Here is a 57,671-nt window from a genome sequence, read left to right as displayed (position 1 = left end):
ACAATAGTAATTGTATCAGCTGTAATTTATTTTGTTACATTGGCGCTAAGGAAGAGATTTGCGTAGACAATTATTTAGGTAGCAATAAGAAATAAGAAACTGTTGCAAAACAAAATTTTCTGTATATTCATATCTTATTGCAAGAAATAGTACTAAGTAGTAATATATCTCTAATTGCGAAGCTCCGTTAGAAATTGATGCTCGAAATAGTAGGTGAAGAACAAGTATTGCAGCCAACACAGATACAGGATGTAGCTGTGAGTATTAGCCCAAGACAGAGTGCCTTTGTGTAATACGGTCGGCGGAAGTGCTTGTTCTTCACCATAATTATTTCAGCGTCAATTTCGTGAGCGAGCAATAGATATATATTGCTCGGGAGTACTATTTAAGCAGTTTGTTGATAATATATTATTTCTTGCTTTGCAACAGCCCTATTAGGCCTCGCAACTATTTATCCTTTTATTTTCCCATTACAACCAGCACATCATTAGTATCAGCTATATCATCACAGCTGATATAACAACCATCAAGTTTCTTTCCGTTAATAACGATATATTTAACTCCTTTTTCAACACCTTCATTATTTTCAACCTTAATATTAAGCATTTTACCTCTGAAAACTTTATTCATTGTAAACTCTTTCCATGCAGATGGAATACATGGGTCTAACTTAATTCCATCATATTGAGGCTGTAAACCTAATATACCATTAACTAATGAAACCATAACTGTTGATGCTGTACCTGTAAGCCAATGTACATGAGAACGTCCATGATTCAAAGTATCAATTCCCTCTGTTGCCTGACCGTGAACATAAGGCTCCAGCTTTCTTATTTCAGCATGGTTGTTCATTGCAGCAGGGTTTATTTCTGTAAAATATTCATATGCCCTATTTCCATTTCCTACAATAGTTTCTGCTAGTATAAGCCATCCTTGAGGCTGTGAGAAAATTCCCGCATTTTCCTTTGTTCCTTCATTGAAGAGTACCATTCTTGCTACTGGCATACCATATTTTTTGAATGGAGGATAGAATAATCTTGCTCCATACTTGGTGTTAAGCTTATTGTAAACACTGTTAAGAGCAGTTTTTGCCTTCTCGCCTTTAGCAGCTCCACTAATAACTGACCATGTTTGTGGATTTAGCCAAATATTTGCTTCTGCATTTTCTTTTGCTCCTATAGTATAACCGTCTTCCGTAAAGCCGCGCACATATTGATCCTCCTGCCAAGCATATTGATCAAATTGTGTACTTAGTCTGTCAAGATGTTCGTCAGCCCACTTAACATCATCGCTTAAGCCCTTCTTTTGTGCAAACTCCTTGAAGATAACCAAAGCATAATAGAGCTGGAATGCTACAAACATAGATTCACCTTTGGTTCCAAGTCTTAAACAGTCATTCCAATCTGCAAATAATCCAGCAGGGAAACCATGACTTCCTTGTCTATCCAGATTAAATTGTATTGCTTGTCTCAAATGATTATATACTGTTGCCTCACCCTTGTCTGCATAAGGAATTACTTCATCAATAAAACTCCATTCGCCACTTTCTTTAATATAAGTAATAACTGTAGGGAAAAGCCATAGCGCATCATCAGCGCGATAATAGGATTGACCTGTCGACTTAGCATACTCAGATTCATCAGGTGTTTTTACATGTCCTGCCTTATGGTCAAACTTTACCAAAGGAAGTCCACCACCGTTGGAAACCTGTGCGCTAAGCATTAGCCAAAGTCGTTCACGTGCCAGCTTGTCATCAAGATGAATTATACCTTGTATATCCTGAACAGTGTCACGATAACCTAGGCCGTTTCTAAGGCCGCAATATTGAAAGGAAGCAGCTCTTGACCATAGGAATGTAATGAAGCACTGATAAGCATTCCAAACATTAACCATATTGTTAAGGTTGCTATCAGGTGTATTTACCTGTAAATTGTTTAGACGCGCATGCCAGAATTTCTTTAATTCTTCAAACTGAGTGTTTACAACATTGCTAATAGTATTTGCAGCTTCACCATTATATTTATTAATAACACTTTTAGCAATTTCTTCATTTCCTGCTCCAAGGATAAATACCATTTCTTTTTCTTCACCAGGTGCAAGAGTAATATCTATTTGAAGTGCACCAAAAGAATTACAGTTATAAGCAGCAGTATTTGAGCATTTACCAGTTTCTACGGCTAAAGGATTACCATAGTTTCTGTAATAGCCAAGAAAGGCTTCTCTTTCTCCATCAAAAGCAGATACAGTTTGGCCTGCAACACCAAAAAATCTGCATGAAGGGTCGCCCATTGTGTCACAGTGTCCGTCAACATCGCTAGAAGCTTCACTGCCGTTTTCATTAATAACCTGAAGTATATGGTCACCTTTGAAATATGTTTTGCTTATAAACTGTGAATATTGAAGATTTACAGTATCATTTTCATAGTGGTCATGGTTTGTAAATTCCACCATTCCATAAACAGATAGATTCTTTTGTTCACTTCCGTTGTTTTTAATTTTAAATTGCCAAACTTCATAGTTTTTATCAAGAGGCACAAAATAAAGTGCTGTTGTGTCAATAGACCTATAGGATGAAGATATTTGAGTATATGCTGTACCATGACGACACTCGCTTTTGTATTTATCTAAAGGCTTACAAACAGGCTGCCATGAGCCAGACCAGAAATCACCGTCAGAATTATCACGAATATAAATATATCTTCCAGGTTGATCGTTAGATGCAGAGTTAAATCTAAATCTTATAATTCTGCCAGAAGCACCTGATTTAACAAAGCTATAGCCTGTAGCGTTATTGGAGATAATAGCACCATAATCAACTGAGCCTAGGTAATTACACCACGGAGAGGGTGTATCAGGACGATTAATAACATACTCTTTTGATAATTCATCAAAGTAACCGTAATTCATTTTAAAAAGCACCTCCAAAAAATCTGAATACTTATATATTGTTTTAATATACACTTAGCAATAATAACATATATTTATTAAAAGTAATACTGAATTTAAACTAAAATGATAATAAAAAAAGGTTATAAAAAAATGTATTTTTTTGACAAAAATAGATGATATCAATTGTATAATTTTTAAAAAGTGGTAAAATATTCTTGTGTTATTTATTTTTTACATGCTATTTTAATAGAGGAGAAGAGTAATGATAGGAAACGATAATGAACATTTGACTAACAGGGTTGTATTAATAATAAATACTATTCTTAGTTTGTTTTTAGTTTTTGGCTATTTAGCTGAGTATTTCAAGGGTAATAGAAGTTTGCAGTATGTACTTATATTTGCTGCTACGGTAATTATTCCTATATCTATTGCAGTTATTATGTACATAAAAAATGCAGCAAATAAAAGAATTAAATACGTAACAATGATAGGGTATTTAATTGTATACTCAATTGCACTTACTACAGCTAGTACAAGGCTTGCATTTGTTTATATATTTCCTATTATAGTAATGTATCTGCTGTATTTCGACTTAAAGCTAACGGTTTACAGTTATTCGTATGTATTTATTCTTAATATGGCTGTAATAGTACAAAGCCTGTTTTTTAAAGGGGTAGATGCTAAAGGAATTACAGAATTAACAATTCAGTTTGCAGCAATTCTATTGTTTGGTATAGCTATTATACTTTCTACAAAGTTATCTAACAAACTATGCTTTGATAAAATTGATAATATAAAGTTACAACAGCAAAAACAAGAAGAAATTATTTCAAAAATATTAGAAGCTGCTAAAATTTTGGATTCAAATGCAAAAGAAGTACAAACCTTTATAGCTGAATTTAATATTTCAATAGGTCAAGTAAGCGGTGCAATTGATGAAATTTCAAAAGGTGCTCAAAACACCTCTGAAAATATGATGCAGCAGTCAGAAGCAACCGAAAAAATAAGAGAATTAATTCATGTGACATCAGGACTATCAAAACAAATGGGAGAATTATCAAATAACTCTATAAATGATGTAAATGAGGGATTAAAAGTTGTAAATCTACTTAATGATACAGCTGCAATAGTAAATGAAAGAAGCCTTAAAGTAGAAAAACAAATGGCAGAACTTGAGAGTAAAACAGCTGAAATATTAGGAATAACAACAATTATTTCAGATATTAGTGCACAAACTAATCTGCTTTCACTAAATGCATCTATTGAGGCGGCAAGAGCGGGTGAGGCTGGAAAAGGATTTGCGGTAGTTGCAGATGAGATTAGACAGCTTGCTGACCAGAGCAAGCAATCTTCAACTAAGATTTATACAATAATTAATGAATTAAATGAGACCGTAAAAAACTGTGTTGAGCAAATACATAGCATGAAAAATGCAAATCAGGAGCAAAATAAATTTATTGTTAGTACAAAAAATATCTATAGTCATATAAGCGAAAATACAAGTAAACTTTCCGACAATATTAAAGAGGTTAATTCTCAAATAGAAACAATTGTAGAATCAAACGAGTCAATTATTGATAGCATTAATAAGATAGCTGCAGTTAGTGAAGAGACTGCTGCAAGCTCAGAAGAGGCTAATGCTATGGCAAATGCGAACTTACAAAATGTTGAGGAATTAATGATAAAAATAAATGAAATTATTAGTACGGCAGATGAAATGAAGAGATATGTTAGTTAATATTGCGACATACAATAGAAAGGGTATCAGTCCATATAAGTTGACTGGTACCCCATTATATACATAAAAATATTGTGATTTATACAAAGTTATGTAATTACGTGTGCCATAATAATATTTCCCAAATTATCTTTTTGAAACAATTTTCTTAATAATTTTCTAAAATGATTTTTCTTAGTCCTGCAAATATTTCATCAAAGTACTTAACTTAGGGATTACAGTTGCTGGAATATGTTCATGACCAAAGTATCGGTGAACTGAGATTTCCTTAGAACATACCATATGGTTATATGCTGCGAAAACTGTGGAAGGTGGCACAATATCATCTACTAATCCTGCGCTTACCCAAGTATGACATTTGATTTTTGGAGCAAGATTCATAATATCAAAATATGATAGGGTTTTTTTAGCTTGTATCTCAATTTCAGGGGCCGAATTACGCCTAAAGAATTCATTTATTTCATTAAAGGGATTACTAAGAGCTACATCTATTGCTCTTTCAAAATTACATAGGAATGGTTCATCTGCAACCGCTACTACAGGGATATCGCTAAGTGCAGCTGAAGCTAGAGTTAAAGCGCCTCCTTGACTTCCGCCATGTACTCCAATTTTACTCCCATTAACATTATCAATTGACACAAGAACCTCCAATGCTCGAACTGCATCCATATAAACTGCTCTATAATAATATTCATTTGGATCTAGAATTCCCTTAGTCATCCATCCTGATGCAAATCCTGTTGAAGAAACTACATTATCAGAACTGTAACCTTGCTGGCCACGAACAAGAACTTGAAAAGCAGCATATCCATGCAATGCCCAATTAACAGTGTCTCCAACATTTCCATCGAAGCACCAATTGTAACCATGAAATAGCAATAATCCTGGATGTGGTCCTTCTTTATCAGGGATAGCAAAATAACCTTGAATATTTGCATTATTAAACCCAGTAAAATTAATAGTAAAAACCTTAACACCCTTAACAGGGAAATTAAATGGAGTTAAAGTATAATTAAGGGGTATTTTTGATAACTCCTTAAGCGAGTTACTCCAAAATTCGTCATAATCAGGCTGCCTTGTAAGGTCTGGCTTATAGGTTCTAAGCTGCTCAAGGGGTAAATCATAAGGTTGAAGCATTTTAAATTCCTCCTTTTGGTATAATAGCATTATTAGTATTTGTGTTTAATAATTTTCAAAGCTACTGTGCTGAGATGTTTAGCTTTAGCTAATTAAGCACGACTTAATAATTATAACTCTTATTTATTGTGATAAACAAGATAATAACTTTAATGTTGTAATTTAGGTTAAAATTTAATAATATTATATTACGACAAGGAGGAGGCATATAAATTGAAAAGAAGGTATATAACAAAAATTTCAGTGGTCTTTTTAGTACTAGGATTGCTTATTGGTTGCGATAATTCAAATGTTTCAACAGAAACACTTGATAAAAATAAATCAGCTATGAACACATCTGATTATATTCAACAGAATCAAGAAACAAATGTATTGTATGACAGTTCTAAAACGGTGGAGGAAAACATCCAGCTTTATTTGAATGAGATGACTCCTGAAGAAAAGGTTGGACAAATGCTACAGGTTGAGAGAAGAGCAATATCAATTGAAGATATAAAAAAATATTATATCGGATCAATATTTGCAGCAGGTGGCTCTACACCAGATGAAAATACCATGAATGAATGGAGTAAGATGACAAAAAACTATAAAGAGGCAGCTAAAGAAACTAGACTAGCCATTCCCATTTTGTTTGCCGTTGATGCAGTCCATGGTAATAATAATATGAAAGATACTGTCATTTACCCCCATAATATTGGACTAGGAGCTAGCAGAGATGCGGAACTAATAAAGAGAATAGCTGAGGATAATGCGAAGGAGTTAGCTGCAGCAGGTGTTGATTGGACATTTTCACCTACTGTTGCTGTTAGTAATGATATCAGATGGGGAAGAACATATGAATGTTACAGTGAGAATTCTGATTTAGTTAGTATAATGGCATTGCCATATATAACTACTCTACAGGCCAACGGCATTATTGCATGTGCAAAACACTATGTAGCAGATGGTGCTGTACAGTTTGGTACAGGCGATAACGGCTATCTATTGGATCAGGGTGACGCTAAAATAACCCATAAAGAATTGCATGATTATTATATTTCAATTTATAATGAGGCAGTTAATGCAGGAGTTAAAAGCATTATGGTGTCATATAGCAGCGTTAATGGGATAAAAAACCATGCAAATAGAAACCTAATACAAAATGTATTAAAGAATGATATAGGCTTTAAAGGACTGGTTATAAGCGATTATAACGGTATTCACCAATTAAACGGAGATTCTATGTACCAAAAGGTAGTTGAGGCAGTTAATGCTGGTATCGATGTTCTTATGGAAGATACTTCATGGAAAGAATGTCAGGAAGCCTTAATTAAAGCAATAGAAAATAAAGATATATCAGAGGATCGTATCAATGATGCTGTTTCACGAGTACTTAGAGTAAAAATGGAAATGGGCAAATTTGAAAACACAGAAGCTAAAGAAACGGAGTTTATTCTTAGGAATTATAAAAGTAAGCAAATTGCTGAAGAAGCAGTAAGGAAGTCATTAGTATTACTCAAGAATAAAAATAAGGTTTTGCCTTTAGATAAGAATAAAAAAGTAGCTGTGATAGGTCCAGCAGCAGATAATATTGGAGTACAGTGCGGAGGATGGACAAAAACATGGCAGGGCGGTCAAGATGACACAATAAAAGGTCGTTGGATGAGTGGTACAACTATTTTGGATGGTTTTAAAGAAATTGCAAGTAAAAATGGGGGCACAATTATTACAGAAACTGAAAAGTTAAAGGATGCAGATGTTATTGTGGTAGTATTAGGTGAATATCCATATGCCGAAGGCAAAGGTGATGATGATAGCCTCAGCCTAATACGAGGGACAGTACTAGAGGGTAATGAAACTGCACTTAAAGAAGCATATGCAGCAAAAAAGCCGATCGTTGTTATTCTTGTATCAGGAAGACCAAGAATAGTAACAGATGATATAAATAAATGGGATGGTTTTGTTGAAGCTTGGCTTCCTGGTACTGAGGGAGGAGAAATTGCTAAAGTACTGTACGATGAGTACGAGTTTGAGGCAAGATTACCAGTAACATGGCCAAAAGATTCTTCACAGCTTCCAATAACATTGAATAACCAGTCAAATGAATCCAATGTATTGTTCCCTTATGGTTATGGACTTAACATAAAAAAATAAAAAAATGGGTGATGAAGCATACTCTTGTGGAAGTTTTTTATTAGTTATCCACAACAATCTAAAGAGTAATTTTACTTTATTAACAGACTTATACACATTATACACATGCTATTTTGCACAGGATGCTAACATTGACATAATGCGTAAACACTTGATTTGTAGCATGTTTGAAAATTAATACATCACTTTTTTCACATATCCACATATTTAATTGAATGAAATATTGATAAGTTATCAACAGAAAAACGGCAGGGATAGTATAATCCCTGCCGTCTATTTGTTAGATTTTATAAATCGTCATCAATGTCATCGTCATCGAGCAATGCTGAGTCTGGCGAAAGCTTTTTTTCAGCATCTTCTATTTTTTCTAAGTACTCATCAATAAGGTCTACTGCCTCTGACTTACTAAGAGTATCAAAATTAATTTCGCTAATATCATCAGCTAACTGATCAGCTAATTCCTTGATATATTCAATCTGCTGAGGAGTAGCTAATTCAATCATTGTTTTAATGTGATTTTCACACTTTTTATTTGTACAACTTCCATTAACTATTAAAGAACCACATTTACAAAATTCCATAAACAATATCACCCCGCAATTATCGCATTAGTTAAATTATTATTTAGTAGGCTTTAGAATTTTTGACACCTGATAAAAAATAATAAATCAGATATTATATATAATAATACGTGCTATTGATTTCATTGTAAATATATAATTTCTATTTTTTTATTTTTTACCTAATTTAACAGTGTGTTTTTTGCCAAGAACTTATGTATATTAATATTTTAGAATATTTTCTTAGATTTTTCAAACATTGAATAGTGTGGAAATCTAAATTAATAAGTATAAGTACTGTTTGGCAATAATATGAGAAAACCGAGTTATTTATTGGTTATGCGTTCTAAAAGTACACCTATAGACTTATAGATTAAAAGCGTAATAATAGAATTTATACCTGCCTTCATGATGTTGAAGGGTAATATTGCAGGAACGATAAGCTGTTTAACAGTTTCAACCGTCATACCATAAAATAGTGGATTTATAATTAAATTTAATATAATCATTATTACTGTCATAGATAAGCTGCCAAGAATTAGACCTATAATGGCCCCTTTTAAAGTTCTTCTTTTAGAGTAAATACCAGCTGCGATACCAACTAGAGACGAAGTAGCAAAGATATGCATAATACAACCTACCCAGCCACTAGCACTACTGACTGTAAGAGCCTGTATTATTGAAGCAACTACAGTAAGGAGTATACCTGATAGAGGACCATAAATAAAACCTCCTATCAGAATAGGAATGTCGCCAGCATCATATTCTAAAAATGGTGCTAAGGGAAAAGGAAATCTTAATGGAGAAATGATAAGGATGATTGATATTGCAGTTAAAATGCCCATTGTTGTTAGTTTTTTCGTATTATTTTTATTCATAAAAACCTCCTTTAAGTAATAATTTTTGCGTATGTACGGATTGGTAAAAATTCAATTATTGGTGCTTATGAATACCCATTAATAGACCTATAGCAGCAGATTTTAAGATTGCTTACAAATACAGCCCTGTGGGAAATAATCCACAGGGCTTAGATTAAACTTCAATGTAATTCTTCTTCCATCCAGACTGTACTGTCGGCCACGGAATCTCACCGTGTCGGCTTTCGCTCGCGGGCTAATGCAGTATTTGCACATTACCGCCGGTAGGGAATCTCGCCCTGCCCTGAAGATACACAATATATTGTATTTACAAGCGAGATAATATCATAAAATTTTTATAAAGTCAAAGGCAATAATATGAAAATGATTTATATCCTCTATTATCAGAATAGGAAATACGCTATATTTATATTATGTGTTGTTAGTACAAAGAAATATGTGATAAAATTGGAATAAAGAATATAGTATTTTGGAGGATTTTATGAAGGTAAGAAAGGCAATAATACCAGCTGCAGGGCTTGGAACTAGATTCTTGCCTGCTACAAAGGCGCAACCAAAAGAAATGATTCCTATTGTGGACAAGCCGACAATACAGTATATTGTTGAAGAAGCTGCGAATGCAGGTATTGAGGATATACTTATAATTTCTGGTAGAAATAAAAGAGCAATTGAGGATCACTTTGATAAGTCATATGAGCTTGAAGAGGAACTACATAGAAAAGGTAAGCAAGAATTGCTAAGTGAGGTTCAAAGTATTTCAAATATTGCGAACATTCATTATATAAGGCAGAAGGAAGCAAAGGGGCTAGGGCATGCTATTTACTGTGCAAAGTCTTTTATTGGTGATGAACCATTTGCAGTAATGCTTGGCGATGATATAGTCCATTCAAAAACACCTTGTATAAAGCAGCTTATGAATGTTTACTCTGAATATAGAACAACTATTTTAGGAGTTCAAAAAGTACCGCTTCAAGATGTTACAAAGTATGGAATTATAGCTGGGAATCAGATTGATGAGAAAGTATATAAGGTTAAAGGGTTGGTAGAAAAACCTGAGGTTGAGCATGCACCTTCCAATATAGCTATATTAGGAAGATACATAATATCTCCGAGAATATTTGAATTTTTAGAATCAGCTACACCAGGTAAGAATGGTGAGATATGGTTAACCGATGCATTAGAGAAACTAATGGAGAGAGAAGCTATGTATGCCTATGATTTCGAGGGTGACAGGTATGATGTAGGAGATAGAATAGGTTTCCTTAAGGCTACAGTTGAGTTTGCACTCAAGAGAGAAGACTTAAAGGATGAATTTTCGGCATTTCTTAAAAGCAAAATAGATCAATTACCTTAATAATTGATTACATAGATTACTTTTCAAATGTGCTTTATTTTTTTAAGTAAGATTGATATGTAAATGCGCTGGCTATTGCCAGCGCATTTACATATCAAATTTTTATCTATAAATTAAATTACAAAACCATATATCAACTTAAAAAGCTTAGGTTATTAGACTCTAATTAAAGGATTTAAACTGGTATGTAATAGTGTCACCCTTTGTCTTTACAACTACAAATTTTGCAGCACTTTTATTTTTGTCGCTAAATCCTGGACTATTAAAACCAGCAGTGGATATGTACTTAACTCCGCGTTCCATATAGCTTGAATTAGTTGTGCCATAGTAGAATACCCAAACATTTTTGTTAGGGTTCTGCTTTTTATAATCTTCTAGAGTTTCTCTTAAGAGAGCACCTTCTTTAGCATCACTAAAGTCGTCAGGCTTTACTGCAAGAAATACAAACAGGTTATTTCCTTGGAAGGAACTTAACTGTTTTTTAAACCAAAACCATTGATTTGAATCTGTAAGCCTCATACTATTATTATTAAAGGTTTTAAGCTGTATAAGCCTGTTACCATTATTATCAATAGCTTTGTAGCCAGATGTTGTTGATAAAAATGGTACTTTAGTTTTTACAGATAGATTATCAACTTTACCTACAACTACTGATGCATTAAACTCTTTCTTTATTTTAGCTGCAAGAGAATTCAGCATGGATACCTGTGTTTTGTTTTTTTCTTCAGAGTAACCTTCAGACTGTCCGAATACTGAAAAAGTAAAGGAATCAGGACCTGATACAGTACGTTCCTTATAGTATTCGTCTGTTGGAACAGTACTTGTTGTTTCTTTTGAAGCGGCAACTTCAGGATGTCCAGAATAAATCATCGTCAGATTATCAAAATATATATTTCCAGATGCTTTTGTCTTAGTAGCTTCAACCACATATATCTTCGTTATCTTACTTGGAGTGTCCACATCTTCAAGAGATACTTCTAGGAATTTCCAGCCAGTCCATGTTATGCCCTTTGTAAAATATTTATAATGGACCTTTCCATTCTTATCATATACCATAGCGCCTACCCATACAGGTTTTTTTGCGGAACTATAAACCCATAAACCCAATTTTGAAGTAGTAGGGTCTAAGGAGTAACCTCCATTTGGAAGATTAATATAAGCGGCTCTGCTGTTTTGAACATCCTTTGTAAAATCATATGTAAGCTTTGCTGAATAGGGTGCTGACTTATATACATTTGAAGCCTTTGCATAGGATGCTTTTACAGAACTTGAGGATAGATCCAGCTTCATAGTATCCGATTTAAAATCCTCAATAATCTTTTTCTCACCAGGTTGTGCTATTGATACCGGGCAATATACTGAGACGTTTGCAAAGGTAGCTGAAACATATCCAGTACCTTTTTCACCAGCAGTAAAAACATTTGAATCGATAGCTCCAACCTTGTTTGTCACACCCCACTTAATATGAGATGGGTGAATACTTGCACTGAAGCCGTATTTGTCAGTACCTTTTACTGTGAATGTACTTGATTTTCCTGCATAAGTATTTAATTTATTAATATTTAAATCTAATTTAACAGGATTGCTTAATACATTGATTTTACAGGTTCCAACTACGTTTTCACCTAGAGTTGCTGTTACAACTGCTTCTCCAGCTGATGTTGGGAAAAGGGTATTTCCTTTAAAGGTTCCTTCAACACCAGATACTGACCATTTAATTTCATCTTGTTTAATTTCAACAGGGTTTAGATATTTATCAAGACCTTTTGCTGTAAATGCGCGAGAAGTATTTACAAAAACATTTTCTTCATAAGCGGTAACAAGCAGGGAATCAACAGGACCCTTTGGTCCAATAGAAAATATACCAAGAGAAGCGGAAACACCTCTTTCAAATCCCTCTGAAGGAGTATTTACAGTGCTGAGACTAGTTGTTCCGGCAGTTCTTGCAACCATAGTGGTTGAACCACCACCATCAAAGTTAATGGCATTTGTACAACCAAGTTCTTTCATATAAGCTGCTAATTCAGACTGAGTCATACCAAGGCTGGACTTTGATCTGCCATCAACAGTGACAACTTTTAGGGTCTTACCATCTGCTGTAATACCTACTGCTGTCCTAGGAGCCCTTGTACTTGCTGCAGTTGGAAAGTGTGTAAAATTAGTAAGTACATTTCCATCTTTAACAAGAAGAGTCCCTCCTGTGAGCGCCATTTTTAAATTAGATGAATCAATATTTAGAGTGATTTCATAATCAACAGGATCACCGATTTTAAAGTTGTCTGTAAGAACCTTCTGTTGCCCAAATGTAGCCATAACCACGAACCCATTTTTAGGGATATCAATTCCAGGCATATTTTCACGGAATTCTTTGACTATACCGTCTACAACAACCATTTCCATCCAATTAGGGTATTTTTCTGTAACACCAGGTGTCTTGTGACCCCATTTAGAGTCTACTATGTACATATTATTATTATAGAAACCTGTATATCTATTATATGCAGCAATAGGCTTTCTTTCACCGCTTGGTGTTATTAACTCAACTTTTGTATCTAAGTATGTAAATAAAGCATTGTTTAATTCATCTAATGAAAAAGTTGCTAAATCAGTGCTTTTCTTTGAAAGTGCAACATCAAATTCACCTGACGACATAATTGGACCATATACATCACCTGTTTTCATGTCAAAGAAGCTTCCATTTACTGCTGCAACTGCGCCACTGCTTTTAGCAAGATTTTTTACGGTGGAAATACTAGTTACGGAATTATGATTAATTAAGCTATCCACCTTAATGTTTTCATTTGTCAAGTCAACACTGAGGACCTGAGATTCTATCCAGCCACCAGTAGTAAATCGGTGAAATTTTTCTAAAATAAGTCCTGACGTTATGTTTTGCTTTTCTACAGTTTGATTAATAACTTGAAGTGCTGCAATAGCTGTATTACCTGAAGTTAACCATAATGTTGTTAACACCAGCAGAAGTGCCAAACTCTTCTTTATGTATTTATTCATTTATTATTTACCTCCCAACAACAATATGATTAGTAGATCATAAATAGCTGGTCTACGAATTAATTAAGCATAAAAGCGAATAGATATAAAAAACTAAAACTCATAAGTCAAAACTGAAGTGAGTATAATTATTCTCTTAACTTTTTGTTAATGGGTTATGCACAAAAATACTAACTCACAAGGTTGAGTTTATTCATGCCAACCATCAACTTTTGCGCGCTTAATTGCCCCAAAGAGATTGCTTTTTATATCTCTTTTATCTTTTTGAAGTTCATAGATTAAATCTTTGATGTACTGGCGTTTTGTGTTTCCATCATACTTACAAGGGTTTTTTACAATAGGAAACATCCCAGACTTCGCTAAACACTTTATTTGACTTTCCTCAGTATAAATAAGTGGTCTGATGAGGTATAAGTCTTTTTTAGTAAGATAGGTTACTGGAGAAAATGTATGTATTCTACCTTCGTAAAAGGTACTTAGCAATAAAGTTTCAATTGCATCGTCTTTATGGTGACCGAGAGCTACTTTATTGCAGCCTAACTTCTTGGCTACATTATGAAGAGCACCTCTCCTAAGATTTGCGCACATAGAGCAGGGATTTTGCTCCTGCCGAATTTCAAAAACAATTTTACCAATCATGGTCTCTTCTACAGTATAATTCACACCTATCTTACGACAGTAATCGGCTACTGGAGTAAAATCCATATTTCCAATACCCATAGTAAGACTAATTGCTTCAATCTCAAATTTTTTAGGGAAAAATCTTTGCAGTTGCTTAAGACCTGTAAGCAATGTCATGCTATCTTTTCCACCACTTACACCTACAGCAATTTTGTCCCCATCTTCTATCATATTATAGTCCTGGATAACTCGTCTTATTTGACCTAAAATGCGTTGTATAATTATCACTCCTTTCAAAACTGGGCTATAGCTGTAACAATGAAGAAGATTGAAGAAGTTGATACTTCGAATAAAGTTACAATGAAATAGCTTTTATTAATATTGATTACCATTAAAAATAAGTTTTTATGGTTTATTTCGAGAGGTATTATCCTCAAAGGCAGAACAATTGCCTAATAGCTTGACTAAATCCAACTAGTCGAAAATTAGATAGTACTGACACTATAACAATATAATATTAAGTTTTTTGGCAATAGAAAAAGCCATTAGTATCAGTTCTACAGCCAATAGTGATTTACTTTATTATAGAAAAACTAAAATGATGTATCAAGTCAAATAACATTTCAATTGTGTTACATCTAAATGCCATAAGTGTAATATTTGCTTTATAATGCAGTTAACATAAGTGATGCAGGAAGAAAAATTACTAAATATTTAAAATATTTATATATTGAGCAATAAGATGGTGAAAAATGGAGTATGCTAGAGTAATGGAAAGATAAACACGAAATTAAATCCAAAATAAATGTTGCTAATATTTATAGCCTATAGTAAAATACATATGCACTTGAGGTAATCAAGTTCGCAGTAATTAGTTCTTTATAAAAGTTTAATATTTTTCGGGGTGTAGCGCAATTGGCAGCGCGCTTGGTTTGGGACCAAGATGCTGGAGGTTCAAGTCCTCTCACTCCGACCACTAAAACCTCGACAGATGACTGTCGAGGTTTTTTGCATAAGTAGAACATGACTTGAACCTGAGAAGGCACGAAGCGTGAAGAAAATGCGAAGCATTTTTAGCTGAGTGTGCCGAGACAAAAGTCGAGGCGTCAGGCAACGAGCGAAGCGAAGATGCCGGTCAAGTCCTCTCACTCCGACCATATCTTGTCCGAAAACTCGCTATTTTAACGGATTTTTTGGCGCACTCAGGTTGTTTTTACACTTATTTTTATGTAAAGTCTTATGGAAGATGAAATTTTAAATAGGAAAAAATTGTATGATATTTGGTAATAATATATTAGTAGTTCAACTTTATAATAGTAAGGCTGAGTTAATAAAATTACCATAAAAAGTTTGATACATATTGCCTAATATAATATAATATTACAATAATATAAAAACTCTAAAATAAAGTTTTTGATAACACTGTTCATTTTTGAGTGGTGTAAAAGCCGAAAGCTTTTTGACTTAATGATTTGCTGCCAGCCATACCAGTGAAATGGAGGTTAGCTTCAAATATTAAAATTTAAACTAAGAATACCAGAGTACCTACATAAATTATTGACTTAATGGAATGCGTAGGTTAATTATGGAGTAAATGCAATGGGGAAAATTATAAAAATATTAGGACTTAGTTTGCTTGATGCTGCTATTATAATAATTATGTTAATATTCATTTTGAGATTAAAGCTTCCTATTACGGGAATGTATATTGTTTTTGGTATAACTGCTATTGTATTTCCGCTAATGCTGCTTTTAATTTATAATAGCTTTTGCGAACGGGAAACACTCATATTTGTACCATTAAGCTTGGTTCTAGCGTCTTTGTATTCACTGGGTATTTCAGTATATAGCTATTATGGTAATAGCAGTTTTTCAAATATGTTTAATGAGTTAATGTACTTTATGTATTTTCTGCCCTCAATTATATATTGTGGGATGGGATGGATATTTTTTTCTATCATATTAAGAGTATCAAAAAATTCACGTAGATAAGGCAAGTTCTTTGTTAAGAAAAGAGGAGAAGTTCTATGAATACCAACAGTGACTGTATTGGTTTTTTGGATTCTGGTTTTGGTGGAATTACGGTTCTGGCTGAGGCATTAAAGCAGCTTCCAAATGAAAACTATATATATTATGCAGATATAGAACATGTGCCCTATGGAACAAAGACTAAGGACCAGGTTCGAACTTATATATTTGAAGCTGTTGAATTCTTGGTTAAGCAAGGTATAAAAGCACTAGTTGTAGCCTGTAATACAGCTACCAGTATAGCAGTTAAAGATTTGCGCAGTATGTATACTTTTCCTATTGTAGGTATGGAGCCTGCTGTAAAGCCAGCGGTTCAAAATGGCAATGGCAAGAGAGTTCTTGTTTTGGCAACGCCTTTGACACTTAGGGAGGAGAAGTTTCACAATTTGGTTCAAAGGGTAGATACAGATCATATTGTTGACTACTTAGCATTTCCTGAATTAGTTGAACTGGCAGAGCATATGGTATTTGATTTTGAAAAAGTTATTCCTGTTATTAAAGAAAAATTATCACTCTTGGATATTAACAGCTATAAAACCTTTGTTTTAGGATGTACGCATTTTCCTATATACAGAAAGGCATTTAAAGAAGTACTTCCGCAAGATATAGATGTAATTGACGGAAGTATAGGGACAATTAGATATCTTAGTCATCTTCTTGAAGAAAGAGGTATTATTAATAATCAGAAAACTGGTGGAAAAATTAAATATTTTGACTCGGGAAAGCCTGTTGAGAACCAGCAAAGGTTAGATATATTTAATAGAATAATAACAGAATTTTGAGAATGTTTGGCTAATAAGGTTCTCTTATTAATAATCTAGAATTTATTTCAAACAAAAATTCCTAGATAGCAGTAACACATAATAACCCGTTAACATAAAATGTATTGTAGCATAATAATATTTTTATGATTTGAAAGGAGCGGGGGATTTATGGGAGAAGAACATTTTGGCTATAATGATGGACTTTCACTACATGGTGATATAGTATGCGCATTGAAAAAATATATTGGCCAAACAGTTACGATATTTACAACAAGTGGTGGGATGTCTGGATGTGGATTTACTGGTGTCCTTCTGGGGGTAAATGAATGCTTTGTTAAATTAATTACCCAAATAGGTCCAGCACCGGGCTGTTCTATAGGTAATTCATGTAGCGGCACCCCTTATGCAAATGGTGTTGGTTGTTTGGGAGATAATATGAATATGCAAAATATGAATCCTATTGGAACAGTGGGTTCTGTAACTGATATACCAATTTGCAGCATTGCTTGCTTTACTCATAATGCTATCTAATTATCTAGTATTATTAAAGTATCACGTATATGCAAAAATGTTAAACTGAATGCGAATGTCGATTCGTGATGTCGATTTAGCTCGCAAATAAGATTAAAATGTTAAGTGGCTAAAAAGCTAAAATCTAAAATTATTTAGATTTTAGCTTTTTTATATGGCTGGATTGGCGCAGGTTTGAGCCTTAATAATTGATGCCAGAACTTTTATTTAGTATATTATTTTTTGATAAAAAAGGGAAAAGTATAATTTATGTAGAATTATTTGTATAAAATGAGATATGACTAACTGTTTTTTTATCAAATGAATATACCGGGAGTTGATGCAATGAATAAAAAAGAAATGATAGCATTATTGCTTGCTGGAGGACAGGGGAGCAGATTAGGTGTTCTTACCAAAAATGTTGCAAAGCCTGCTGTCCTATACGGTGGTAAATATAGAATTATTGATTTTTCCTTAAGTAATTGTATAAATTCTGGGATTGATACTGTTGGCGTACTTACACAGTATCAGCCGCTTAAACTTAATTCACATATAGGGATAGGCAAACCATGGGACATGGACAGAATAGATGGTGGAGTAACAATATTGTCTCCATACTTAAAAGCTGAGAGTGGTGAATGGTTCAAAGGAACTGCAAATGCTGTATATCAGAATATCCATTATGTAGATAGGTACTCTCCGGAGTATGTTATTATATTATCTGGAGATCACATTTATAAGATGGATTATTCAAAAATGTTGGATTTTCATAAGGAAAATAAAGCTGATGCAACTATATCAGTTATAAATGTTCCATATGAAGAAGCTAGCAGATACGGAATCATGAACTGCCATGACAATGGAAATATTTATGAATTTGAGGAAAAGCCCAAGAATCCAAAGAGTACGCTCGCTTCCATGGGTGTATATATTTTTAATTGGTTAACGTTAAGGGAATATTTAATAAAGGATAATGAATGCCCAGATTCAGATAATGATTTTGGTAAAAATATTATTCCCTCAATGCTTAAGGATGGAAAAAGTATGTGGGCTTATCAGTTTTCTGGTTACTGGAGAGATGTTGGAACTATACAGGCGTTTTGGGAATCAAATATGGACTTGGTTGGAAGAGTTCCGCCTTTTAATTTATTTGATGCTGATTGGAAAATATATACGCCAAATCCTGTAAAACCAGCACATTACATAGGTCCATCTGCCTGTGTTAAGAAATCTATGATTGCTGAAGGCTGTACAATATATGGTACAGTTATAAATTCAATATTATTTCCAGGCGTATTAGTCGAAGAGGGTGCTGTTATACAGGATTCAATTGTAATGTCAAACTCAAAAATTTGTAAAAATGTTTCAATAAATAAAAGTATCATTAGTGAGTTGGTTACAATTGGTGCAAATTCTAGACTAGGAGAGGGTGCTGATATACAGAATGAGTTCAAACCTAGTATATATAATTCTGGTATAACAGTAGTTGGTGAGCAAGCAAATATACCTGATAGTGCGATAATAGGTAAAAATGTTATGATTGATGTAGGGGTTGGCCCTGAAGACTTTGATTCTCTATTTATAGAGTCAGGAAAAAGCGTATTCAAAGGTGGTGTCATAGAATGAAAAATGTAATGGGAATAATACTATCAGGTGGCAGAAGCACAAAGCTAAAAGAACTTTCTACAATGAGGTCTAGCCCTGCAGTTCCAGTTGGAGGGAAATATAGAGCAGTAGATTTTGTACTTTCCAATATGGTGAATTCTGGAATTAGAAATGTGGGTGTAATAACTCAATATAGCTTCAGATCTCTAATGGATCACTTGGGTTCAGGGAAAGAGTGGGATTTAGACAGAAAAACTGACGGGTTATTTATTTTTCCGCCATTTCTATCAGATGATAATTCTGGATGGTATAGAGGAACAGCTGACTCAATGTACAACAACCTCACTTTCTTAAAGAGAAGTAATGAGGAATATGTACTTATATCACAGGGTAACTGTGTATATACAACAACCTTTGATGATATGCTAAGGCAACACAAGGAAACAGAGGCGGATATTACAATTGCATATAGAGAAATGAACGATGTACCAATAGAAGAATTGTCTAATATGGGTATTCTTCAAGTGGCTGAGGATCAAAGAGTAATAGATTTCCAAGAAAAGCCTATACATCCTAATTCACTTTTGGGCTCACTAGGTACTTATATAATTAAAAGAGAGTTGCTGATGTCGTTATTAGAGGAATGTGTAGCACATGGTTATTATGATTTTGTTTTAGATATATTAGTAAAGATGTTGCACAAGCTAAAGATATATGGCTATAAATTTAATGGGTATTGGAGAAGCGTATCTTCAGTACAAATGTATTACAGGTGTAATATGGAACTATTGAAGCCTGAGGTGAGTAATGATTTGTTTGGCTCAGCGAAGATATTTACAAAAGTAAAGGATGAGGCTCCTGCTAAGTTCAATGAAGAGGCAGAGGTTAGAAATTCAATAGTAGCAGATGGCTGTATTATAGAAGGAACAGTAGAAAACAGTGTTCTCTTCAGAGGTGTTACAGTCAAGAAGGGTGCTGTTGTTAAGGATAGTATTGTTATGCAGGAAAGTATTATAGAAGAGAATGCTACATTAAACTATGCGATCCTTGACAAAAATGTAATTCTATCAAAGGGTAGATGTTTGAAAGGCGAGGAGACTTGGCCTATTATAATTGGGAAAAATGTAATGGTATAGGCAAAGCTAACGCTTCTTATAAGTAATAAATAGTTTACATGCAAACTCAGTTTAAAATAAATTAGCATGACCAGTTAAATTAACGCTTGAATGCTACATTTCAACTTGGAAAGTTGAATAAATATGCGAAAAACTACTCAGAATTGATACCTCTTAGGTAGACAAGGGATATAACCATCTACTTAGGAGGTATTTTTATGTCTAAATCATTATATACTTTTGAACTTAGTACGAAAGCTTCACTGAAATATTTTGATGGACAGGGAATCTACAGACATTTATCTGCTTAATATAGAATTACAGCATTAATTTATAGTGTTGAAACATAAAAATTCAAGCAGAGATATTAAAACATACTAAATAGTACTTAAAAGGTAAGTTACATTTTAATAGCTATATATTCTGTGTTTAGGCTAAGCCCTCGAATATTATCTAATACTAACCTATAATGCATAAACAAACGAAGAATCTATTAGAGACTACCTAATTCTTTTAATATAACCTCATTTTTCTTGTCTTGCTAGTGACAAAAATATTATCGGAAATGGTTATTTTAGATATGTCTTTTTTCTATTTAGCTATGTGAAATAGCAGTTTTAGTGTCTACAACCCTTCAAAACCCTAGGGTTACCATAATGAAGTTACGCATGAAAAATAGCCCATTACACAAGGATTACAAGTAGTTTACAACTCTGGTATTATGTTGACTACGTAAATTACCCGGTGATATAATTACACATGTAGTCAAGAGGTTGACATAAAAACATCTTGCTCTTTAATTCCTAACACATTGAGGAAAGCTTTTATGACCTAGCACCTCAATGAAAATTATGGTCAGTAAAAAAACCTAAGGGGGATTTTGAATGATGAAATTTAAGAAAATTTCTGCTGCTGCAGTTGCACTTGCAATGACAGTAACTAGTTTAGTTCCAGCATTTGCTGATACAGCAACTGTTGTAAACGGCGAAAAAGCAATTGTTCTTAACACATTGGACTTGTATGCAGGAACAAATCCAAACACTTTTGAACCAGCTCTTGAGGCTGAACTTACAAGAGGGCAAGGAGCAATACTATTAACAAAATTGTTTAACATGGATACTGCTGCAATGGCAATGTCTGATGAACAAGCAGATGCGATACTAAAGAACTTCAAAGATGCATCAAAAGTATCATCATCAGCTAAAAAGAGATTGGCATACTTGGTAGACCAAGGTATAATGTCAGGTTCTAAAGAAGCTAATGGTCTATATCTTAACGATGGAGAAAATCTTAAGGGCGGGCAGTTTGCGACATTAATATTAAAGCAGATGGGATTTAATGTTGAACACTGGTATGAAGCGATAGATCAGCTTGCAGAAGTTGAAGGCACAGAGGGAATTGCGGCATATGCTGCACTCGGACAGCAGGGACTTCTCAGAGACCATGCAGTAGGAATCATGTATGGTGCACTTAAAGCTGAATATGCAAACGGAATGGCAACTATTATCGAGAAGATAGTAGAATCCAAGCCAGAAATCAGAGAAGCAGCTATAAAAGCAGGACTTATTGCTGCACCAGTTTCTGCAGAACTAGAGATTGTATCCGTTAAAGCTTTAAACAATAAGCAGATAGAGGTTGTATTTAATCAAGAGATGGACAAAGATTCAGCTCAGAATAATGATTTATATACAATCCTAGATAAGGGTACAGCTAAAAAAACTCTTACTAGCACTAGTGCAGTATTAGGTGCTGATAAAAAGACAGTTACTATAACTTTGGATAGTTCTGTATTAGATAGCTTGACAAATTCAAGTAAAGCAAAAGTTACAATTGATGGAGACATCATGGCAGCTAATGAAAAGACTTTAGGCAAAGACAAAGAATTTAGTGTTGAAATACAAGATGGTATATTGCCTACAGTTAAAGAGGTTAAGGCTACTGGTGAGAAGAATATAAAAATTATTTTCTCAGAGCCAGTTTTAGAAGGTGGAACTAATAGTAAAACACTTACAAATACAGTTTTTGCAGTTAAGAGTGGAACATACACATACTATGTTTCAAATGCTGAACTAGACTTGGATGTCATCAACTTAACACTTGGAACTAAGTTAATAGAGGGTCCAGTTACTGTTACAGTAAATGATGCTGGTTTAGGAAATGATGTTAAATCAATTCAAGACTATGCTGGTTATAAAGTGTTTAAAGGCGACCATACATTTAACTATGTAAAAGATACTTCTGTAGCAGTAGTAACTGTTAAAGAAGCTAAGCCAGAATCAGTTACACTTGCATTCTCAAAACCAGTTAAAGCTGCAGATCTTCGTTTGTTCCATTCAGCTAAGAATGCTGCAAACTATCAGTCTAATGTAGTAACTACAAATGGAAAATATGTTGATGAAATTACATTTACATTTGATAATGTAAATAACCCAGTACCAGCTGGAAATATTAATCTATATCTAGTAAATAGTGAAACTGATAGCAACAAACTAATTGATGGTTATGGAATAAAGGTTCCAGACCAAACACTAACAGCTAATGTAGTTGTAGATGTAACTGGTCCTACAGTATCATCAAAAAATGTAGATAAAAATTTATCAGTTAAGCTAACTTTCAATGAAGCATTAAAAGCAACCACTGTAAAATCATCTAACTTTACTTTCAAATCCGTAAAGGATGGTAAGACAGTATACTTTACAGTAGAATATCCTGTAGATGGCAACAATAAAGTTGTTAAGCTAAATGTACCAGGATTGCTAGACGATAATACTGAATATGAAGTTGTTGCTAAGAAAGCAATAGAAGACTTAGCAGGAAATAAGATGGAAAATGATTATGTAACAACATTTACTACTGGTGATAATACAGCGCCAACAATTGATAAGGCTGATGCTTACGTGGTTAAAGCTGAAGGTAAGATATATCTGAAATTCAGTGAGCCAATGAATGAAGCTCAGATGCTTGACAAATCAAACTATCAGGTTAGACCGACAAGTAGTGCTAACTACCGTGATTTAGATGATGATGACAAGCTAACTAAGATATCAGATAGAATGGTTCTTATTGATTTAGACGAAGAAGTAGATGCTCCAGATGTAAAGATTGCTCCAATCATGGACTTAGCAAATAAGAGATTGAATGGAAAAGTTGATGCTACTGAATTAATAGGTATTGATGTAGAAACAGTAGAATTTAAGAGTGCAGAATTAATTGCAACAAATAAGATTAAAGTAGTATTTAACAAACAGTTAGACACATTTAGCAATCCTGATATTTCCTTAAGTGGTGCAAGCATAACTACTGAAAGTGCTGTAAGAATAGCATCAGTAGAGTCACAAACAGTTAATGATGATGGAAATACAGAGATAGTATTAGTTCTTGACCAAGATATTAATACAGATGCTACATTCACTAACAGTAATGGTGTTACAGCACCAATATCAATAGCAACAGGAACTACTACTTCATCAAAATCAGTTTCTGGTACTAAGTTAGCTACTAACTTAAGTATGAATATTGATGATAAAACAGCTCCTACAGTAGCAGAGCATGAGTTCGAAGTTGGTGCAGATAAAGAACCTCATGTTGTAATAGGAAACTTCAAAAATGCTGCTGGACAAGTAATAGCTAATATAGCTGACCAGTATAATAAGTTAGATAAGAATGAAACAGCTGAAATTACTATTCACTTTACAGAGGCAATGGATACTGCTTCAATTTCAAAACTTGCATTTATAGTTGATGGTTATACAGTAACAAATGTTGCATTTGCTGATGGAGATAAAGCAGTTATTATAACAGTTAAAGCTAAGGCAGACAACACTACAGTTTACACATCTGTAACACAGGCATACAATGTTGCAGATACTTCCGGAAACGTACTTGCATCAGGTTCTACATGGACAGTTAAATAAATATTAAGTAAGATATTTAGAAGCAAATAAACAATAAAAAAGTAATAAGATAAAGCAAAGCAGGCGTGTTTATCACGACCTGCTTTGTTGTATGTATGCCCAATATTGGAGCAATCTAATAGGATGAAATTCCCGAGTGAGTGTTAATAGTACCAAGTGCATAGCCAAGTACAGAGGTGTCTTCGGTGATGGGTAATCTGAAAAAGCTAGAGACAAACCTCTGGTCTGACAAACAGAAACTACATTAAAAAATATATGCTGGTAAAGTTGCGTGACAAGCCAAAGATCAATACGTATTCGAGAGAATAAAGTGTATATGTAGTGGGGTTATAGAAGGGAAGATTACGTTCTTATCTGGGGACTTATGGACTGAGGAACTTCTCGGATAAGACGTGTGGTTATGGCCCTTTATGATTAAGAAAGGCTTAAGTCCTTGAACCAAGATTATAGGGTTTAGCTGATAGTAATTGACTTAAAATATGAATGAAAGCATTTTTTGAAGTATACACATATGATTCACAACCCTTCAAAACCCTAGGGTTACCATAATGAAGTTACGCATGAAAAATAGCCCATTACACAAGGGTTACAAGTAGTTTACAACTCTGGTATTATGTTGACTACGTAAATTACCCGGTGATATAATTACACATGTAGTCAAGAGGTTGACATAAAAACATCTTGCTCTTTAATTCCTAACACATTGAGGAAAGCTTTTATGACCTAGCACCTCAATGAAAATTATGGTCAGTAAAAAAACCTAAGGGGGATTTTGAATGATGAAATTTAAGAAAATTTCTGCTGCTGCAGTTGCACTTGCAATGACAGTAACTAGTTTAGTTCCAGCATTTGCTGATACAGCAACTGTTGTAAACGGCGAAAAAGCAATTGTTCTTAACACATTGGACTTGTATGCAGGAACAAATCCAGACACTTTTGAACCAGCTCTCGAAGCTGAGCTTACAAGAGGACAAGGAGCAATACTATTAACAAAATTGTTTAATATGGATTCTGCTGCAATGGCAATGACTGATGAACAAGCAGATGCGATACTAAAGAACTTCAAAGATGCATCAAAAGTATCATCATCAGCTAAAAAGAGATTGGCATACTTGGTAGACCAAGGTATAATGTCAGGTTCTAAAGAAGCTAACGGTCTATATCTTAACGATGGAGAAAATCTTAAGGGCGGGCAGTTTGCAACATTAATATTAAAGCAGATGGGATTTAATGTTGAACACTGGTATGAAGCGATAGATCAGCTTGCAGAAGTTGAAGGCACAGAGGGAATTGCGGCATATGCTGCACTCGGACAGCAGGGACTTCTCAGAGACCATGCAGTAGGAATCATGTATGGTGCACTTAAAGCTGAATATGCAAACGGAATGGCAACTATTATCGAGAAGATAGTAGAATCCAAGCCAGAAATCAGAGAAGCAGCTATAAAAGCAGGACTTATTGCTGCACCAGTTTCTGCAGAACTAGAGATTGTATCCGTTAAAGCTTTAAACAATAAGCAGATAGAGGTTGTATTTAATCAAGAGATGGACAAAGATTCAGCTCAGAATAATGATTTATATACAATCCTAGATAAGGGTACAGCTAAAAAAACTCTTACTAGTACTAGTGCAGTATTAGGTGCTGATAAGAAGACAGTTACTATAACTTTGGATAGTTCTGTATTAGATAGCTTGACAAATTCAAGTAAAGCAAAAGTTACAATTGATGGAGACATCATGGCAGCTAATGAAAAGACTTTAGGCAAAGACAAAGAATTTAGTGTTGAAATACAAGATGGTATATTGCCTACAGTTAAAGAGGTTAAGGCTACTGGTGAGAAGAATATAAAAATTACTTTCTCAGAGCCAGTTTTAGAAGGTGGAACTAATAGTAAAACACTTTCAACTTCAAGTTTTGCAGTTAAGAGTGGAACATACACATATTATGTTTCAAATGCCGACCTAGACTTGAATGTTATCAACTTAACACTTGGAACTAATTTAATAGAGGGTCCAGTTGCTGTTACAGTAAATGCTGCTGGTTTAGGAAATGATGTTAAATCAATCCAAGATTATGCTGGTTATAAAGTGTTTAAAGGCGACCATACATTTAACTATGTAAAAGATACTTCTGTAGCAGTAGTAACTGTTAAAGAAGCTAAGCCAGAATCAGTTACACTTGCATTCTCAAAACCAGTTAAAGCTGCAGATCTTCGTTTGTTCCATTCAGCTAAGAATGCTGCAAACTATCAGTCTAATGTAGTAACTACAAATGGAAAATATGTTGATGAAATTACATTTACATTTGATAATGTAAATAACCCAGTACCAGCTGGAAATATTAATCTATATCTAGTAAATAGTGAAACTGATAGCAACAAACTAATTGATGGTTATGGAATAAAGGTTCCAGACCAAACACTAACAGCTAATGTAGTTGTAGATGTAACTGGTCCTACAGTATCATCAAAAAATGTAGATAAAAATTTATCAGTTAAGCTAACTTTCAATGAAGCATTAAAAGCAACCACTGTAAAATCATCTAACTTTACTTTCAAATCCGTAAAGGATGGTAAGACAGTATACTTTACAGTAGAATATCCTGTAGATGGCAACAATAAAGTTGTTAAGCTAAATGTACCAGGATTGCTAGACGATAATACTGAATATGAAGTTGTTGCTAAGAAAGCAATAGAAGACTTAGCAGGAAATAAGATGGAAAATGATTATGTAACAACATTTACTACTGGTGATAATACAGCGCCAACAATTGATAAGGCTGATGCTTACGTGGTTAAAGCTGAAGGTAAGATATATCTGAAATTCAGTGAGCCAATGAATGAAGCTCAGATGCTTGACAAATCAAACTATCAGGTTAGACCGACAAGTAGTGCTAACTACCGTGATTTAGATGATGATGACAAGCTAACTAAGATATCAGATAGAATGGTTCTTATTGATTTAGACGAAGAAGTAGATGCTCCAGATGTAAAGATTGCTCCAATCATGGACTTAGCAAATAAGAGATTGAATGGAAAAGTTGATGCTACTGAATTAATAGGTATTGATGTAGAAACAGTAGAATTTAAGAGTGCAGAATTAATTGCAACAAATAAGATTAAAGTAGTATTTAACAAACAGTTAGACACATTTAGCAATCCTGATATTTCCTTAAGTGGTGCAAGCATAACTACTGAAAGTGCTGTAAGAATAGCATCAGTAGAGTCACAAACAGTTAATGATGATGGAAATACAGAGATAGTATTAGTTCTTGACCAAGATATTAATACAGATGCTACATTCACTAACAGTAATGGTGTTACAGCACCAATATCAATAGCAACAGGAACTACTACTTCATCAAAATCAGTTTCTGGTACTAAGTTAGCTACTAACTTAAGTATGAATATTGATGATAAAACAGCTCCTACAGTAGCTAAGGTTAAATTCGATGGTGATGATGAAAAGACTCCAGCAGTTTATGTCTTAGAATATACAATTATTGATGGAAATGGTGATGAAGTTAACTATACACCAAATTACAACAAGGTTGATAAAGATGTTACTGCATATATAGCAATCAAATTCTCTGAGAAGATGGATATTTACACTATGTCAAAGCTTACTTTCACAGTTGATGGATATGCTGTAGTAGATGTGTTACAAAGCATAGCAGATGATAATTTACTAGTATTACAGGTTAAAGCTAAGGCAAATAATACTCCAGCTAGAACAACTGTAACACAAGTTTACAATATCTCTGATATGAATGATAATGTATTAGCAGCAGGTTCTACTTGGACAGTAAGAGATATAACTGAACTTCCTTAAAACAAAATTGTTCTTAAGCATTTAGAAATAATATAAAAGAAAATTAAGAAAAAACAGCAGAGCAGGCGTGTTTATCACGACCTGCTTTGTTGCAGTTCTGTTACAAATTCTTTACACTTAAAAAGGGCTTGTTGACTGAAAAAAATACGGGTGATATAATAACTTATGAATCAAGATAGGTAAATTTAGCCAAAGTAGCGCTGGAAATACTAAGTCTTGAAAAATTGGTTTTATGAGTTGGGCTATATACGTGGGATGAGGCGTAGCCTACTCTAGTTTTACATAGCCCACCCGATACAAAATACACAAGGAGGATTTGAGAACATGAGAAATCTCAGAAAGTTAACCGCAGTTCTTTTAGCAGTAGCATTAGTGCTTACTTCTATGACTGCTGTATTCGCAGCTGACTCAGCTACAATAGAAAATGCTGATAAAGCTGTAGCGTTGAAAGATCTTGGTCTCTATGCAGGTCAAGATGCAAATGATCCTAAAGTAGGACTAGAAAATGCATTAACTACACAGGATTCATTAATATTTTTAGCAAAGTTATTTGGATACAATGATGCTGCTAATGCATTAACAGCTGACCAAGTAGCTGATGCTTTAGCTAAGTTTGATGATGCTGCTAGCATATCAGAATATGCTAAGAACGTAGTTGCTTATTCAGCAGCAAATGGTATTTTAAGTGGTTCAACTCAGGATGGTAAATTCTTTGTAGGAGCTAAGGATACTGTTACAGCTGCTAGATTTGCTACATTTATGCTCAAACAAATGGGTTACACTGTAGCAGATTACAAAGTTTCAGTTGCTCAGTTAGCAGAAACTAAGGGAAGCAAAGTTGATGCAACTATAACTGGCGACTTAACTAGAGATGCAGCAGTTGGTGTTATGTATGGTGCTCTTACTGCTGAAAAAGCTAGCGGAAAAACAGTTATCGCTGACATCGTTGGTGACAATGCTGATTTGAAAGCTAAAGCTGAAAAGTTAGGTTTATTAGAAGTTGCTCCAGTAGAAACTGCTGATTTAGCTGTTGAATCAGTTAAAGTATTAAACAACAAGCAGTTACAGGTTGTATTCAACCAGGAAATGGATGAAGAGTCAGTTGAAGATAAGGCTTCATACACAATAAAGGATAAGGGTGATGTTGAAAAAACTCTTACTGATGATAGTTGTGTATTAGGTGATGATAAGAAGACTGTTACTATAACTCTTGACAATTCTGTATTAGATTGCTTGACTAATGCAAGTAAAGCAAAAGTAACAGTTAAGAAAGATGTTAAGGCAGCTAATGAAAAAACATTAGGTGCAGACAAAGATTTTGAAGTAGAAGTACAGGATGGCTTAATACCTACAGTTAAAGAGATTAAGCATACTGGTGAAAAGAACATAAAAATTACTTTCTCAGAGCCAGTTTTAGAAGGTGGTTTAAATAGCAAGACATTGTCAAATTCTAATTTCGCAGTTAAGAGTGGAACATATACATATTATGTTCAGAATGCTGAATTATCATTAGACGTTATAAACTTAGAAGTTGGAACTAAGTTAATAGAAGGTCCAGTTACTGTTTCAATAAATGATGCAGGACTTGACAAGGCTAATGCAATTCAAGACTACGCTGGTTATAAAGTATTTAAAGGCGAACATACTTTTGACTATGTTAAGGATACTTCAGTAGCAGTTGTTACTGTAAAAGAAGCTAAGAAACTCTCAGTTAAATTAGGATTCTCTAAGCCAGTAAAGGCTGCAGATCTTCGTTTGTTCCATTCAGCTAAGAACGCTGCTAACTATCAGGCAGATGTAGTAACAACTGGTGGAAAATATGTTGATGAAATTGAGTTTAAGTTTGGTACTGCTAATCCATTACCAGCTGGAAATATTACTTTATACTTAGTAAATAGTGAAACTGATTCAAACAAGTTAGTTGATGGTTATGGAGTTAAAGTTCCTGATCAGACTCTTACAGCTACTGTAGTTTTAGATGAAACTGGTCCTACAGTTACATCAGTTAAACCAGATAAGAACTTAGGTGTTAAGATTACTTTCAATGAAGAGTTGGATGCTGATACTGCTAAAAAATCTTCAAACTATGCAATCAAAACAGTAAAAGATGGTAAAACTGTTTACTTCTCAACACCTGTATATCCTTTTGAAAGCAATAATAAGGTTGTTTATTTAGGAGTACCAGGAAAATTAGATGACAATACTGAATTTGAAGTAGTTGTTAAAAAAGCAATTGAAGATGCTGCTGGAAACAAAATGGAAAATGACTATGTAACAACATTTACTACTGGCGATAATACAGCACCAGAAATTGACTTAGATGGTTGTTATGTGGTTGAAAATGATGGTAAAATTTATATCAAATTCTCTGAGCCAATGAATGAAGCTCAGATGCTAGATAAGTCAAACTATATGGTTTACGCAGATACTACTAAAGCGGGTGGTTATCGTGCACTAGACGATGATGACAAGGTTTCTAAGATATCAGATAAAATTGTCCTCATTGACTTAGACGAAAAAGTTAAAGCGCCTAATGTAAAGATTGCTCCAATCATGGACTTAGCAAACAAGAGATTGTATGATAGCGTTGATTCAGTTATAATTGAAAACATTGGTGTTGAAAAAGTAGAATTTAAGTCTGCAGAATTGTTTGAAGCAAACAAAATTAAACTTGTATTCAATACAAAGCTAGACAAATTCAGTAATCCAGATATTTCATTAGTTTCTACTACTGGAAGTTCTCTAAGAATAGCATCAGTAGAGTCACAAACAATAAATGATGATGGAAATACTGAGATAGTATTAGTTCTTGATCAAGATATCAATACTGATGCAACATATACTAATAAGGATACTGAAGTAACTTCAAAAGTATATATTGCTTCAAAAGGTGATGGTATAGGCACAAAATCAGTATCTGGTACATTATTAACTGCTAACATGAGTATCGAAGTTACTGATAAAACAGCTCCTAAGATCGCTAAGGTTAAGTTCAAGGATGACGATGATGAAACAGCAAAAGTTTACGTTTTAGGATACACAATTTATGACGAAGCACAAAAGCAGGATGTAGAATATATACCAGATTACGATAAGGTTAAGAAGGGTGTTTATGCATATATAGCACTCGAATTCTCCGAGGAAATGGATATCTACTCTATGTCAAAACTTACATTTACAGTTGATGGATATACTGTATTAGACATATTACAATTAGATGCTAATGTATTTGTATTAGTAGCTAGAGCTAAAGAAGACAATACTGCAGCTAAGACTACTGTAACACAAGTTTACAATATCTCTGATATGAGTGATAATGTATTGGCATCAGGTTCTACTTGGACAGTAAGAGATATAAGTGAACTTCCTAAAAAGTAATTTTGTTCTTAAGTAATTAAAAAGCTGAGACTTATGTCTCAGCTTTTTTTATATATAATTATAAAAAAGTATGGTATTATTAAAACAAATGATAAAAACTTACGTATATATATTTAAGGGAGGGTTCGATAATGTACATAAGAAAAATAGCCGCGGTGGTAATTTCAGTTGGGATTATACTATCAAGTGTAACTGCAGCATTTGCTCAAGATATTTCAGATTTACAGATGACAGCAGATAAACTTAATAAGATAGGTGTTATTGCAGGAGACGGAAATGGTAATTATAACCTAAGTGGGAGTTTAAAAAGAACTGAAGCAGCGACCTTTATAACTAAGCTAATGGGTAAAGATACGTATGTTAATGAAAATAAAGATAGTTTAGCAAATACTGTGTTTAGTGATGTAAAGAAAACAGACTGGTTTGCACCATATGTAGGTTTTTGCTACATAAATGATATTATTGATGGATATGACGGAAAGTTTGGCACAAAGGATAACCTAACAGAACAAGCATTTCTTGTTATGATACTGAAGTTATTGAAATACACAGGAGCAGAGGATATAAAGTGGAATGACAATGTATTTTATACTGCATACGAGGTGGGACTGGTAACTGACCAATTATATTTAACTAAGAAGAGAGATGATGGCTCGGCTTATACCAGAGGACAAGCAGCTACCGTAATGTATAGAGCATTAAATACAAAGTTAAAAGGACAGAACATAACACTATTGCAATCATTAATTGAAAGTGGTGCAATAAAAAGAGATGTTGCTATATCAGCAGGTATATTAGTAGACACAGTTGAAACAAAGATTCAAGAAATATCATCAGTAAATGGTAGAAAAATAATTGTTAAGTTTAATGAAACAATTAATTCTATTGATGAAAATAATATTAGAATATATGAGGAAGATAATGTAAATAATAACTTGGCAGTATCAATTAAATCTCATTCAGGTACACAGATAGAAATTGAAACAAATACACAGCTTCCTAATAAAGTATATAAAGTGGAAATTGTAAATGTTGAAGACCTTGAAGGAAATATTTCAGGTAAATTAACAGGAACCTTTACTGGATATACTTTAGTTGCTGTTGAATCTGATTTGTTTAAAATAAGCAAGGTTGAGCAAATAGGAAGTAATGAAATTTATACATATTTTACACAGCCAATAAATGAAAACGTAGAATTTGCTCCGTATTATGAGATATATCAAAACGGAGAACTTTATGCAGATGGAGATTATCTAACTATTAGTTTTGCTGGAGAAAAAAATGTAGCATCTATTATATCAAAGGGTAAAAGTTTTTCAGCGAATAAAGAATATACTCTTAAGATATCAGGAAAACTGGTAGGCGCTTACGGAACATACTTAGGGGATGGAGATGGAGATAGCTTCTCATTCATTGGAAAAGACATGTTAGCATCTTCGCTTACTTTAGAGAAAATTACAGTACTTAATGGTAAGAGTATTCAACTTGATTTTAATAGGCAAATACATTATTTAAGAGCTGAACAGGTATACAGCTATAGTGTTACGAATAGTAAGAAACATCCTATTGAGGTTGAAAAGGCGGAGTTAATAAGTGATCGTGTGTCAAACGGTAAAAGTGTTGTATTGACCTTAAAAACTGCTTTTGATGTAAAAGAGACTTATAACATTATGATAAATTGTATTCAGGACTCAACTAAGCAGTTTGCCATTGAAGAAACGCAATATACTTTTAGCGGATATTATACAATGCCTGAAAAGCTTGCTATAAAGTCTGTTAAAGTAATTGACTCTGGAACAGTAAGTGTAACATTTAATAAACCAATAGATTATAATACTGGTTCGAGTATTTTTAACTACCAGATTCGTAATATGTCAGATAAAATTGGTCGAACACCTGGTAAAGTTAAATTTACAAGTGCAGACCAAACCAGTGTTCAATTATTCTTAAAAAAAGATGACTATTTAGTTGATAATACACCTTTTGAGATAGAGGTTCTTGGTAGTATGAAGGATTACTCCGGAGCAAATCTTGGTAATCCGATCACTCAGTCAGTATTTGTCAGTAAGGCAATTGACACTGAATTAAAAATTATTGATGCAAAAATAGTTGGAAAGGATACTGTTAAGGTTACTTTCAACAGAGAAATTTCCAATGAGTTGGCTAATCTCAAGCCTCAAAATTATGGCATAGAGTATTATGAGAATGGAAAGCTTTATAAAAAGGTACCAATTGCAATTACATATTTTGATGATAAAACGCTAGTTTTCAGGTTCGATAATATGATTTTAAGTAATGAATATGTATTTTCTTATGGTGTGATTATGGACTATGCAGGTAATATAATAACAGGTCGTGATAAGGATAAAGTAATAATAACACAAGGTGAATAATTGATAAGTATTTACAAATGGATTTAGTTGGTTTGAGTGGCAAGGCATATAAAATAAAGCAGGAGAAGCTTAAGCATTTACAAAATTAAGCTTCTCCTGCCCAAGTATATTGAATCTTAATTAGAGTATAAGATAAAGATATTGGTAAAGGAGGAATGTAAGGCATATGCAAAAAAGGAAGCTGGCAGGACTGCTTTTAACATTTTCTGTAGTTGTAAGTCTGTTTAGTCCAGTATTTGCAGTGGAGCAAGAAGTAAAAGCAGAGCCTATAGTGCTATCACTTGAAGTGGCTCAACAAAAAGCAGTTGAAAATGACAACAGTATTATTAAAACTAATAGAACAATTAAAAATCTAATTGAAAACAATGATTATACCTATAAAGAAGGGCTATTTGATATTTCTGACGCTGCCGATAGTATTGATGACCTATATAATAGATTAAAAAATGGAAGAGCTATGAATAGTCAGGAATATGGAAAATTATGTATACTTTATACTATGTATGGAGATACAGAGTATTTCAGTGGGAAAGAGGATTTAACAAAATACATGAATCCTAATAGATTTGCCAAATATTCTTTATGGGCAAATGTAATGAAGCTTAGCCTTAGCAACCAAATAACAGAGGATACTATTAGATATCAGACTAGAGTATTGTATGATAACATATTATCTATACAGGGTCAGCTTGAAAATTTTAAAAGGTCAGTTGAACTGCAGGAAAAAATGTATAAACAGCAAAAAAGCAGGTATGATGTAGGAGAATTGTCAAAAGTAACAATAGATACTGCTTATAAGCAGCTACAAATAAGCAGATTAGAAGTAAATAAACTTACTCGCACAATAGATAATTTGGAAATGGATTTGAAGAGATTGATAGGGCTCCCAATCGACAGCCAAATAGTGTTAAGTGACTATAGTAAAAATAATATAGAGAAGCTTGAAGATTATGATACATATTTAAATAGAGCTTTAATAAATAGAAATGAAATACTGTTAGCTAAGATAAATTATGGAGTAGCTAAGAATGAGGCATATACAGTAAATGAAGCCTATTCTAATAACCCTTGGAATGTAAGTACACAGCTAAATAAAAGTTTTGCTGAACAGAAAATTAACGAGGCAGAACTTTCAATAAGTATTAGTAAGGAAACAGTTTTGCAAAGTATTAATACTGCTTATATTGATGCTAAGTATAAAAAAGAAGAAATGGATATCTGTAAAGCGAAATTGAATTATGAGAATGAGCAATATCGAATTACATCAGAAAAGTATAAAAACAAACTTATAAGTGAGACTGAACTAAAAAATAGAGAAATAGGTAAGTTGTCTGCACTAACAGCATATAACGATGCAGTAAGAGCTTATAATTTATCTGTAACAAGCCTGCAGCAAGCGTCAGGGCTAGGAATAGCTTCAATGGCTGATGCTTAGTGGATTGATTTAATGCTGATAGAGGCTTTAAAGTGTAAGTGAGAAAACTTCCCAAAATATAAATAATGGTTAAAGTTTATTGCTAGAGTTTTATTAAATGCAAAAATGAGCAGCTGTCTAAAAAAGACAAGTCTTTAGACAATTGAATTTACGAGAGGAAGGGTTTACTATATGAGAAATAAACTTAAAATGAGATTGTCGATGTTATTGGCTATTTTAATGATATTTCAATATTCCTTTGTTTCAGCAGAAGAGACAAAAGAAATTAAAGAGTATGATTTGCAGACTGCTATTGATACCGCAATAGCAAGTAGCAACAGTTTAAGGCTTTTTGATGAGAAAATAAAAAATGCAACTGATATTTATCACCGCTATAATGAGTTGGCTGTTTCATCTAAAAACGCTGCAAAGTTAACCAGACAAGAATTAATGTACACTAACGATCAATATTTTATTGAGAAAGAGAGAATTGAACGCTTATACCCAGAACAGAAAAAAAATGATTTAAATAATTTAAAATATCAAAAGCAAAACAAAATAATAGATATAAAGCTAAATGTAACAGAGAGTTATTTTACATTATTATCAATTAAGAAGCAAATTGCTTATCAGAATGCACTAATAAGCAGGTTAGAGGCAGATTTAAAAGTTAAGAAGAATGATGTAGCATTAGGTAGAAGTGTAGAAAGTGCTGTTACTGAGATTGAGTTAGACATAAAGAAAGCAAATAATGCACTAGTCCAGTTATCTAGGGAGGAAGAAAAAGCAAAAATGTCTCTTAATTCTTTATTAGGAAGACAAATTACTGAAGATATACAAATAAAAGATATGGATATACCTGAGATAGAGTATGACAATATTGACATTAAAGCTATAATTGAAGACAGACAAAAAAATAACAATAAAATTAAAGACATAAAATTTCAGATTGAGCAAGCAATACTTGAAGCTGAAATTGTAGAAAAAAATACAAATAGAGAGGATCCCGTTGAACTAGTCTCTTTGGAAGACGTAAGATTAAATCAGGAATATGCTCTAAAGGATGAACTTATAAATATAGAAAAATATATCTACCAGCAAAACAATACTATTTTAAATTTGAAAGATGAGATAGAGATTAAGAGATTAAACAAGGAAATATGCGATAAAAATCTTGAAATAGCACAAGAAAAATTAAGGTTAGGATTAATGAGTAAATCATCTTTAAATGCAATAATTGATGCAGCAGAGCAAGCAAATATTGCATATTTGAAGTCAAAATTAGATTATTATCTAGAAGTACAGAGATTTAATGCATACATAGAGAAGCAGTAGCAAATTGTATCGAGGAAAGATATGTATCACATATAGCAGCGTGTAACGCATTTGTTTAAAGACGAAAGGAATTTAGCCTCGATGAAATACCACAGATGTAATAAAGTTTCTCTATATAAAATAAGCATAATCTTTATACAAGTAGTTATAGTTGCTTGCAGATAGCATATAAAATATTCTCAAGTATGGTGGAGCTATCTTAATTTTATTTAAATATACACAAAGGGGCTTTTGTTCTGTAATAGAACAAAGCCCCTTTGTGCTTCTAAAAAATTTGCAAAAAATTGAATTAAATAAACAATGCTGCACGTACAGTGTTACCACCTTAGTTATGATAAGAATTTATAAATCAATGAGAAGTAAAATTATTTTTATCACTTATAAGCTTATTTCTTTCTATTCTGAGGGAACTGCTGCTGTACTGCCTCGCCTACCACTGTTTTAGAGTATAATCTGTTGCATGCAATTCCCATTCCTATAAGAATCCAGAATATTGGACTGACATTTATATTGCTGTCATTACCTAACCCGCATACCAGGAAGCCAATTACAGATAGCAAACAAGCAATTCCAGCCATGTAATAAAAGTTATCAGAATCTTTTGGCCTAAAATATAATCTGAAAGATTGTACGATGTACCAAACTACAAAAACTAAAAATGCTATTAAAGAAACAACACCAGTATTAATAGCCATATGCAAATACATATTGTGAGGTTTATCTACTAAGGTATTAGCTTTTTTAAACGTCATAATCTTGCCTTTAAAATCATTTTGAGGGAAATAAATTGTATAAGTGTCTGGACCATGACCAAGTAAAAAAGTGTCTTTCATAAGTGGTATAGACCTTGACCATATATATCCCCTATTTGAAGCAAACTTTTCATAGCCTTCAAATCCAAATGACTCAGCAGTTTTAATATCAACTGGTTTACCTGCACTATTAACAAATTTAAAAGAACCAGTATTGTCAATAGTAACATAGTAACTAGTGTTTGGTGCTGAAATTTTAAAGGTAGCTCCATTAATACTAATGGTTAAACCAATATACTGGGTATGTTTAAAATTCAAAAAATCTTTGTTATCATCTGTTGTTCTCAAGTTGACATCTTTACCGCTTTCATCCAAAAAACTGAGTGTGCTGTCTTGATTATCAAATATGACATTCAATGGAGTACCATTCATATAAATAGTCATCTTATTTCCATCAAGAGTCATATCAGTGAGTCTTTTGTATTTTCCCTTAACTAATTCAGGCTCATCTGCTTGTTTAGGTAAAAAGTTACTTAATTCATTTGTAATTATGCCAGAATAGTTATAGTTTAATATAACAAGAACACCAGTACAGCAAATGACGACGACAAGAACAGGTATCCAGTATTTTAAAATCTTTTTTCTTAATAAAACAACAACAAAAAGCATAGAAGTGAAAACCCCAATATATCCAGTACTTGAGCGACAAAATATAAGGGTAATTAAAACAAGGGCAGATAAAATACCCGAGAATATTTTAATATATTTATTCTTTGATAATAGAAGAATAATAATACATATAGGTAATACCATAGAACAAAAGCTGCCAACATAGTTTGGGTTAAATAGTGTAAGGTAGACATATTTTGTTGGGAAGGCAAATTCCAATGATTTGGTTAAGCTTTCATATTCACTTGGAAGCATAGCATGCTTCATAAAGCTTGTCTGAAGAAAATCATATCCGAAGAACTGAGAAATTCCTAAAATACATAAAATAAAAGTACAGATACCAAGAGATCCAAATAATAGTTTGATATCCTTTTCAAAAGTTATAAAGTGAGCTGCTATAAAACAAACTATAAAATAGCAGGCAATAACCCAAAAACCTTCAAATCTATCAATAAAGCCATTGTAAGCAATATCATGATATTCAGAGAAGGAAGAGGACAGTAACGATAATAAAAAATAAACAATCAATGGTATAAAGCAATAATTTAATTTGAAATTAATCTTCTTATTATATGCATAGAATACAATAAAAAAAAAGGATAAAACCGTAAAAACCTTAAACCATAAAGCTTTATAATAGGAGAAAAAATCGAAAACTGTTTCTGTGGGGTAAAACTCACTTGTTATACCTTCTATAGTAATTGGTTTCATATAAACAATCATTGGAATTATAAGAAGAATTAAGGCCAATGGAATTAATTTAATAAAACTATCATTCGCAACTGCTTTTTTATGTTTACTCAATTTTATATCAGCCACCTTTCAATATTTTTACTTAGTTAGTTTAACACATATTAAGAATTAAATAAATATTTACAATATATAAAATTGGAAGGTCAAAAATAAATTAGGAGAATATTGGAATGCGTTGACAAAATTGATTTCAGTAGAGTATAATTTTACGTGTTCATTAATTAAACACATGAGAGTGAAAAAATGGATAAGGAATACATTGTTTTAAATGAAATAAGTAAAAATCCAGAAATTACTCAAAGAGAGTTATCAAAGCTGATACGCTGTTCTGTTGGAACTATAAATATTCTATTAAACAAAATGGTAAATAAGGGACTTATTAAGATAAAACGAATGCCAATGAATAGAATAATTTATATGCTTACTCCAATGGGAATTGTAGAAAAGATTCAAAAGACAAGTAGCTATATAAAGAGTAACTACAATTATATGATTGAAACTCAAGAGAAACTTCGAACAGAATTAGAAAAATTAGTGGATAAAAATGGAGTAATATACGTAATAGTGGAAGAAGATGAAATAAGTAAACTTGTTAGATTATCTATAAAAGAGAATAATAAAATTAAGTTTATTACAGATAAAGAAAGTTGCGATAATTCAAAACTAGTTGTGGTTTTGAGTATTGATAATTATAATAAGTTTAAGGAAAAATATGGAAAAATAGTAAATATACTAGAATTAATATGACTATTATTAAATAGAATTTCATTAATAGAGTTTTATTTGCAGGTCATAATTAGGTGTTTATATTATATATTTAAAGTATATATTTAGCTTGCTTATAAAAAAGAAAGGTGATTACAAATGTATTTAATTATTAAAAGAGTTATGGATTTTTTTATTGCATTTTTGGCATTAATCATTCTTTCTCCTTTGTTTTTAATTCTGATTATTGCTATTAAGATTGACTCTAGAGGACCAGTTCTTTTTAAACAAAAGCGCGTTGGAATTAATGTAACGTATTTTAATATACTAAAATTTCGTACTATGAGGATAGATACACCTAAGGATACACCTACACACCTTCTTGGAAATCCGGAGCAATATATAACAAGAGTTGGAAAATTTCTGCGAAAGACAAGCCTTGATGAACTTCCGCAGATTGTGAACATACTCCTAGGAGAAATGTCCATTATAGGTCCGCGTCCAGCGCTTTGGAATCAGTATGACTTAATTGCAGAAAGAGATAAATATGGTGCTAATGATATTAAGCCCGGACTTACAGGATGGGCTCAAATTAATGGCAGGGATGAACTTCCAATTGAAGTTAAGGCAAAGCTGGACGGTGAATATGTGAAAAAACTTGGATTTTGGATGGATATTAAGTGTTTCTGTGGTACAATAATTAGTGTTGTCAAGGGATCTGGTGTTGTTGAAGGAGGAACAGGCTCCTTACAGAAGGGAAAAAATATAGAAGAAGAGACAAAGCAAGAGGAAAGATTATAGTGAAATAAAAGCATTTGGAGGTATTTGATGAACAATAAAATAGAACTATATATAAATACAATTAAGTATCTCAAACCCTCACAAATGTACCATAGAGTAATTAATAGATTTAATAGAAAATTTAACAAATGGAAACAGCCAATATTCAATACACCTGTTGAAATAAAATTACAAACGGATATTAATTCGGATATTAATTTTTTTTTGATTCCAGAAATAGAGTTTGACAAAGAATATTTAGCTAGATTTGATATTGATGAAATTTTAAACAATCAGTTTAAGTTTATTAATATAAAAAATAAGGTTGATTTGTCAAAAGCGTGGAATAGCGTTGATTTACAGCAACTATGGAGATATAATCTACACTATTTTGAATATGTATTCAAGCTGGCCTATGAATATAAAAAGGGTAACAACCCACAGCTATATTATAATGAATTTAAACGATTAATAGAAAACTGGATAGACAATAATCCCATTGGCTATGGAGATGGATGGCATCCCTATACTATTTCATTGCGAATTTCCAATTGGATATCTGTATATCCGATATTTCAGGATGAATTAAAGAAAGACTTAGATTTTGATAAAAAAATAAAAGAATCTATACAACTACAATATGTATACTTAAAAAGTAATCTTGAGAAAGATGTTTTAGGCAACCACTATTTTGAGAATATAAAAGCTCTTATTATTGGAAGTATCTTTTTTAATGATTCAGAAATACAAGAAAAGTTTAAGAAGGAACTTCTTTTACAGTTGGATGAGCAAATTTTAGAAGATGGAATGCATTTTGAGTTAAGCCCAATGTATCATAAAATAATTTTGGAAGATTTGATTAAAATAACTCATTGGCTTAAAAATGATTCAATTTATGAGCGGTTAATTATATATATTCAAAAAATGATAGATGTAATGTATAGCTTAGAAGACAATTTTGGTAAGACACCAGCCTTCAATGATAGTGCAGACGGTATAAGCAAGGATTATAAGAGCCTTTTAACGGCTTGCGCTAAGCATTTTAATTTGAAGCCTCGATTTAAGAGCAATTTAGAGAATAGCGGCTTTTATATTTTAAAAAATAATAATTCTAAGCTAATATTTGATACAGGTGATATATGTCCATCTTACTTACCAGCACATGGACACTGTGATGCGCTTAGCTATGAACTTTCAGTAAATAATCGGCCTTTGATTGTCAATTTAGGTACCTATAAATACGAAAGTGGTGAATGGAGAGACTATTTCAGAAGCACCAAAGCCCATAATACAGTTATGATTTCAAACAAGGAACAGTCACAATTTTGGGGCAGCTTTAGAGTGGCAAAACGCATTAAGGAAGTGGGCAGAAAGCAATTTTTATATAAAGATATTAAGTTTTATGCAGGAAAATATACATCTTATCATGGGTATACACACAAACGATTTATTGGGAAGTTAAGTGATAATATATTTATAATATTAGACTCTGTTGAAATGGTATCAGACACGTGTGTGAAAAGCTATCTTCATTTTTTGCCAGGAGCGATAATAGAAAATATTAATAAAACTGAAAGCAATAGAAATATAGTAAGTATTACTTTTGACCAAGAGATTGTTAAAATAGCAACAATAGGAGTAAATGAAATAGATATAGAGCAGAGTTGGTACTCAGGGCAGTTTAATGTAAAAGAGGAAAACAAGGCAATAGTATTTAGCAAGAGCAAAGACAGTAAAAAGTTTTTTGGATATATTATAGCTTTAAGTGATAGTAATTATGAAGCCATTGAAGCAGAAAATGAATTAAAAATAAAATGTGATAAAGAAGTAATTATAAACTATGATGAATTGGGAGCAATGCTATGAAAATAGTTGTGATATGTCATTATTTTCCACCAGAAATAGGAGCACCTTCAGCAAGAATTTATGAAATGGCAAGACATTGGGTTGAGTTGGACAATGAAGTACATGTTGTGACATGTTTTCCCAATCATCCTACAGGAATAATACCTGAGGAGTATAGAGGCAAAAAATATATGTATGAACTTTTAAATGGTATTCATGTACATAGAAATTATGTATATGCAACACCAAATAAAGGATTTGTAAAAAAGACTTTAGGACATATATCTTTTATGTTTTCATCAGTAATATTTTCTATGAAGAAGATAAAAAAGCCTGATGTAATTATTACAAGTTCCCCTACATTTTTCTCTATTTTTTCAGGCTATTGGTACAGCTTAAGAAAAAAGGCACCATTTATTCTTGAAATAAGAGATTTATGGCCAGCTGCTATGATTGAACTAGGAGTTATGAAAAAAGGACTTGTAACAGATATTTTAGAAAAGCTGGAGTTGTTTTTTTATAGAAAAAGCAAGAAACTAATAATGGTAACAAAGGCTTTTAAGGAAAATGTTATTAGCAGGGGAATTGATGGAAATAAAGTTCATGTCATAACAAATGGTGTTAATCAAAATATGTTCTATCCAAGAAAAAAGAATGAATTTATTATAAAAAACTATGACCTAAAAAATAAATTCATTGTATCTTATATGGGAGCACATGGGATATCACAAAATTTGACCACAATATTAAAGGTGGCACGATCATTAAAAGAATACGAAGATATTCAGTTTTTGTTTATAGGGGAAGGGGCTGAAAAGGATCAACTAAGAGAAACAGCGAAGGAATATAATCTTAATAACGTTATTTTTATTGATTCTCAGCCTAAAGAAATGATGCCAGAATTTTATTGTACATCAGATATATGTTTGATTCCGCTTAGAAAAATTGAATTGTTTAAGACATTTATTCCTTCAAAGATGTTTGAAATTATGGCATGTGGTATTCCGATTATTGCAAGTTTAGAAGGGGAAGCAGCTGATATATTAAAAGAATCAAATGCAGCCATAGTTGTAGAACCTGATAATTGTGAGGAGATAAAACAAGCTATTCTCAAGCTTAAAAACGATAATGAATTATTTAATAAATTAAAAGAAAATGGGCCTGCTTTTGTTGAGAAAAACTATTCAAGAAAAAGCCTAGCAGAAAAATATTTAGAAATTATACGAAATGCATAACAGAGTAGTAAATGAAATAAATTTAGAATCGCGTATTGCATATCATTATGCACCATGAGCATTTCACTGTGAATTTATTAGGAAAGGTGGCATAGAAGTTAAAATGATTTTACTAACTGGAGCTACTGGCTTTCTAGGTGAATTTGTTTTGAAGGAATTAACTGACAGAGGTTATGAGGTTACTTGCTTTGTAAGAAAGACCAGTAATCTCAATACTATAAATGAGTTGAATGTCAAATATATCTTTGGTGAATTGGATGACTACAATTCAATCTGCAAGGCATTAGAAGGGAAAGATGCTTTGATTAATATTGCGTCTTTAGGTTTCGGACATGCTCCTAATATTGTAAATGCCTGCAAACAAATGAAGGTTAAAAGGGCAGTATTTGTAAGCACTACGGGGATATTTACGAAACTGAACCCCGATAGCAAGGCAATAAGGCTAGAAGCTGAAAGACTAATAAAGGAAAGTGGATTGGATTATACAATAATAAGACCTACTATGATTTATGGTACTCCAAGGGACCGTAATATGTGGAGATTAATTAAATATCTGAAAAAAATAAATATTATACCTATATTAGGGGATGGTACTTATTTGCAGCAGCCAGTATATGTGAAAGATTTAGCTGATGCTATTGTAAAAGCATACGAAAGCCCTGTAAGTATTAAAAAGGAGTATAATATATCTGGAGCCAAAGCCCTTACTTATAATGAGGTTGTTGATTTAACGGCAAAAGCACTGGGCAAGAAAGTAATAAAGATACATGTGCCATCAAAGCTTAGCTATAATTTATTAAGAGCTTATGAAAAGGTATCCAAAAAGCCTATACTGAAGGCAGAACAAGTGCTTAGGCTAAATGAGAATAAAGCTTTTTCACATGAAGAAGCAAAAGCAGATTTTGGATACAGTCCCACTACTTTTGAAGAAGGGATATCGCTTGAGACTAAGTTCATAAAATAAGCACTTATATAAATTTTATTGGTAGAATAAAGAAGTTTAATATATGAGATAATATTACTAAAATAATTGTTTGAAATTATATTAGTAACTTATTCAGCTTTTCCAGTTGAAAAGTCGCGGGTGTTAAACTTATCAATGGATAGTTGGATTAGAAATAATTGCATGAATTTGATTTATAAATATATAACTACGTGAAAGAAAGGGATTAATATGGTTAATGTAATCGGACTTGGCTACATAGGGCTACCTACTGCATTAATGTTAGCGACGCATGGTGTTGAGGTTGTTGGAACTGACTATAATAAAGAACTTGTTTCTCAGCTAAATGCTGGAGAGATAACCTTTGAAGAAGAAGGTCTTTATGATTTATTTGTTAATGCCATTTCAAAAGGTATAAAATTTTCTACAGAATATATATCTACAATGGTATATATTGTTGCAGTACCTACTCCTTACGATAAAAATAGTAAGAAAATAGATGCTTGCTACGTTATACAAGCTGTAAAAAATGTAATGGAAGTTTGCCCTAAAGGTGCAATTGTAATTATTGAATCTACGGTTTCACCAGGAACAATTGACAAATTTGTACGTCCAATTGTAGAGGCTAATGGTTTCGTAATAGGAGAAGATATTCATCTTGTTCATGCACCAGAACGAATTATTCCAGGTAATATGGTGTATGAATTAAAACATAATTCAAGAACTATAGGTTCAGACAGTAAAGCTATTGGAGAAAGAGTGAAAGAACTTTATTCTTCATTCTGTGAAGGAGAAATTGTTGTAACTGATATCAGAACTGCTGAGATGACAAAAGTTGTAGAAAATACATTTCGAGATATAAATATTGCATATGCGAATGAGCTCGCTAAAATATGTCATAGTGATAATATGGATGTTTATGAAATAATCCGAATTGCAAATAAGCATCCGCGTGTTAATATTCTTTCTCCTGGACCTGGTGTAGGCGGACACTGTATTTCTGTTGACCCATGGTTTTTAGTAGGTGATTATCCTGGATTGGCTAATATTATTCTGGCAGCAAGAAAGATTAATGATTCCATGCCTGAATATGTACTTGAGAGAATTCACGATATTATGAAGGAGAAGGGTATAAAGGATGTTTCACGTGTAGGTCTATATGGACTTACCTATAAAGAAGATGTTGATGATGTACGTGAAAGTCCTACACTACAGATGCTTAGATGTATGGAACGACATCTTGCAAGTGGCGTCAAGGTTTATGACCCTTGGGTTAAGAAGGATATTGTTGAAAATCAGTATCATGATTTTGATGAATTCTTGAATAATGTAGATATCGTAGTTATTTTGGTTGCACATAGTGAAATTAAAGAAAAGATGTACAAGCTTAAGGGAAAGATTATTCTTGATACAAGAAATATTTGTGATCTTGAGGGGAGATACAGACTTTAATGAATGCTATAGATTTATATAAATTAGGACATTGGTGCTATAAGAGAAGGATTCCTGTTATTCCACAAATCACCAAGGGGCTAATATTTCTGCTGTTTAATTCCGTAGTACCATATTCGGCTGAGATTGGAAATGGAAGCCGATTTGCTTATGGCGGCATTGGTGTTGTTGTACATAGCAGAGCTATTATCGGAGAGCGTGTAATAATTGGACAGGGTGTTACCATTGGTCGATCGCTCGACCCTGAAGATATACCTACAATTGGGGATGATGTATATATCTCTGCTGGTTCGAGAATAATTGGGAAAATTAGAGTTGGTAATAATGTTATTATTGGAACTAATTCTGTTGTAAACAAGGATGTTCCAGATAATTGTATTGTAGCAGGAGTGCCGGCAAAAGTTATTAGAAATATTGATACGAAAATATGGTCTTTGTTGAAGAATATTTTTTAGGAGAGATAAGATTGAAAACGGTTGTATTTTTATTATCGCATGTTCCAAACCCTCGTATGAATAAGAGAATTGGTGTCGCTAAAGAAGTTGGGACTACGGCATTAATATGCGTGAGAAGGAAATCTGCAAACATATGGGAGCCGTATCATTTAGATATTGAAAATACAATATTTGATATGGATATGCCTGATTCAAGCAATATTTTATATAGAATTAGGTATTCAATTTTATATGCTGTTAAAGCAATAAAAAAACTGCGTACAATACGTCCTTCATGTATTTATACTGAGGGATTAGATTCACTGCTAATTTCAGTATTATATTCAGTTTTTAACAGAACAAAAATTATATATGAGGTTGCAGACTTACGTAAAGTATTTATTGAAGAAGCAACAACAGCTATGCAGTCAATTAAAAGCAATGTTGTTAAGTTTATTGAAAAGGTACTATTAAAAAAGGTTAAACTTTTAGTATTAACCTCGGACATGTTTTTTGAGAAGTACTATAAAAAAATAATTTCTAAAGATAGAGTTTTATTCATTCCAAATATGCCAGATTTATCTGCGTTTAAGTCTTATATTCATAAAGAGAATGGGAGATTTACCGTTGGTTTCATTGGTGGAATCAGATATTTAAATCAAATGAAGATGTTAGTTGACGCTGCAGAATCACAAGACGTTAGTGTATTATTTGCAGGTGCAGGCGGGACACAGGATGAATATATAGAAATTACGAATTACTGTAGTGAAAAGCAATTTGTTGATTTTTTTGGAAAATATAATTATAATAACGATATTGCACAATTGTACGGTAGAGTAGATTGTGTATATGCGGTATACGACGCGGACAATGCAAATGTAAGAATTGCTCTGCCAAATAAATTGTATGAGGCCATCTACTGTGAACTCCCAATTATTGTTGCAAAGGGAACGTACCTAGCTGAACTTGTGGAAAAATGGGGAGTAGGAGTTGCTGTCAGCCATACTGATTTAAGTGAATTAGAAAAAGTATTACATAGATTATCAACAGATAAGGAATATTATGAGTATATTGTTAAAAACTGTAGATTACACAAGGCAGATATAGACATTGAACTATATAATCAAAAACTATTAAAGCAAATGATTGAACTGATACAATAAAGGGGTATACGCTAAAATATGGAATGTAATGGTAATAATATCAGACCACCAAAAAAAATAAATATCATATTGATTTTAGGCGTATTGGCCTTTAGAATTTCTCTTGATTATGCGTATAAGAATATGATTTGTGTGTTATACCAAAATTATAAATTTGAGTATACCCCTAATAATACAAATTTAATTCTGTCGTATTTAGTATTGATTATTATTACAAGTTTATTCGCTACTGTTTTTAATTCAAGAAATCCTTCTTCTATAATGATTTTGCTTTTGTACATCATGTCATATATTCCTAATACTTCATTATATTATGGAATGGGGCTGCCTCATTATTTCTTGTTATATTCTTCTTTATTTTGGTTTATAATGATAGCTTTATATCCTTTTATCTGTAAGATTAAAATTAAAAGAATAAAATCCACTAATAACAAGATTACTATAAAATGTGTTAAGTTTGTTCCATTTGCATTTTTAATACTTATTGTAGTGTTTTCTGCGTACTATAATGGTTTGTATATAACTCTGGATTTAAGTATAGTTTATGATTTGAGAGCGGCTGCTAAAGAGAATTCCTTTGGACCAATTTTATCTAGATTAATTCCATGGGCAGGAAATATTGTTTTTCCAGTTAGTGCTGCTATAGCATTAAAAAATAAAAAATTTATTGTTCTAGGAGTATTTACATTTGCACAGATTATAACATTTTCACTTGCTGGAACAAAGACGTATCTTTTTGCTTTTGCATTTTCAATTATTGGAGTAATACTTATAAACAGTCATAAGTATTTTAAATATCTTCCTTTTGGTTTGGCTGGAATTACTGTTTTAGGTTATTCTATGTATAAATTATTTAATTCTGTTTTTATTGCAAATTATATTGTTAGAAGAGTACTTTTCACAACTAGTTATAATTGCTGGGGATATATCGAATTTTTTATTAGTAATGAAAAGCTATATTTGCGTAACAGCTTTATGAGATGGCTTAAAAACTATGGTGTAAAGATTCCATATGCTGATAATTTTTCTTCGTTCATGGGTGATTTACTATACGACAGGCCAGATGCCAACGTCCCTGCAGGAACTGTTGCTGATGCATTTGGTAATTTTGGGATTCTTGGATTAATTTTATATCCTTTATTTATGGTAATAATGTTTAGACTTCTTGATAAAGTATCTACAAATATTCCTTCTGCCTGTGTCCTGCCAGTAATAATAACATCTGCAGAGTATATATTGAATGGAAATGTGTTTTCCGTTATGTTGACATATGGTTATTGGTTTGCACTAATATATTTTTATTATATGACTAAAACAGGGATAGTAAGTGCTGATAGAAAAATTAAGAAGTTGGGTAAAAGTTTTGATGCGTCCACGTAAAATGCGTATAATGAATTTTGCTGTGGTAGAAAGGATAAAAATGAAGTATCTATTAAGAAAAAATAAAAATAATAGAATACTATATGAAAGCCTGCTAATGTTTTTTGCTGAAGGAATCGGGCTTTCATTTATGTTATTTATATATCTAATTCGTCCTAAGATGCTCAGCATTGATGAAATTGGACTAATAGGGTATGTTTTAAGTCTTGTATCATTTTTTTCAACTTTCTTTATTTTTGGTGTTGATAATACGGGTGCAAGATTGATTATAACTCATGAAGATGAGAACTCTAAAAAACGTATAGCTGGGTTGACATTATTAATAGGAATATTGCTTTCTTTTTTATATAGTATTTTTATGTTTATAGTAAGTTTTTTTGTGCCTTTTTTTGGGGATCCGCAGGCTGCGATACTTATTCGCATTACTTTGCCGTTTGTTGGATACAATATCATTTTAGCCATATATAACCAAGTGTGTTATGCTTTGGGAAGAATTAAAGAGGCATCTGTACAACTAGCACTGTATTCAATGATTTATTTTGTTCTTATGATTGCAATGTATTACATAGGAATATTTAATGTGAGGTCTGCAGTTATAGTAGAGTACGGGACAAGAATGCTAGTAGTTTTAGTACCTGTAGTCATTATTTACTTTAAATATTTACGATTTTATAAGGAAGAGTGGCAAGAGTTTAAAAAGGAACAAAAGGAAAGGGGCTGGACAATATATTTTTCCAGAATAATTTTCTTTCCAACATTAGGAATAGATTCGCTGATACTTGGTTATTTTTATCCTCTTGCATCGGTTGCTCATTATACTCTATCAAATACTATATCTGCACCTATTAACGTTATAGGAAACAGTCTTTCTCAAAGCTTATATCGTAGATTTTCAAATAAAAACAAAATTGATAATAAATATATTATGTATTTAGTACTTGTTACCTTGGCTTCATGTATAGGTTGCTATGGGATAAGTTTTGTTGTTATTAAGTATTTTCTTGGGAATGAATATATGCCGATGATATATATTTTACCTGTAACAATTTTGTCTTATGCAATTCGAGGAGTTACTACACTGTATACAAGCTTTATGAATGCAAAGGGCATGGCTAAGGAAATAAGAAATTGTGCTGTTATGGGATTCATTGGGAACATTTTATTTAGCTTTGCGTTAATTATTCCATTTGGAGCAATAGGTGGAGCTGTATCTCGTGTAATTGTTCTTGGAGTTAACCTTGGTATGAGAGTGTTTTATTGTGGGAAATATCATAAACTGGAAGGTGAAGTTTGAAAATAAGCTCTTTCACTTAAGCTGTAAAAATCATAATAACCATCATAGACCAATATGGTTTGCTATTTTGTGCTTTGACTGAAATTATAGGAATAAAAAATATTTATTAAAAAATATTTATTGAAGGAGGCGTTGAGTCCGTGCTAGTATTTAAATAGTTTTTACTAAATGCGAAGTGGGGACATAATTATGAAGGATTATCCGATAGACATAGAACAAAGAATATATATTAATGTTTATTCGATTGCACAGGATGCGTATAGATTTCTTCAATATCCTGGGTTTGCAAATATTTTTGTTGAAAACGCAAACGAAATGGATACACCTCTTTTTGTTTGTGGTGTTGGAACTATTATAAAAGCAGGAGAAAGCTGCGGCGAATATCATATTGGACAGTGTGTTGCTTTTTTTGGTTTCTGCAAACAGAATATATCAAATGAGATAGTAACTTCACAGAATTGTATTGTCTATATACCAAAAAATATTTCTTTGGATGATGCCGCTCATTGTATAACGTATCTTCCATTTATAAATATTGTTAAAAGAATGTCATTAAAACTTGGTGAAAATGTTCTTATATTAGGCTATAGCGAATATATAAACAAGTTAAAATATCTTATAGAGTTATTTGGATGTAATGTTATTAATGAAAGTTCAACTAATCATATAGATGCGGTTATTTTGTTTGGAAATAAAAGCATAATGGATTTTGAAAAATTCGGTTGCGGAACAAAAATATATCTCATTCCAGATTCAAATAGTGATAGTGATGTTTCCCTCGCTACGGATACTATTGAAATAATAAAGGATATTGGGAAGGGCTATTATGATGAAGATTTTCAACTTTCCCAAATTATATACCCATATGGATATGTTAGAGATACATTAAAGTATGATGCGGAATTTTGTCTAGATATTATGGGAAAAGGCAGGCTCTCAAGCATCACAGGTGAAAATGGTATAAGGAATATTAAGGAAGAGGGTAACGATTTTAATCAAACTATTAAAGCATCTGTATTTTCATATGTAAAAAAATTATCTGAATTGTTTGAGAAGCATATTGAGCCTGCATTACTTCAGATAACGTGCTTCTGTGACAGAGCAGATATCAGTAATATAGAGCATTCATTAGTTGAGGCTACTTATATAATAAATTCTCGAGTTGCACATATAGAGTTTTCTGGAGATATTGAGCAAAACCATTCGGTTTCATTTACATTTGAAGATGGCTGTGTGGCAGTTATAAATGTTATTACAGGATTTAGTGAACTTAATAAAAAATATGAGTTGAATTGGGATGGGCAGAGTGCTAGTTATAAATCCGATGGGAAAATTATGTTTTATTCATCTAGTATAAAGGAAGTATCTATAGACAGTAATGTTAATATTGAAGTGGATTTAAAGTATGCTGAAAACATCCATATATGGAAGCAATTTTACAAAAATAAAAAGTATCTATACGAAACAATTAAATAATTTCAATTCAAGTGAAGGGGGGAAGTTAAAATTATTAAAGTATTAAAAAAAATATATAAAAATCATTATATTAAAAAGTTTAAGAAATGTGAAAAAGATATACGTTTCTCGCCTCAAAATTCTTTTTTTTCTTATTCCACAATAACGATAGGAAAAAATGTTTTCATTAACAGAAATGCATATTTCAGTGGCAATATTACTATCGGAAATGATGTTTTAATTGGACCAAATGTGTTTATCACATCAGGAGATCACGAGTATACAAAAGTTTCACAAATTGTTCAAAATCAGGGTAGAATTGAAAACGAACCAGTAGCAATTGAGGATGATGTTTGGATTGGTGCAAATGTTTCAATATTACGTGGGGTTAGAATAATGGAAGGTGCAATTGTAGGAACGGCATCGGTAATAACTAAGGATGTACCCCCGTATTGTGTATGTGTTGGGAATCCATGCAAACCAATTAAACTACGATATTCCGATGAACAGTTATTAGAACATTTAACCTCCATTGGAAAAACAGAACATGAAGCTAATAAAATTCTACAATTACGACAAGAAATTTTAACAAAATACAATTTAAATCTGAAATAGAATTGACTGAAAGGAAAATATGAAATGAAACAGGCCGTATTGAGCAAAGGGAATATTGTTACACGTGATGTGGCTGATCCTACACTAGATTCAAATGGTGTGCTTGTTAAAGTTGAATATTCATGTATATCTGTTGGCACAGAAATGAGTGCAGTAAAGAACGCAAAGAAAAGTTTGATAAAGCGTGCATTGGAAAATCCAAAACAGGCAAGAATGGCACTTGATATCTTATTGCAGCGTGGGGTTGGTGTATTTAGATCTACAGTTAAAAAGGTAACTGGTGAGGCATTTGGTAATGCTTTAGGGTATAGTGCTGCAGGAACGATTATTGCAGTGGGTGAAAATGTAAGTGAATTTAAAGTTGGACAAGCTGTAGCTATTGCAGGTAACAAATATGCTAGTCATGCAGGATATTCTTATACTCCTAAAAATTTGACTGTTGCAATTCCTGATGGTGTTAGTCTTGAGGAAGCATCAACAGTAGCTATTGGAAGTATTGCTTTGCAAGGTGTACGCGTGCTTTCTCCTGAAATAGGAGAAAATGTAGTTGTAATGGGATTAGGGCTTATTGGACAACTTGCAGTTCAAATGTTGGTAGCTTCAGGTTGTCGCGTGATTGGTATTGATATTAACGATAAGCGCATGCAAATAGTGAAGGAGAAAAACAACATTGATGTAATAAATGGTAAAGAGGATATCGTTTCAAAAGTTATGATGTATACTGGGGGTAAGGGAGCAGATGCAGTCCTTTTTACAGCAGCTACAAAATCCAGTGAACCAATGTCCAAATGCTTTCAGATGTTGAGGAGAAAAGGACGATTTATACTCCTTGGAACTAGTGGCATGGAAATAAATCGTGCAGATATCTATGCTAAAGAGCTGGAATTTAAAATCGCTACTTCTTATGGTCCAGGTAGATATGATTCACGCTATGAAGAGGAGGGTATGGATTATCCTATAGATTATGTGCGCTGGACAGAAAATAGAAATATGCAGTGCTATTTGGACATGATAAAAGAGGGCAGAATTAGCATTAAACATTTGTTTGGAGAACCTTATCCTGTTGAAAGAGCAAATACTGCATATCAGGCACTAAATGCCCCAAATGCACCCATGCTGGCAATTCTTTCATATCATGAATCTCATTCCAAGAATGATTATCCAACAGATAAAATTGTCATGAACTATAGTAAAAAGAAAAAACGAAATGAAGGTGCAATATCTTATGCTGTAATTGGTGCTGGTAGTTTTGTAACTTCAATGCATTTACCAAATTTAAAACAATATCCTAATAAGTTTTATTTAAAAGCAGTAATGAGTAGAACAGGCATATCAGCAGCCTCTCTAGCGGCACAGTATAATGCTGAATATGCAACAACAAATATGCAACATATATTAGATGACCCAGATGTGCAATTGGTAATCATATCAACTCGCCATAATTTACATGCGCAAATAGCAATACAGGCGTTACGCGCTGGAAAGCATGTATTTGTGGAGAAGCCGCCTGCATTAAATGAACAAGAACTCATGGAATTAACAAAGGCCATTAAGGATAGCGGCAAAAGATTTTTTGTCGGGTATAACAGACGATATTCTAAATATGCAGAGGAAATAAAGAGACATGTTAGGAATAGAAGTGGCAGCCTTTTTTTAGAGTATAATATGAATGCTGGCTATATTGCTCCAGACCATTGGGTTCATGGTAAGGAAGGTGGAGGGCGAATAGTAGGGGAAGGATGCCATATAATTGATTTATTTAGCTACTTAATTGAATCAAAGCCTATTAGCACTTCGGTGAATTATTTGTTACCATCACGTGGTTATTACAAAGCAGAAGATAATGTTTCCGTTACAATTACCTATGAAGATGGCTCAATTGCTGTGCTAAATTATTTTGCTAATGGTTCAAAAAATTGTCCAAAGGAAATGTTGTATGCCGCTTTTGATGGAAAAAAGATTACTCTAAACAATTATGAATCAATTGTGGGTGAAAATATTAGGATAAAGAAAATAAAAACATCCTCACCAAGCAAAGGACAGAAGGAAGAGATTCTTGCTTTATATGAGAATATTATGCATGGAGATGGATTAATCATTCCTGTAGAAGAACTAGAAACAACCTCACGTATTACTTTTGAAATAAACGAGGCTGTTCATACAGCATATAAGAGAATATGTACTTCAAAGAAATTGGAGTGATAACGCTTGTTAGATGTATTACAAATATTAAAAAGAAAAGAACTCTGGATACCTTATTTAAAAAAGTATTCTAGAAGATATGTGAATAAGGTATCTTATAATACTAAAAAGAAATTTGGCATAGACCCGCTAGATATAGATATATCTCGTTTGCAAAAGTATTTGAAACGTAATTCTGGTTCATTGACATATAAATATGTTACAAATCATATGCAATGCTCTTTTTTATGTGAAGATTTTGAAAGCAGCGCTAAAAAATTAAAAGCCGATAAGGATTTTATGTCCAAACTTGAAATGACTGCAAACAATGTTTGTAATAAAAAGTTTCTGGTTCTTGGAAGAGAATTCGATTGCGTTTATAATAAAAATACAGAGCATTACAGATGGCATGATGATATAATAGCTGATTATAGCTATGTTTTATCACACTACTCTTTAGTGAGAGCAAAAAATAATGTACCAGGTGTTGATATTAAGAATGTCTGGGAATTATCAAGGATGCAGTATCTTTTTGCACCAGCGCTTTTTTGGAGGCTTACTGGTGACGAGAAAGCAGCAAAGATTGTAATTAGTGTTATAGAGGATTGGATTAATTGTAATGGGCTAGAGGAAGGACCTAATTGGAATATTGCAATGGAAGCTGGTATTAGGGTCTCAAATATGATTCTAGCGTTTCAATTAATTTCAAATTACGAAGGAATAGATGATTGCTTCATAGAGAAAATAGTTGCATCAGTATATCAACATATGAACTTTATTCTCAGGAACGAAGAAAATGTAGCTGGGAGAACTTCAAACCACTATTTGGGTGGGCTTTTAGGGCTACTGGCTGTGTCATCAACTTTTACATTTCTTCCAAATGCAAACTTTGTCTATGAATATGCTAGGCAGTCCTTTGAAATAGAAATAGAAAAGCAGATACTGTCTGATGGTGGTGGGTTTGAAGGCTCAACGGCATACCAGCGTTTAGTTGGAGAAATGTTTTCTTTAGCAGCTATAGTTATGAAGAATACTCACACTCAAGTTTCTAAAATGTATTTTTCTCGAATTGAAGCTATAGCTGATTATGCGTCAGCAATTTCAAAAACTGACGGTAGTTTCCCACAAATAGGAGATAATGACGGGGGGCGTATTTTTCAGTTATTTAAAGAAAAGAATAACAGCAATGCATTTATGGTGTCTTTGGCATCAGCTTTTATTGGGAAAATATTTTATCAACCGCTATGTAAAGAAGTTTTATGCTTTGTAAAAAGAGATGAAGAAGGCGCTATAAAATGCGGGGAGACATTGAGAGTTTTTCCTGAAAGTAGACATGCTCTATATAAAGCAGGAAATATTTATTGCATATTAACTGCGGGTGATGCACATCGTTTTGATATGGGAGGTCATGTTCACAATGACAAGTTGTCATTTGAATTGATGTACAAAGGCAAGAACTTTATTGTTGATCCAGGAAGTGGATGCTATACGTCTTATCCAGATATTCGTAAAGCATTTTTATCAATTAAGCAACATTCTACTATTCAGATAGGAAATTTTGAGCAGAATATAAGCCATAGTCCCTTTTCAAAAATAAAAAATTCTAGTACTACTAATGAGATTTTTGTTAATGGCAATTTTGATAAGGCTGAGTTGAATGCAAAAATATCAGTATTTCATGACAATGTTGAGTGCATTCAAATAAGAAAGATTTTAATTGATAAAGACAGTTGTATAACAATTGAGGATTGTATTTCTAGTGCATTTACTCAGAAATGTATTTGCAGATATGTTCTTCATCCTGATGTCTCAGTTGAGATTATAGGAAATACAGCAAAAATGGAGAACGACGGAATAAGTATAGTGTTAAAAGCACCTGATGTACTTCATTGTTCTGAAGGACTATATTCTGACAATTATGGGCAATGGAAAAAGACACAGATAATCTGGTGCGAAATTTATAATAGACTCCCAGATGTTAATAAGTTCTATACACAGATTGAATTTTTAAATGACAGAGCAATGCAATTACATTGATAATATAATCTTTAATTGATATAATGTTAAGAAATATAAAGGTAAAGAATGTAATTTACTATTATAAATTTTGGCATTACAAAGCAATAAATACATTAGAGGAGGTGCTAGTCCATTATATGTATATAATTACACTTTGTGCAAAGTGTTAAAAATGGACATAATATGAACGATAATTATCAAGAACAATATATTCAAGGCGAAATTGATCTAAGAGAACTAATTGAAGTAATATGGAAAAAGAAAGTTATGATAATTGGTTTTTCACTATTTTGGGCTGTTATAGCTGGCTTAATTAGTGTATTTGTAATTACTCCTGTATATAATACTGATTTAAAGATTGATGTTAATATACCTGAGACATACATTACAAAGTATGGTGAATACAAATTACCAACTTCAACTAATGAGCAATATATGAGGCTGATTACAAGTAATGATGTTATTTTAAATACCATGAAAGATTTGGGTTATGAGCGCGGAGTAGATATGACTATTTCTGAATTAAAGGGAAAAGTATCTCTTGTAAATGTAGATGCTAAGAACGCTGCACAAAATGTCTTTGATGTAAAAGTATCTGAAAAAACTCCTGAAGACTCATTAAAATTTGCTAAATCATTATATAATAACTATGTAGAATATGTTGATATGCTGACTAGAGACAGGGCTATAAACTATTACTATGATACCTTTACTGCTAATTTGAAAGGACAGGAGACTTTATTAGAAAGCACTAAGCAAATTTTAAAGAAAAATGAAGAGTTGCTTGCAAAAACTCCTGAAACAATTAATCAAAGTAGCTTGAGCAGCACAGGAAATAATATTGTTATAGAGAATATAATTAATCCTGCATATTCAAAGCTACAAGAGAGAATAGTGGAAAATAGACAACTTTTAATATCAACTGAAGATAACATAAGAGTTTTGAAACAGAACTTAGTAGAACTGGACGTGGAAAAGAAGATTATTGAGAAGTATTATGAAACAGGAATTTCTGATGGGCAGAGTAGTATAATAAGTATTGCTAAATCAAGTATCCACTTATTGTCAACTCCTGTTGCTCCAATTAATAAAACTAGTCCCAATAATCCGCTTAGTGTTTTAATCGGTTTAGTTCTTGGTGGTTTGCTGGCTGTTGCAATAGTTATGATTAATGAGTATTGGGCAAAAAAAGGTTAATTTATTATTAAAGTGTATAGATTATCATATTTTAGGATGGTAAAATAATTACTATGATATATCATAAAAGTGAAACTATATTTATAGGCTTGAGTTTTTTTGTAACTCAAGCCTTTTTTTGGAGGGTTCACTAATGTATAATTTGCTGATATAATAATATAGGCTGATTAAGGTTTAAATAAAGGAGGGAA

At 32.7% G+C, this 57,671-nt stretch carries 37 protein-coding genes, 1 tRNA gene, 1 pseudogene and 1 riboswitch (1 of these 40 running past the window's edge); of the genes and pseudogenes, 32 read left to right on the top strand and 7 right to left on the bottom strand.

Annotated elements, in window-relative coordinates:
* Positions 1-66, top strand: partial view of a metal ABC transporter permease gene (locus tag EHE19_RS18670; RefSeq protein ID WP_137698652.1) — the final stretch only. Its footprint begins 762 nt before the window's first position; only the last 66 of its 828 coding nucleotides appear in the window; the start codon falls outside the window, past its left edge; its stop codon occupies positions 64-66.
* A 393-nt stretch (positions 67-459) separates the two neighbouring features.
* Here EHE19_RS18670 and EHE19_RS18665 read toward each other — a convergent pair whose 3' ends face one another.
* On the bottom strand, positions 460-2,907 hold the full coding sequence (locus EHE19_RS18665; RefSeq protein WP_137698651.1) for a glycoside hydrolase family 94 protein: 2,448 nt from the start codon (positions 2,905-2,907) through the stop codon (positions 460-462).
* A 244-nt stretch (positions 2,908-3,151) separates the two neighbouring features.
* Between EHE19_RS18665 and EHE19_RS18660 the strand changes: the two genes are divergently transcribed.
* A complete protein-coding gene (locus EHE19_RS18660) occupies positions 3,152-4,627 on the top strand; it encodes a methyl-accepting chemotaxis protein (protein ID WP_137698650.1) in 1,476 nt (491 codons plus the stop codon).
* A 174-nt stretch (positions 4,628-4,801) separates the two neighbouring features.
* Here EHE19_RS18660 and EHE19_RS18655 read toward each other — a convergent pair whose 3' ends face one another.
* Positions 4,802-5,764, bottom strand: a complete 963-nt coding sequence (locus EHE19_RS18655) for an acetylxylan esterase (protein ID WP_137698649.1) — start codon at positions 5,762-5,764, stop codon at positions 4,802-4,804.
* A 213-nt stretch (positions 5,765-5,977) separates the two neighbouring features.
* Here EHE19_RS18655 and EHE19_RS18650 point away from each other — a divergent pair, with 213 nt between their 5' ends.
* Positions 5,978-7,897 (top strand): glycoside hydrolase family 3 protein, encoded by a 1,920-nt coding sequence (locus tag EHE19_RS18650; RefSeq protein WP_244648288.1) that lies wholly within the window; start codon positions 5,978-5,980, stop codon positions 7,895-7,897.
* Between the two features lie 287 nt (positions 7,898-8,184).
* On the opposite strand, the gene EHE19_RS18645 is transcribed toward EHE19_RS18650, so the two are convergent.
* Together EHE19_RS18645 and EHE19_RS18640 are read right to left on the bottom strand one after the other, a co-directional pair.
* Positions 8,185-8,478: a hypothetical protein gene (locus EHE19_RS18645; RefSeq protein WP_137698648.1), complete on the bottom strand. Its 294-nt coding sequence runs from the start codon at positions 8,476-8,478 to the stop codon at positions 8,185-8,187.
* Positions 8,479-8,783: 305 nt separating this feature from the next.
* Positions 8,784-9,335 carry an ECF transporter S component gene (locus EHE19_RS18640; RefSeq protein ID WP_137698647.1) on the bottom strand — a complete coding sequence of 184 codons (552 nt, stop codon included), beginning with the start codon at positions 9,333-9,335 and terminating at the stop codon, positions 8,784-8,786.
* Between the two features lie 166 nt (positions 9,336-9,501).
* Positions 9,502-9,630: riboswitch (FMN riboswitch) on the bottom strand.
* A 186-nt stretch (positions 9,631-9,816) separates the two neighbouring features.
* On the opposite strand from EHE19_RS18640, the gene galU reads away from it, so the two are divergent.
* Positions 9,817-10,689, top strand: a complete 873-nt coding sequence (gene galU, locus EHE19_RS18635) for a UTP--glucose-1-phosphate uridylyltransferase GalU (RefSeq protein ID WP_137698646.1) — start codon at positions 9,817-9,819, stop codon at positions 10,687-10,689.
* Positions 10,690-10,851: 162 nt separating this feature from the next.
* Here the strand turns inward: galU and EHE19_RS18630 are convergent, their stop codons facing one another.
* Positions 10,852-13,701: a phosphodiester glycosidase family protein gene (locus tag EHE19_RS18630; protein ID WP_137698645.1), complete on the bottom strand. Its 2,850-nt coding sequence runs from the start codon at positions 13,699-13,701 to the stop codon at positions 10,852-10,854.
* A 189-nt stretch (positions 13,702-13,890) separates the two neighbouring features.
* Complete coding sequence (locus EHE19_RS18625) at positions 13,891-14,610, bottom strand: tRNA 2-thiocytidine biosynthesis TtcA family protein (protein WP_137698644.1); 720 nt, start codon at positions 14,608-14,610, stop codon at positions 13,891-13,893.
* 612 nt (positions 14,611-15,222) lie between these two features.
* Here EHE19_RS18625 and EHE19_RS18620 point away from each other — a divergent pair.
* From EHE19_RS18620 to EHE19_RS18565, 12 genes are all read left to right on the top strand, one after another.
* A tRNA-Pro gene (locus tag EHE19_RS18620) sits at positions 15,223-15,298 on the top strand.
* Positions 15,299-15,921: 623 nt separating this feature from the next.
* Positions 15,922-16,314 carry a hypothetical protein gene (locus EHE19_RS18615; protein ID WP_137698643.1) on the top strand — a complete coding sequence of 131 codons (393 nt, stop codon included), beginning with the start codon at positions 15,922-15,924 and terminating at the stop codon, positions 16,312-16,314.
* A gap of 35 nt (positions 16,315-16,349) precedes the next feature.
* Complete coding sequence (gene murI, locus EHE19_RS18610) at positions 16,350-17,132, top strand: glutamate racemase (RefSeq protein WP_137698642.1); 783 nt, start codon at positions 16,350-16,352, stop codon at positions 17,130-17,132.
* Positions 17,133-17,282: 150 nt separating this feature from the next.
* Positions 17,283-17,645, top strand: a complete 363-nt coding sequence (locus EHE19_RS18605; protein ID WP_244648287.1) for a hypothetical protein — start codon at positions 17,283-17,285, stop codon at positions 17,643-17,645.
* Positions 17,646-17,969: 324 nt separating this feature from the next.
* Entirely contained in the window at positions 17,970-19,250 is a 1,281-nt protein-coding gene (locus EHE19_RS18600) for a glucose-1-phosphate adenylyltransferase (RefSeq protein WP_137698641.1), read from the top strand.
* On the top strand, positions 19,247-20,365 hold the full coding sequence (gene glgD, locus EHE19_RS18595) for a glucose-1-phosphate adenylyltransferase subunit GlgD (RefSeq protein ID WP_137698640.1): 1,119 nt from the start codon (positions 19,247-19,249) through the stop codon (positions 20,363-20,365). The genes EHE19_RS18600 and glgD overlap by 4 nt, the downstream gene beginning before the upstream one ends.
* Positions 20,366-21,228: 863 nt before the next feature.
* Positions 21,229-24,258, top strand: a complete 3,030-nt coding sequence (locus EHE19_RS18590; protein WP_190530415.1) for an Ig-like domain-containing domain — start codon at positions 21,229-21,231, stop codon at positions 24,256-24,258.
* Between the two features lie 776 nt (positions 24,259-25,034).
* Positions 25,035-28,088, top strand: a complete 3,054-nt coding sequence (locus EHE19_RS18585; protein ID WP_190530414.1) for an Ig-like domain-containing domain — start codon at positions 25,035-25,037, stop codon at positions 28,086-28,088.
* Between the two features lie 324 nt (positions 28,089-28,412).
* On the top strand, positions 28,413-31,466 hold the full coding sequence (locus tag EHE19_RS18580; RefSeq protein ID WP_137698637.1) for an Ig-like domain-containing domain: 3,054 nt from the start codon (positions 28,413-28,415) through the stop codon (positions 31,464-31,466).
* 131 nt (positions 31,467-31,597) lie between these two features.
* Complete coding sequence (locus tag EHE19_RS18575) at positions 31,598-33,859, top strand: S-layer homology domain-containing protein (RefSeq protein WP_137698636.1); 2,262 nt, start codon at positions 31,598-31,600, stop codon at positions 33,857-33,859.
* A 166-nt stretch (positions 33,860-34,025) separates the two neighbouring features.
* Positions 34,026-35,294: a TolC family protein gene (locus EHE19_RS18570; RefSeq protein ID WP_137698635.1), complete on the top strand. Its 1,269-nt coding sequence runs from the start codon at positions 34,026-34,028 to the stop codon at positions 35,292-35,294.
* A 171-nt stretch (positions 35,295-35,465) separates the two neighbouring features.
* Positions 35,466-36,608, top strand: a complete 1,143-nt coding sequence (locus EHE19_RS18565; protein ID WP_137698634.1) for a TolC family protein — start codon at positions 35,466-35,468, stop codon at positions 36,606-36,608.
* A gap of 386 nt (positions 36,609-36,994) precedes the next feature.
* On the opposite strand, the gene EHE19_RS18560 is transcribed toward EHE19_RS18565, so the two are convergent.
* Entirely contained in the window at positions 36,995-38,833 is a 1,839-nt protein-coding gene (locus EHE19_RS18560; RefSeq protein WP_137698633.1) for an O-antigen ligase family protein, read from the bottom strand.
* A 192-nt stretch (positions 38,834-39,025) separates the two neighbouring features.
* Here EHE19_RS18560 and EHE19_RS18555 point away from each other — a divergent pair, with 192 nt between their 5' ends.
* The 16 genes and pseudogenes from EHE19_RS18555 (at position 39,026) to EHE19_RS18480 (ending at position 57,480) form a co-directional block, all read left to right on the top strand.
* A complete protein-coding gene (locus tag EHE19_RS18555) occupies positions 39,026-39,529 on the top strand; it encodes a winged helix-turn-helix transcriptional regulator (RefSeq protein ID WP_137698632.1) in 504 nt (167 codons plus the stop codon).
* 117 nt (positions 39,530-39,646) lie between these two features.
* On the top strand, positions 39,647-40,288 hold the full coding sequence (locus EHE19_RS18550) for a sugar transferase (RefSeq protein ID WP_137698631.1): 642 nt from the start codon (positions 39,647-39,649) through the stop codon (positions 40,286-40,288).
* 27 nt (positions 40,289-40,315) lie between these two features.
* Positions 40,316-42,133, top strand: a complete 1,818-nt coding sequence (locus EHE19_RS18545) for a heparinase II/III family protein (RefSeq protein ID WP_137698630.1) — start codon at positions 40,316-40,318, stop codon at positions 42,131-42,133.
* The gene (locus EHE19_RS18540; RefSeq protein WP_137698629.1) at positions 42,130-43,347 is read left to right on the top strand and encodes a glycosyltransferase family 4 protein; all 1,218 of its coding nucleotides are present in this window, start codon (positions 42,130-42,132) and stop codon (positions 43,345-43,347) included. The genes EHE19_RS18545 and EHE19_RS18540 overlap by 4 nt, the downstream gene beginning before the upstream one ends.
* Before the next feature lie 103 nt (positions 43,348-43,450).
* Positions 43,451-44,311, top strand: coding sequence for an NAD-dependent epimerase/dehydratase family protein (locus tag EHE19_RS18535; protein ID WP_137698628.1), 861 nt, complete (start codon positions 43,451-43,453; stop codon positions 44,309-44,311).
* A 210-nt stretch (positions 44,312-44,521) separates the two neighbouring features.
* Positions 44,522-45,742, top strand: coding sequence for a nucleotide sugar dehydrogenase (locus EHE19_RS18530; protein ID WP_137698627.1), 1,221 nt, complete (start codon positions 44,522-44,524; stop codon positions 45,740-45,742).
* Positions 45,742-46,197: a serine O-acetyltransferase gene (locus tag EHE19_RS18525; RefSeq protein WP_137698626.1), complete on the top strand. Its 456-nt coding sequence runs from the start codon at positions 45,742-45,744 to the stop codon at positions 46,195-46,197. The genes EHE19_RS18530 and EHE19_RS18525 overlap by 1 nt, the downstream gene beginning before the upstream one ends.
* Before the next feature lie 11 nt (positions 46,198-46,208).
* Positions 46,209-47,339, top strand: a complete 1,131-nt coding sequence (locus EHE19_RS18520) for a glycosyltransferase (RefSeq protein WP_171003625.1) — start codon at positions 46,209-46,211, stop codon at positions 47,337-47,339.
* 18 nt (positions 47,340-47,357) lie between these two features.
* The gene (locus EHE19_RS18515) at positions 47,358-48,719 is read left to right on the top strand and encodes a hypothetical protein (RefSeq protein WP_137698624.1); all 1,362 of its coding nucleotides are present in this window, start codon (positions 47,358-47,360) and stop codon (positions 48,717-48,719) included.
* A complete protein-coding gene (locus EHE19_RS18510) occupies positions 48,706-50,013 on the top strand; it encodes a lipopolysaccharide biosynthesis protein (protein WP_137698623.1) in 1,308 nt (435 codons plus the stop codon). Before EHE19_RS18515 ends, EHE19_RS18510 begins: the two co-directional genes overlap by 14 nt.
* Before the next feature lie 189 nt (positions 50,014-50,202).
* A complete protein-coding gene (locus tag EHE19_RS18505) occupies positions 50,203-51,489 on the top strand; it encodes an MDR/zinc-dependent alcohol dehydrogenase-like family protein (protein WP_137698622.1) in 1,287 nt (428 codons plus the stop codon).
* A 30-nt stretch (positions 51,490-51,519) separates the two neighbouring features.
* Positions 51,520-51,720: pseudogene (locus EHE19_RS20200) on the top strand (hypothetical protein); the annotation flags it as partial.
* Entirely contained in the window at positions 51,721-52,083 is a 363-nt protein-coding gene (locus tag EHE19_RS18495; protein ID WP_171003624.1) for an LbetaH domain-containing protein, read from the top strand. It abuts the pseudogene before it with no gap.
* Between the two features lie 24 nt (positions 52,084-52,107).
* Positions 52,108-54,285, top strand: a complete 2,178-nt coding sequence (locus tag EHE19_RS18490; RefSeq protein ID WP_137698620.1) for a Gfo/Idh/MocA family oxidoreductase — start codon at positions 52,108-52,110, stop codon at positions 54,283-54,285.
* 6 nt (positions 54,286-54,291) lie between these two features.
* A complete protein-coding gene (locus EHE19_RS18485) occupies positions 54,292-56,301 on the top strand; it encodes a heparinase II/III domain-containing protein (RefSeq protein WP_137698619.1) in 2,010 nt (669 codons plus the stop codon).
* A 165-nt stretch (positions 56,302-56,466) separates the two neighbouring features.
* Positions 56,467-57,480: a Wzz/FepE/Etk N-terminal domain-containing protein gene (locus EHE19_RS18480; protein ID WP_137698618.1), complete on the top strand. Its 1,014-nt coding sequence runs from the start codon at positions 56,467-56,469 to the stop codon at positions 57,478-57,480.
* The last annotated feature ends 191 nt before the right edge of the window (positions 57,481-57,671 follow it).

The sequence above is a fragment of the Ruminiclostridium herbifermentans genome (assembly GCF_005473905.2).
Classification (GTDB): domain Bacteria; phylum Bacillota; class Clostridia; order Acetivibrionales; family DSM-1351; genus Ruminiclostridium; species Ruminiclostridium herbifermentans.
This window is presented reverse-complemented; position numbering and strand designations above follow the sequence as displayed.

What these genes read in the sequence shown, in the direction of transcription:
- EHE19_RS18665 (WP_137698651.1), bottom strand. Translation starts at nt 2,907, where the DNA reads ATGAATTACGGTTACTTTGATGAATTATCAAAAGAGTATGTTATTAAT.
- EHE19_RS18660 (WP_137698650.1), top strand. Translation starts at nt 3,152, where the DNA reads ATGATAGGAAACGATAATGAACATTTGACTAACAGGGTTGTATTAATA.
- EHE19_RS18655 (WP_137698649.1), bottom strand. Translation starts at nt 5,764, where the DNA reads ATGCTTCAACCTTATGATTTACCCCTTGAGCAGCTTAGAACCTATAAG.
- EHE19_RS18645 (WP_137698648.1), bottom strand. Translation starts at nt 8,478, where the DNA reads ATGGAATTTTGTAAATGTGGTTCTTTAATAGTTAATGGAAGTTGTACA.
- EHE19_RS18640 (WP_137698647.1), bottom strand. Translation starts at nt 9,335, where the DNA reads ATGAATAAAAATAATACGAAAAAACTAACAACAATGGGCATTTTAACT.
- galU (WP_137698646.1), top strand. Translation starts at nt 9,817, where the DNA reads ATGAAGGTAAGAAAGGCAATAATACCAGCTGCAGGGCTTGGAACTAGA.
- EHE19_RS18630 (WP_137698645.1), bottom strand. Translation starts at nt 13,701, where the DNA reads ATGAATAAATACATAAAGAAGAGTTTGGCACTTCTGCTGGTGTTAACA.
- EHE19_RS18615 (WP_137698643.1), top strand. Translation starts at nt 15,922, where the DNA reads ATGGGGAAAATTATAAAAATATTAGGACTTAGTTTGCTTGATGCTGCT.
- murI (WP_137698642.1), top strand. Translation starts at nt 16,350, where the DNA reads ATGAATACCAACAGTGACTGTATTGGTTTTTTGGATTCTGGTTTTGGT.
- EHE19_RS18605 (WP_244648287.1), top strand. Translation starts at nt 17,283, where the DNA reads ATGGGAGAAGAACATTTTGGCTATAATGATGGACTTTCACTACATGGT.
- EHE19_RS18600 (WP_137698641.1), top strand. Translation starts at nt 17,970, where the DNA reads ATGAATAAAAAAGAAATGATAGCATTATTGCTTGCTGGAGGACAGGGG.
- glgD (WP_137698640.1), top strand. Translation starts at nt 19,247, where the DNA reads ATGAAAAATGTAATGGGAATAATACTATCAGGTGGCAGAAGCACAAAG.
- EHE19_RS18590 (WP_190530415.1), top strand. Translation starts at nt 21,229, where the DNA reads ATGATGAAATTTAAGAAAATTTCTGCTGCTGCAGTTGCACTTGCAATG.
- EHE19_RS18585 (WP_190530414.1), top strand. Translation starts at nt 25,035, where the DNA reads ATGATGAAATTTAAGAAAATTTCTGCTGCTGCAGTTGCACTTGCAATG.
- EHE19_RS18580 (WP_137698637.1), top strand. Translation starts at nt 28,413, where the DNA reads ATGAGAAATCTCAGAAAGTTAACCGCAGTTCTTTTAGCAGTAGCATTA.
- EHE19_RS18575 (WP_137698636.1), top strand. Translation starts at nt 31,598, where the DNA reads ATGTACATAAGAAAAATAGCCGCGGTGGTAATTTCAGTTGGGATTATA.
- EHE19_RS18570 (WP_137698635.1), top strand. Translation starts at nt 34,026, where the DNA reads ATGCAAAAAAGGAAGCTGGCAGGACTGCTTTTAACATTTTCTGTAGTT.
- EHE19_RS18565 (WP_137698634.1), top strand. Translation starts at nt 35,466, where the DNA reads ATGAGAAATAAACTTAAAATGAGATTGTCGATGTTATTGGCTATTTTA.
- EHE19_RS18555 (WP_137698632.1), top strand. Translation starts at nt 39,026, where the DNA reads ATGGATAAGGAATACATTGTTTTAAATGAAATAAGTAAAAATCCAGAA.
- EHE19_RS18550 (WP_137698631.1), top strand. Translation starts at nt 39,647, where the DNA reads ATGTATTTAATTATTAAAAGAGTTATGGATTTTTTTATTGCATTTTTG.
- EHE19_RS18545 (WP_137698630.1), top strand. Translation starts at nt 40,316, where the DNA reads ATGAACAATAAAATAGAACTATATATAAATACAATTAAGTATCTCAAA.
- EHE19_RS18540 (WP_137698629.1), top strand. Translation starts at nt 42,130, where the DNA reads ATGAAAATAGTTGTGATATGTCATTATTTTCCACCAGAAATAGGAGCA.
- EHE19_RS18535 (WP_137698628.1), top strand. Translation starts at nt 43,451, where the DNA reads ATGATTTTACTAACTGGAGCTACTGGCTTTCTAGGTGAATTTGTTTTG.
- EHE19_RS18530 (WP_137698627.1), top strand. Translation starts at nt 44,522, where the DNA reads ATGGTTAATGTAATCGGACTTGGCTACATAGGGCTACCTACTGCATTA.
- EHE19_RS18525 (WP_137698626.1), top strand. Translation starts at nt 45,742, where the DNA reads ATGAATGCTATAGATTTATATAAATTAGGACATTGGTGCTATAAGAGA.
- EHE19_RS18515 (WP_137698624.1), top strand. Translation starts at nt 47,358, where the DNA reads ATGGAATGTAATGGTAATAATATCAGACCACCAAAAAAAATAAATATC.
- EHE19_RS18510 (WP_137698623.1), top strand. Translation starts at nt 48,706, where the DNA reads ATGCGTCCACGTAAAATGCGTATAATGAATTTTGCTGTGGTAGAAAGG.
- EHE19_RS18505 (WP_137698622.1), top strand. Translation starts at nt 50,203, where the DNA reads ATGAAGGATTATCCGATAGACATAGAACAAAGAATATATATTAATGTT.
- EHE19_RS18490 (WP_137698620.1), top strand. Translation starts at nt 52,108, where the DNA reads ATGAAACAGGCCGTATTGAGCAAAGGGAATATTGTTACACGTGATGTG.
- EHE19_RS18480 (WP_137698618.1), top strand. Translation starts at nt 56,467, where the DNA reads ATGAACGATAATTATCAAGAACAATATATTCAAGGCGAAATTGATCTA.